General features: G+C 72.8%; 40 protein-coding genes and 3 pseudogenes (1 of these 43 cut by a window edge). 27 read left to right on the top strand and 16 right to left on the bottom strand.

Annotated elements, in window-relative coordinates; all coding sequences use genetic code 11:
* A pseudogene (locus ORI94_RS27790) lies at nt 1-383 on the bottom strand (serine hydrolase domain-containing protein) (it extends 764 nt beyond the left edge of the window).
* Between the two features lie 170 nt (nt 384-553).
* On the opposite strand from ORI94_RS27790, the gene ORI94_RS27785 reads away from it, so the two are divergent.
* The 8 genes from ORI94_RS27785 to ORI94_RS27750 all read left to right on the top strand — a co-directional run bounded on the left by ORI94_RS27785 (nt 554) and on the right by ORI94_RS27750 (nt 16,375).
* Nucleotides 554-2,671: a serine/threonine-protein kinase gene (locus ORI94_RS27785; RefSeq protein ID WP_266080577.1), complete on the top strand. Its 2,118-nt coding sequence runs from the start codon at nt 554-556 to the stop codon at nt 2,669-2,671.
* Between the two features lie 152 nt (nt 2,672-2,823).
* Entirely contained in the window at nt 2,824-5,508 is a 2,685-nt protein-coding gene (locus ORI94_RS27780) for a protein kinase (protein ID WP_266080575.1), read from the top strand.
* Nucleotides 5,509-5,675: 167 nt separating this feature from the next.
* Entirely contained in the window at nt 5,676-7,394 is a 1,719-nt protein-coding gene (locus ORI94_RS27775; protein WP_266080714.1) for a serine/threonine-protein kinase, read from the top strand.
* Nucleotides 7,395-7,500: 106 nt separating this feature from the next.
* The gene (locus ORI94_RS27770) at nt 7,501-8,763 is read left to right on the top strand and encodes a serine/threonine-protein kinase (RefSeq protein WP_266080573.1); all 1,263 of its coding nucleotides are present in this window, start codon (nt 7,501-7,503) and stop codon (nt 8,761-8,763) included.
* Nucleotides 8,764-8,862: 99 nt separating this feature from the next.
* A complete protein-coding gene (locus ORI94_RS27765) occupies nt 8,863-10,656 on the top strand; it encodes a serine/threonine-protein kinase (protein ID WP_266080571.1) in 1,794 nt (597 codons plus the stop codon).
* A gap of 134 nt (nt 10,657-10,790) precedes the next feature.
* Nucleotides 10,791-12,752 (top strand): serine/threonine-protein kinase, encoded by a 1,962-nt coding sequence (locus ORI94_RS27760; protein WP_266080569.1) that lies wholly within the window; start codon nt 10,791-10,793, stop codon nt 12,750-12,752.
* Nucleotides 12,753-12,856: 104 nt separating this feature from the next.
* Nucleotides 12,857-14,470: a succinic semialdehyde dehydrogenase gene (locus tag ORI94_RS27755; RefSeq protein WP_266080567.1), complete on the top strand. Its 1,614-nt coding sequence runs from the start codon at nt 12,857-12,859 to the stop codon at nt 14,468-14,470.
* Nucleotides 14,471-14,521: 51 nt separating this feature from the next.
* Complete coding sequence (locus tag ORI94_RS27750; protein WP_266080565.1) at nt 14,522-16,375, top strand: GMC oxidoreductase; 1,854 nt, start codon at nt 14,522-14,524, stop codon at nt 16,373-16,375.
* 137 nt (nt 16,376-16,512) lie between these two features.
* Here ORI94_RS27750 and ORI94_RS27745 read toward each other — a convergent pair whose 3' ends face one another.
* Together ORI94_RS27745 and ORI94_RS27740 are read right to left on the bottom strand one after the other, a co-directional pair.
* Nucleotides 16,513-17,592, bottom strand: a complete 1,080-nt coding sequence (locus tag ORI94_RS27745; protein WP_266080563.1) for a hypothetical protein — start codon at nt 17,590-17,592, stop codon at nt 16,513-16,515.
* An 802-nt stretch (nt 17,593-18,394) separates the two neighbouring features.
* Complete coding sequence (locus ORI94_RS27740) at nt 18,395-18,733, bottom strand: chorismate mutase (protein WP_266080561.1); 339 nt, start codon at nt 18,731-18,733, stop codon at nt 18,395-18,397.
* A 364-nt stretch (nt 18,734-19,097) separates the two neighbouring features.
* Here ORI94_RS27740 and guaA point away from each other — a divergent pair, with 364 nt between their 5' ends.
* Complete coding sequence (gene guaA / locus ORI94_RS27735; RefSeq protein WP_266080559.1) at nt 19,098-20,678, top strand: glutamine-hydrolyzing GMP synthase; 1,581 nt, start codon at nt 19,098-19,100, stop codon at nt 20,676-20,678.
* 62 nt (nt 20,679-20,740) lie between these two features.
* Here the strand turns inward: guaA and ORI94_RS27730 are convergent, their stop codons facing one another.
* Nucleotides 20,741-21,214, bottom strand: coding sequence for a pyridoxamine 5'-phosphate oxidase family protein (locus ORI94_RS27730; RefSeq protein WP_266080557.1), 474 nt, complete (start codon nt 21,212-21,214; stop codon nt 20,741-20,743).
* 208 nt (nt 21,215-21,422) lie between these two features.
* Between ORI94_RS27730 and ORI94_RS27725 the strand changes: the two genes are divergently transcribed.
* The 3 genes from ORI94_RS27725 (at nt 21,423) to ORI94_RS27715 (ending at nt 24,434) form a co-directional block, all read left to right on the top strand.
* Nucleotides 21,423-22,229, top strand: a complete 807-nt coding sequence (locus ORI94_RS27725; protein WP_266080555.1) for a class II aldolase/adducin family protein — start codon at nt 21,423-21,425, stop codon at nt 22,227-22,229.
* A gap of 250 nt (nt 22,230-22,479) precedes the next feature.
* Nucleotides 22,480-23,760: a hypothetical protein gene (locus ORI94_RS27720; RefSeq protein WP_266080553.1), complete on the top strand. Its 1,281-nt coding sequence runs from the start codon at nt 22,480-22,482 to the stop codon at nt 23,758-23,760.
* 143 nt (nt 23,761-23,903) lie between these two features.
* Entirely contained in the window at nt 23,904-24,434 is a 531-nt protein-coding gene (locus ORI94_RS27715; RefSeq protein ID WP_266080551.1) for a DoxX family protein, read from the top strand.
* A 116-nt stretch (nt 24,435-24,550) separates the two neighbouring features.
* Here ORI94_RS27715 and ORI94_RS27710 read toward each other — a convergent pair whose 3' ends face one another.
* Nucleotides 24,551-24,784, bottom strand: a complete 234-nt coding sequence (locus ORI94_RS27710) for a hypothetical protein (protein WP_266080549.1) — start codon at nt 24,782-24,784, stop codon at nt 24,551-24,553.
* A complete protein-coding gene (locus ORI94_RS27705) occupies nt 24,771-26,216 on the bottom strand; it encodes a PspC domain-containing protein (RefSeq protein WP_266080547.1) in 1,446 nt (481 codons plus the stop codon). The genes ORI94_RS27710 and ORI94_RS27705 overlap by 14 nt, the downstream gene beginning before the upstream one ends.
* Nucleotides 26,217-26,413: 197 nt before the next feature.
* Here ORI94_RS27705 and ORI94_RS27700 point away from each other — a divergent pair, with 197 nt between their 5' ends.
* Together ORI94_RS27700 and ORI94_RS27695 are read left to right on the top strand one after the other, a co-directional pair.
* Nucleotides 26,414-27,706, top strand: a complete 1,293-nt coding sequence (locus tag ORI94_RS27700; protein ID WP_266080545.1) for an ATP-binding protein — start codon at nt 26,414-26,416, stop codon at nt 27,704-27,706.
* Complete coding sequence (locus ORI94_RS27695; RefSeq protein WP_266080543.1) at nt 27,703-28,443, top strand: LuxR C-terminal-related transcriptional regulator; 741 nt, start codon at nt 27,703-27,705, stop codon at nt 28,441-28,443. The genes ORI94_RS27700 and ORI94_RS27695 overlap by 4 nt, the downstream gene beginning before the upstream one ends.
* Here ORI94_RS27695 and ORI94_RS27690 read toward each other — a convergent pair.
* Nucleotides 28,421-28,843 (bottom strand): ATP-binding protein, encoded by a 423-nt coding sequence (locus ORI94_RS27690; RefSeq protein WP_416237910.1) that lies wholly within the window; start codon nt 28,841-28,843, stop codon nt 28,421-28,423. The genes ORI94_RS27695 and ORI94_RS27690 overlap by 23 nt on opposite strands.
* Nucleotides 28,844-28,874: 31 nt before the next feature.
* Here ORI94_RS27690 and ORI94_RS35625 point away from each other — a divergent pair, with 31 nt between their 5' ends.
* The 3 genes from ORI94_RS35625 to ORI94_RS27680 all read left to right on the top strand — a co-directional run bounded on the left by ORI94_RS35625 (nt 28,875) and on the right by ORI94_RS27680 (nt 29,979).
* The gene (locus ORI94_RS35625; protein ID WP_416237909.1) at nt 28,875-29,285 is read left to right on the top strand and encodes a Scr1 family TA system antitoxin-like transcriptional regulator; all 411 of its coding nucleotides are present in this window, start codon (nt 28,875-28,877) and stop codon (nt 29,283-29,285) included.
* Entirely contained in the window at nt 29,282-29,530 is a 249-nt protein-coding gene (locus ORI94_RS27685) for a DUF397 domain-containing protein (protein ID WP_266080539.1), read from the top strand. The genes ORI94_RS35625 and ORI94_RS27685 overlap by 4 nt, the downstream gene beginning before the upstream one ends.
* A gap of 95 nt (nt 29,531-29,625) precedes the next feature.
* Complete coding sequence (locus ORI94_RS27680) at nt 29,626-29,979, top strand: hypothetical protein (protein WP_266080537.1); 354 nt, start codon at nt 29,626-29,628, stop codon at nt 29,977-29,979.
* A 74-nt stretch (nt 29,980-30,053) separates the two neighbouring features.
* Here the strand turns inward: ORI94_RS27680 and ORI94_RS27675 are convergent, their stop codons facing one another.
* Nucleotides 30,054-31,250, bottom strand: coding sequence for a C40 family peptidase (locus ORI94_RS27675; protein WP_266080535.1), 1,197 nt, complete (start codon nt 31,248-31,250; stop codon nt 30,054-30,056).
* A 488-nt stretch (nt 31,251-31,738) separates the two neighbouring features.
* Here ORI94_RS27675 and pcrA point away from each other — a divergent pair, with 488 nt between their 5' ends.
* Entirely contained in the window at nt 31,739-34,222 is a 2,484-nt protein-coding gene (gene pcrA / locus ORI94_RS27670) for a DNA helicase PcrA (RefSeq protein ID WP_266080533.1), read from the top strand.
* A gap of 133 nt (nt 34,223-34,355) precedes the next feature.
* On the opposite strand, the gene ORI94_RS27665 is transcribed toward pcrA, so the two are convergent.
* Together ORI94_RS27665 and ORI94_RS27660 are read right to left on the bottom strand one after the other, a co-directional pair.
* Entirely contained in the window at nt 34,356-36,107 is a 1,752-nt protein-coding gene (locus ORI94_RS27665) for a M23 family metallopeptidase (protein WP_266080531.1), read from the bottom strand.
* A 218-nt stretch (nt 36,108-36,325) separates the two neighbouring features.
* A pseudogene (locus tag ORI94_RS27660) lies at nt 36,326-37,188 on the bottom strand (esterase/lipase family protein); the annotation flags it as partial.
* A gap of 457 nt (nt 37,189-37,645) precedes the next feature.
* Here ORI94_RS27660 and ORI94_RS27655 point away from each other — a divergent pair.
* Nucleotides 37,646-38,062 carry a cobalamin B12-binding domain-containing protein gene (locus tag ORI94_RS27655; RefSeq protein ID WP_042165276.1) on the top strand — a complete coding sequence of 139 codons (417 nt, stop codon included), beginning with the start codon at nt 37,646-37,648 and terminating at the stop codon, nt 38,060-38,062.
* Nucleotides 38,063-38,218: 156 nt separating this feature from the next.
* Here ORI94_RS27655 and ORI94_RS27650 read toward each other — a convergent pair whose 3' ends face one another.
* The gene (locus ORI94_RS27650) at nt 38,219-39,949 is read right to left on the bottom strand and encodes a DUF5691 domain-containing protein (RefSeq protein ID WP_266080526.1); all 1,731 of its coding nucleotides are present in this window, start codon (nt 39,947-39,949) and stop codon (nt 38,219-38,221) included.
* A 127-nt stretch (nt 39,950-40,076) separates the two neighbouring features.
* Nucleotides 40,077-41,435 carry an SWIM zinc finger family protein gene (locus ORI94_RS27645; RefSeq protein WP_266080524.1) on the bottom strand — a complete coding sequence of 453 codons (1,359 nt, stop codon included), beginning with the start codon at nt 41,433-41,435 and terminating at the stop codon, nt 40,077-40,079.
* Nucleotides 41,436-41,567: 132 nt separating this feature from the next.
* Here ORI94_RS27645 and ORI94_RS27640 point away from each other — a divergent pair, with 132 nt between their 5' ends.
* The 5 genes from ORI94_RS27640 (at nt 41,568) to sucD (ending at nt 49,938) form a co-directional block, all read left to right on the top strand.
* Nucleotides 41,568-42,713: an ATP-binding protein gene (locus ORI94_RS27640; RefSeq protein ID WP_266080522.1), complete on the top strand. Its 1,146-nt coding sequence runs from the start codon at nt 41,568-41,570 to the stop codon at nt 42,711-42,713.
* An 82-nt stretch (nt 42,714-42,795) separates the two neighbouring features.
* Nucleotides 42,796-45,210: a DUF5682 family protein gene (locus ORI94_RS27635; protein ID WP_266080712.1), complete on the top strand. Its 2,415-nt coding sequence runs from the start codon at nt 42,796-42,798 to the stop codon at nt 45,208-45,210.
* Nucleotides 45,211-45,382: 172 nt separating this feature from the next.
* Nucleotides 45,383-46,564: a VWA domain-containing protein gene (locus ORI94_RS27630; protein ID WP_266080520.1), complete on the top strand. Its 1,182-nt coding sequence runs from the start codon at nt 45,383-45,385 to the stop codon at nt 46,562-46,564.
* A 1,289-nt stretch (nt 46,565-47,853) separates the two neighbouring features.
* A complete protein-coding gene (gene sucC / locus ORI94_RS27625; RefSeq protein ID WP_042165286.1) occupies nt 47,854-49,032 on the top strand; it encodes an ADP-forming succinate--CoA ligase subunit beta in 1,179 nt (392 codons plus the stop codon).
* A 21-nt stretch (nt 49,033-49,053) separates the two neighbouring features.
* A complete protein-coding gene (gene sucD, locus ORI94_RS27620; protein ID WP_266080518.1) occupies nt 49,054-49,938 on the top strand; it encodes a succinate--CoA ligase subunit alpha in 885 nt (294 codons plus the stop codon).
* A 115-nt stretch (nt 49,939-50,053) separates the two neighbouring features.
* Here the strand turns inward: sucD and ORI94_RS27615 are convergent, their stop codons facing one another.
* Nucleotides 50,054-51,268, bottom strand: a complete 1,215-nt coding sequence (locus ORI94_RS27615) for a helix-turn-helix domain-containing protein (protein WP_266080516.1) — start codon at nt 51,266-51,268, stop codon at nt 50,054-50,056.
* A 96-nt stretch (nt 51,269-51,364) separates the two neighbouring features.
* On the opposite strand from ORI94_RS27615, the gene ORI94_RS27610 reads away from it, so the two are divergent.
* Entirely contained in the window at nt 51,365-53,032 is a 1,668-nt protein-coding gene (locus ORI94_RS27610) for a DUF6350 family protein (RefSeq protein WP_266080514.1), read from the top strand.
* 96 nt (nt 53,033-53,128) lie between these two features.
* Here the strand turns inward: ORI94_RS27610 and ORI94_RS27605 are convergent, their stop codons facing one another.
* Complete coding sequence (locus ORI94_RS27605) at nt 53,129-53,953, bottom strand: hypothetical protein (RefSeq protein WP_266080512.1); 825 nt, start codon at nt 53,951-53,953, stop codon at nt 53,129-53,131.
* Nucleotides 53,954-54,353: 400 nt separating this feature from the next.
* Here ORI94_RS27605 and purN point away from each other — a divergent pair, with 400 nt between their 5' ends.
* Together purN and purH are read left to right on the top strand one after the other, a co-directional pair.
* Nucleotides 54,354-54,992: a phosphoribosylglycinamide formyltransferase gene (gene purN / locus ORI94_RS27600; RefSeq protein WP_266080510.1), complete on the top strand. Its 639-nt coding sequence runs from the start codon at nt 54,354-54,356 to the stop codon at nt 54,990-54,992.
* Nucleotides 54,989-56,551 (top strand): bifunctional phosphoribosylaminoimidazolecarboxamide formyltransferase/IMP cyclohydrolase, encoded by a 1,563-nt coding sequence (gene purH / locus ORI94_RS27595; RefSeq protein ID WP_266080508.1) that lies wholly within the window; start codon nt 54,989-54,991, stop codon nt 56,549-56,551. Before purN ends, purH begins: the two co-directional genes overlap by 4 nt.
* 117 nt (nt 56,552-56,668) lie before the next feature.
* Here the strand turns inward: purH and ORI94_RS27590 are convergent.
* Together ORI94_RS27590 and ORI94_RS27585 are read right to left on the bottom strand one after the other, a co-directional pair.
* Nucleotides 56,669-56,938 (bottom strand): annotated as a pseudogene (locus ORI94_RS27590) (protein kinase); the annotation flags it as partial.
* 191 nt (nt 56,939-57,129) lie between these two features.
* Complete coding sequence (locus ORI94_RS27585) at nt 57,130-57,537, bottom strand: hypothetical protein (protein ID WP_266080506.1); 408 nt, start codon at nt 57,535-57,537, stop codon at nt 57,130-57,132.
* Nucleotides 57,538-57,671: the final 134 nt, after the last annotated feature.

Raw genomic sequence — 57,671 nt, 5'->3', positions numbered from 1 at the left:
GTGGTTGAGCAGGGAACACAGGGTCAGCGCACGGCCGTCGTGGCCCGCTCCCCGCACCACTCCCGGCAGATGTTTCTCACGGTGTCGGACAGCGACAGGCGGTGCTCGTCCGCGAGTTGCAGCACGAGCGTCGCGATGAACGTCTTCGTGATGCCGTCGGCGCGGAAGTGGCCGGTCCGGCCCATGCCCTCACCGGCCTGGGCGCAGCGCGGGCCGGATTCCTGCACGGCCAGCAGGGCCGCCTCCGGGGCCCCGCCCTGCGTGACCAGCAGCGGGAGGAGCACGTCAGCGGGACGGGCGGCCAGGCCCGAGGAGACCGTCGGCGCCAGGGCGAGCGTGGCCACGGACACGGCGATGGCCAGGAGCGTCCGAGGCGGCGGCATCCGGTTCCTCTCTTGTCTGAGGGGCATCATGCAGGGCCGCCGAGTACGGCCTTCCCCCGGGTTCCGGGTGCGCCGGGCGCGAGGTGGGGCCTGGGGCACCCTGGGCGTGGAGCACTTGTCGGGTGAGGGACAATGAAGGCTCTGTCGGGGCGGGTTGCATGAGGGGACGCATGTCGGAGCCGGAGCGGGCGGGGACAACCCGTCAGGACGAGAGCGCACGTCTGCTCGCCGGGCGGTACCGGCTGGGAGATGTGCTCGGTCGCGGCGGCATGGGGACGGTGTGGCGCGCCGAGGACGAGACCCTGGGGCGGACCGTCGCCGTCAAGGAGCTTCGGTTCCCGTCGAGCATCGACGAGGAGGAGAAGCGGCGGCTCATCACACGGACGCTGCGCGAGGCCAAGGCGATCGCGCGCATCCGTAACAACAGCGCCGTGACGGTCTTCGACGTGGTCCAGGAGGACGACCGGCCCTGGATCGTGATGGAACTCGTCGAGGGCAAGTCGCTCGCCGAGGCCATCCGGGAGGACGGCCTGCTGGAACCCCGGCGTGCCGCCGAGGTCGGGCTCGCGGTGCTCGACGTGCTGCGTTCCGCACACCGTGAGGGCATCCTGCACCGGGACGTGAAGCCCTCGAACGTGCTGATCGCCGAGGACGGCCGGGTCGTGCTCACCGACTTCGGCATCGCCCAGGTCGAGGGCGACCCGTCCATCACCTCGACCGGCATGCTGGTCGGCGCCCCCTCGTACATCTCCCCGGAACGGGCCCGCGGGCACAAGCCGGGGCCGGCGGCCGACCTGTGGTCGCTCGGCGGGCTGCTGTACGCGGCGGTGGAGGGCACGCCGCCGTACGACAAGGGGTCCGCGATCGCGACGCTCACGGCGGTGATGACCGAGCCGCTCGAGGAGCCCAGGAACGCGGGACCGCTCAGGGACGTCATCCACGGGCTGCTCACCAAGGACCCGGCCCAGCGGCTCGACGACGCCACTGCGCGGGCCATGCTGAACGCGGTGATCAACGCGCCCGAGACCAAGGGCGCCGACGCGGAACCGGCGGACGCGACGAAGGTCGTGCCACTGCCCGAGCAGCCCGGCGGGCGGGGCGGGGGCAGGCGGGGCGGCGAGGAGGCCGGGGAACGGCTGCGCGGCGCGATGCGTTCCGTGCGGAAGGCCGCGACGTCGGCGGGGGCGGCCGGTTCGGCGGCTGCGACGCGCGCCAAGTCCGGTAGCCGTGAAGCCGGTTCGACGGGCGCCAGGACCACCTCGGGGAACCCGGCCGACCCGGCGGCTCCGGCCACCGCGCCGACCACACCCCGGGCTGGAACCGGGGCCGGAAAGGGGAAGGGGAACGGGGTGCGGCCGGGTGGTCCGGCGGCGAACCGCGGGACCGGTTCGGTGCGTGGCTCGGCACCCGGCTCGGCTTCCGGGGCGGCGACGAACCCGGCTTCGGGTGCCCGGAATTCCGGGTGGCCGGTGATGACGCCGCCGGACCTGCCGGCGCGGCCCGCGCCGAAGGCGTCGCTCACCGATGTGGTGCCGCGGCGGACGCTGGTCCTCATCGCGGTGGTCGTGGTGCTCGCCGTGATCGGTACCGTGCTGGCCCTGACGCTCGGCGGCGACGACGAGGGCGGCGCGGCGGCGAAGGACGGCTCGGAGCAGGTTGCCTCCGGCCAGGCGCCCGGCGCCGAGACCAAGAAGGACGACGGTTTTGAGGGCGGCGCGGACGGCGGCACCCGAACCGAAGACGAGGCAGCCGAATCGCAGGACACGGGTACAGGAGCCGGGTCCGGCGACGCCGAAGCCGGCACCGGGACGGGCGACAGCGGGCCGGACGACTCGGCCGCGACCGACGGGGACGCCTCGGTGGTGGCGACGCACAACGGGACCCAGGGGTACACGATCGGTCTGCCCGAGGGCTGGAAGTACCGGTCGACGGACAGCGCCGGGGACCGCTTCACCGGGCCCGACGGACAGAAGCTGCTCATCGCCTGGACGTCCACGCCGAAGGACGACCCGGTGGCCGACTGGAAGAACCAGGAACGCGGCATGGTGCGTTCGCAGTACAAGAGGATCCGGATAGAGGCGGTGGACTACCGGGGGTGGAACACCGCCGACTGGGAGTTCACCTACGTGGACGGCGGTACGAAGTACCGGACCATCGACCGGGGGTTCGTCGTGGACGGCCGGGTCGGGTATGCGCTGATGTACACGGCGAAGGCCGACGGCTGGAGCGGTGAGCAGCGCAAGGAGACCTGGAAGGCGCTGACGCAGTCCTTCGAACCCACGTCCTGAGCACGAGCGGTCGCCGAATGGGAAGTGAGATGTGACATCCCCTCTCTCCGGGTTGCCTCCGGCACGTATCGTGAATGTTCGCGGACCGCACGCAGCCGGAACAGGCCGCCGGGCGAGCGGACCCGACCGACCGTAAAGCCGGGGGAGGCACAGTGGACGAATACGCGGGGCGGGTTCTCGCCGGCCGCTACCGCCTGCCGTTGCCGCCGTCCGACGAGTACGAACTGACCGAGACCCGCGCCTTCGACACCTACAGCGGGCAGGAAGTCCTCGTCAGGCAGATCCCGTTGCCGGAAGTCGTCGAGGCCGAGGTGCTCGACGCGGAAGGACTGCCCGACGGTTTCACGGCGCGTGACGGAAGTACCCGCCGGGCCGGTGGGCGTACGGCGGACCGCGCGGGCACGCGGCGGCCCGCCGATCCCGTGGTGCGGCGAGCGGTCGAGGCCGCGCAGGCCGCGGCGGCCATTCCCGACCATCCTCGGCTGGACCAGGTCTTCGACGTGTTCGCGGAGGGCGGTTCCCTCTGGATCGTCAGCGAGCTGGTGTCCGCCCGGCCGCTGGCGGCGCTGCTGGCCGAACAGCCGCTGACCCCGTACCGGGCGGCCGAGGTCGCCGCCGACGTTCTGATGGCCGTGCGGGTGCTGCACGGACACGGCTGGGTGCACCGGAACATCACCGCGCGTACGGTGCTGGTCTGTGACGACGGCCGCGTGATGCTGACCGGTCTCGCGGTCGGTGCGGCGGAAGAGGCGCTGTGCGGGTACGACCCGGTGCCTGTTCCCGACACGTTTCTTCCGGATACTGCCGCTGCGGGCAGGGCTGCTCCGAACCCTGTGGTGCCGGGTGCGGGTCCGGGCCCGGCAGCCGGGGCGTTGGGGCCCGTGGCGCCCACGGGCACCGGTCTTCCGGCACAGGAACCGGGGCGCGCTCCGTCATGGCCGCCCGGATTCACCGCCGACCCCGACCCCGGCCCCGTGCACGGTTCCGGTCCCGCGCTCGGACCCGACGCCGGCCTAGGGTCCGACTCGTCTCCCGACGCCTCGCGACGGGCCGCCATCGAGGCGCGGGCCGGTCGGCTGCCCGGGCGCGAGGCGACGGACCCGGGCACCGGGGCATCGGCCGCGGCGGCCGCGCGGGCCGCCGACAGCGCCGGGGACGTCAGGGCCGCCCGCGCGGGGGCGATCGCCGCGTACCGGGCGGGCGCCCGTGCCGCCGCCCGGGTGCAGGAGGTGCAGCGGTCGGGCCGAGCAGCCCTGCCCGGTGCCGCTCCCGTCACCGGGGACGGCGGCCAGGCCGCCGTGGCACCGCACACCGGCGGTTCGTCGGCCCTGCCGGGCGGGAGCGGGACCGGCGCGGTTCCGCCGGGGCAGATAGCCGACCCGTACGGCGTGGAGGCCGCCGGCCGGCACGGCGCCGCCCCCCGCAGCGTTTCCCCCGCCGCCGAACCGGGCACCGGCAGCCCGCAGTTGCCCAGTGGCAGTGGCAGCGGCTTCGGCGGAGCTGCCCGGGTCACCGCACGCTGGGACGAGCCGGCTGCCCACGCACCCGTGCGCCGGGGCCCCACCACCGCGCTGGCCGCCGAGCGGGCGCGACAGGCGCGGATGGCCGTCGTCGGCCCCGTGACGGAGCGGTGGGCGCCGGAGCAGGCCGGTCCCGTGCACGAGAACTGGCAGCTGGCCGCCCCCATCGGCCCCGCGACGGACCTGTGGGCGCTGGGCGCGCTCCTGTTCCGGGCCGTTCAGGGGCACGCGCCCTACCCGGAGGATTCGACGGCCGAGCTGGTGCAGATGGTCTGTGCCGAGCCGCCCGCGTTCGCCGAGGAGTGCGGGCCGCTCAGGCCGGTCGTGGAGTCGCTGCTGCGCCAGGACCCCACCGAGCGGCCCGACTTCGAGGAACTGCGGGGCTGGCTGCGTTCGCTGGTGCGGTCGGCGCCGGAGCCGGAAGCCGGCGTGCACGTCATAGCGGCGCCGCCGGTCGACACCAGTCGGCTGCCGATCGTGCGCCGTCGCGGAGAGCTGGTGCGCAGGCGCCGCGCCGGACTGCCCGCGCACCACGGACGGCACAAGCGGGCCAAGCGGGAGTCGGAGTCCCCGCGCCGACTGGGCCGCACGCTGCTTCTGCTGGTGCTCCTCGCCATGGCCGCGGCGATCACGTACGCCGTGATGTTCATGCCGAAGGCCGGTGAGGAGACCGGGGGCACGGGGGCGGCCGACCGCACCGGTGCGGCGGGCGAGGCGTCTCCCTCGCAGGAGGCGGGCGGCACGCCGGGGGCCGGCTCCGGCGACTCCCCGGCGGAACCGGGGGACCCGAAGAACCCGGAGGGCGGCACCGGGGAGTCCGGCGCGGCCGACGAGACGCAGACCACCAGCCCCGACGATCCCGACGTCCCCGAAGGCTTCACCCTGCGCAAGGACCCGGAGGGCTTCCGTGTCGCCGTGGCGGAGGGCTGGCAGCGCACCGGGAAGAACGGCAGCGGTCAGGTCCTCTACTCCGGCGGCGGCTTCGAGCTGATCGTCGTCCCGGGCCGGGACAGCGCCGCGCAGTACGGGAACGACCCGATGGCCTATCAGCGGGACGACGAGCGCGAGCTCCAGCCGTACCGCGACTCCAGCTGGGCCACCTCCACCGGTCTGAAGACCATCGAGGTGGGCGGACGGACCATGGCCGAGGGCCAGTTCACCTGGACCGGGGACAGCGGCGAGCTGTACATCCGCAACCTCGCCGCGCTGATCGACGGCCGGTACCACGTACTGCAGGTGCGCGGTCCGGAGGGTGAACGGGACGAGGTGACGCGGCTGTTCGAGCAGGCCTCGGCGACCTACCGGTTCACCGGCTGACCCGGCGCCGTACGCCTCAGCAGGAGCCCCGGTCGCATCCGCCACCGTGCGTTCCCCGCAGTGTCAACCATCACAGTGCGGTTTCCATGGCCCGCCCGCTGTTCCCAGGCCGGACCCGGAAACCTAATCTGATCCTGTCAAGAACATTGCGGGGCAAGGTGAATCAGATGCAGGGCCTGCTCGTCGCGGGCCGCTACCGGCTGGGCGATGCCCTCGGCAGCGGTGGCATGGGCCGGGTGTGGCGCGCGCACGACGAGGTGCTGCACCGGTCCGTGGCCATCAAGGAACTGACCGCCGCGCTCTACGTCTCCGACGCCGACCAGGCCATGATGCTGGCGCGGACCCGCGCCGAGGCACGCGCCGCGGCACGGATCAACCACTCCGCGGTCGTCACCGTGCACGACGTGCTGGAGCACGACGGCCGGCCGTGGATCGTCATGGAGCTGGTCGAGGGCCGTTCGCTCGCCGACGCCGTCAAGGAGCGGGAGCGCGTCGAGCCCCGTGAGGCGGCCCGCATCGGCCTGTGGGTGCTGCGCGCCCTGCGCGCCGCGCACGCGGCCGGGGTGGTGCACCGCGACGTCAAGCCCGGCAACGTGCTCCTCGGCGACGACGGACGCGTGCTGCTCACCGACTTCGGCATCGCGCAGATCGAGGGCGACACGGCGATCACCCGTACCGGAGAGGTCGTCGGCTCGGTCGACTACCTGGCACCCGAGCGGATCCGCGGTCAGGATCCCGGCCCCTCCTCGGACCTCTGGGCGCTCGGCGCGACGCTGTACACGGCGGTGGAGGGCAGATCTCCGTTCCGCCGCACGTCTCCGCTGACCACCATGCAGGCGGTCGTGGAGGACGAGGCCGACGAGCCGCGGTACGCCGGCCCGCTCGCGCCCGTCATCAGCGCACTCCTGCGCAAGGATCCGGTCACGCGGCCCGGCACGACGGCTGCCGAGCAGATGCTCGCCGAGGCGGCGGAGGGGCGGCAGTCGGCCTCGGCGCAGACGTCGCCGTCGTCTCGGACGGCAGCGCTCCCGCCGAGGGCGGCGCTCTCGCAGGCCTCTGCGTCATCGCCGACGCAGCCGCCGGCGTCGGAGTCGTCGCCGTCTCCGTGGCCCTCGGGACCGGCGGCGTACGAACCCGGGCCGGGTACCGGTCCCGGTGCCACGGCCGTCCAGCCGCCTCCCGGGGGTGCAGCCCCCGCCGGGCGGCGGCGGCCCGGGCGCGGGCGTCTGATCGCCCTGGCCGCGGTCCTGGCCGCGCTCGTCGGCGGGGGGACGGCGCTGCTGTTCGTGCAAGGGGGCGACGGCAAGGAACGGGACAGCGGCAACTCGGCGTCGCCCTTCCGCGAACCGACCCCCACGGCCTCACCGTCGTCGTCCGACCGGACCGGTGCGGACGGCAACGAGCAGACGGGCGGGCTGCCGGCGGGCTGGGTGCGTCGCGAGGATCCGTTCGGCTTCAGCGTCGCCCTGCCCGGTGACGAGTGGGAGCGGGTCGTCTTCGACGAGGCGACCCGCCAGGTCGACTACACGCCCGACGGCGGCAGGACCCTCCTGCGCATCGCCGTCAGCGACCCTCCCGACTTCGACGACTCGTACGAGCATCTGAGCGATCTGGACGAGCAGGTGGGGCAGCGGCTGGTGGACTACCGGCAGGTGGCGCTGGAACGCCGCGTCTACCGCGACCGCGAGAGCGCACGGCTGGAGTACACCTGGACCGCCCTGGCGAAGGACACGGAGTTCCCCGGGCCGTACCGGGCCGTGGACCAGATGTACATCTCCCGTGACGGAGTCGAGTACGCGATCTACATGGCGTCCCCGGCCGAGGACTGGGCCACGACGAGCCGGCAGTTCGAAACGATCCTGCGGGGATGGCGGGAAGCCGGCTGAGACGGGACCCGGACCCGGGGGGATCCGGCCGTTCGGGGTCGTGACGGCGGCGCTTGGCCGAATAGGCCTACCGGAGGGATGACATCCGGTGAGGCATGATGGGCCCATGGTGACCGAGGGGGAGCCCGGAAGCGGGTCCGCGCGGCACGACGACCGTGTCATCGCGGGCCGTTACCGCCTGGAGGCGAGGCTCGGGCGCGGCGGCATGAGCGTGGTGTGGCGGGCGACGGACCAACTGCTCGGGCGTGGCGTCGCCGTCAAGGAACTCCCCCTGGACGAGACGCTCACCGCGGCGGAGGCCCGTCGGCAGCGGGACCTCACCCTGCGGGAGGCGCGGGCACTCGCCCAGCTGAGCCATCCGCACATCATCGTCGTCCACGACGTCGTCGAGGACGACGAACGTCCCTACATCGTCCTGGAGCTGATCGACGGTGGTTCGCTCGCCGACCGTGTTGCCGCACGGGGCCCGGTCGACGCGGTGGAGGCCGCGCGCATCGGCATCGCCCTGCTCGGCGCGCTGCGTGCAGCCCACGCGTCGGGCGTGCTGCACCGCGATCTCAAACCCGCGAACGTGCTGCTGGAGCGCGGCACCGACCGGGTCGTCCTCACCGACTTCGGCGTCGCCCAGGTCGCCGGCGCCCCCACGCTCACCGAGCCCGGCTCCTTCGTCGGCTCGCCCGAGTACACCGCCCCCGAGCGGATGTCCGGGGCCAGGACCGGGCCCGAGTCCGATCTGTGGTCGCTGGGCGCGCTGCTGTGCACGCTGCTCAGCGGCGAGTCGCCGTTCCGCCGGGACTCGATCGGCGGGATCGTGCACGCGGTCGTGGCCGACGACATACGGCCACCCGTGCAAGCCGGGCCGATCCTGCCCGTCGTACGCGGCCTGCTGGAACGGGACCCCGCCCGGCGGCTGGACGCGGACCGCGCCGAGGGGATGCTGCGGTCCTTCCTCGAGACGGGCCGCACACCGCGGTCCCCGCAGCTCGGCCACCTGCCGCCCGGACACCCGTCACGCGGGTGGGGACGCGTGTCCGGCGGCCCTGCCGCCGGGCGCTCGCCGGGGCGGCCCCTGAGGAGCGTGCTCGTGGCCGTGCTGGCCGTCGCCGCGCTGATGGCAGCGGGGGCGTCCGCTGCGCTCCTGTTCCTGGACCGCGACGGTGACGGGAGCGGCGGTGGCGGGGGCGGTACGCCGTCGAGCACCGGTCCGCTGACGCCCGCGAGCCGGCTTCCGGGGCCCCACCCGCCCCGTACGGCGGGCCCGCCGGCTTCTCCCTCTCCCGCGCCCTCTTCCACCACGTCTTCCGCCGTGGTGACCTCGGTGACGCCTTCGCGGTCCGTGGTGTCCGGCACCTCCTCGTCGGGCGCGTAGTCCCACAAAAGGCGGATAAGCCGCGAACGGAGTCACGGGTCTGTGACCGGACGGCACCCGCTGTGGCTCCGCGAGGGCCTGGCGCGATATGGATGGAGCATGAGCAACAACGGGGGAGCCCGCCACGGCGCGGCCGACGAACCAACGAGTTTCGGTCTGCAACCGCCGAACCCGAATCCGCCCGTGTCCGTGCCGCACCCGGGCAACCCGTACGCGGCACCCACGCAGGTGGTTCCGCAGCAGCAGCCGCATGCCCAGCAGCAGGCCCCCGGCAGGCCGTCGGGACCGCCGCCGCCGGCACCGTCGGTGGCGCCTTCACCGCTGTCCCGCCATGAGGTGTCGCCCCCTCGGCCGTCGCAGGACGACCCCGGCGCCGGCAGGCTCATCGCCGGTCGTTACCGGCTGCTCTCCAAGCTCGGGTACGGCGGCATGGGCACGGTGTGGCGGGCGGCGGACGAGACGGTGGACCGCGAGGTCGCCGTCAAGGAGCCCCGCGTCCCGGACCACCTTCCCGAACGCGAACGTGCCAACGCGTTCGAACGCATGCGCCGCGAGGCCCGTGCCGCCGCCCGGCTCGACCACCCCGCGGTGGTCAACGTCCATGACGTCGCGGTCGTGGACGGGCAGCCGTGGATCGTGATGGAGCTGGTCCAGGGCCGTTCCCTGGGTGCCGTCCTGCAGGAGGAGGGCACCCTCTCCGCGCGCGAGGCGGCCAGGGTCGGCCTGGAGGTGCTCGGCGCGCTGGAGGCCGCGCACACGGCCGGGATCCTGCACCGGGACGTGAAACCGGACAACGTGCTGCTCGGCCGGCACGACCGGGTCGTCCTCACCGACTTCGGCATCGCCCAGATCGAGGGCGAGACCAACCTGACCGACACCGGCGGCTTCGTGGGCTCGCCCGAGTACATCGCGCCCGAGCGGGTGCTGGGCCAGCGTCCCGGGCCCGCCTCCGATCTGTGGTCCCTCGGCGTCGTGCTGTACGCGGCCACGGAGGGCGTCTCGCCGTTCCGGCGCAGCAACACCCCCGCGACCCTCCAGTCCGTCCTCAACGCCGCGCCCGCGCCGCCCGCCGCCGCGCGGGGTCCGCTCGCCGAGGTCATCACGGGCCTGCTGCAGAAGGACCCGGCGCACCGTCCGAACGCCGCCCGGGTCCGCGCGCTGCTGGACGCCGTCGCGAACCCGCCCGCGCCCCAGCCCACGCAGATCGTCCACACCCAGGGCCCCGGCGGCGGCTCCGGCAGTGGATCCGGCGGCAGGGGCGTCCGGATCGGCTACAGGACACTGACCGGACTGGGCGCGGCGGTCGTCGCCGGAGCGGTGGCCGCGTACCTGGTGATCGCGGATCCGTTCGCGGGACCGCTTCCGGACGACTGGAAGACCCACGAGGAGAAGGACGTCGCGGCCTCCGTGTCGGTGCCGAAGGACTACCAGCGCACCGTGCCCGACCCGGAGGACTCCCCGGGCGGCGACAGGGAACGCTGGGTCAGGTACACGGACCACAGCGGCAGCATCTGGGTCGGTCTGACGCTGGACCGGAAGGCCGAGGACACCGGCAACGAGATCGAGGCCTCCGCCGACGCCGAGATGTACGACGACAACAAGGACTTCAAGGAGACCGGCAGTTACGCCCTCGGCATGCCGGAGAACGCGAGGACGGCGCCGAAACCGGACCTCACGTACAAGGGGAGGAAGGCCGCGGAGAACACCGTCGTCTACACCACGACCGACAGCCGGAACCCCCGCCCCCGTGAGATGCGGATCTTCTACTACATGACGTCCGAGGAGGACATGTACAAGCTCACCATCAGCTACCCGGGCAAGGGCGACTTCACGGAGCGCGGGCGCGAAGTGGCGAAGACCGTGATCGCCAACCTGGACGTCGACGAGTCCTGATCCGGCCCGGGAAAGACCGTGCCGCGCCCGGTACGGGCACCGCGCCCGGTACGGGCACCGCGCCCGGTACGGGCACCGCGCCCGGTACGGGCACCGCGTCGACAACGCGGTGCCCCGCACGGTACTGATGGGGCATGAGCAACGACGGTGGCGCGACGGACGCCCGGGGTCGCCTGGTCGGCGGCCGCTACCGGCTGATCGAGCAGATCGGCTCCGGCGGCATGGGCACCGTCTGGCGGGCGCTCGACGAACTCGTCCAGCGTGAGGTCGCCGTGAAGCAGCCGCGGTTACCGGGTCACCCCGGGGACGAGAGGCACCGGCGGGCCGCCCACCGGCTGCACCGCGAGGCCCGTGCGGCCGCCCGCGTCGACCATCCCGCCGCGGTCGCCATCCACGACGTCGTGGTCGAGGACGACGGGATCAAGGAGCCGGAGGGGAGGGACGGCACCAACGGACTCCCCTGGATCGTCATGGAGCTGGTCCGCGGCGAGTCGCTGCACGAGCTGCTCGAACGCGGTCCGCTGCCGCCCGCCGAGACCGCACGCATCGGCCTCGCCGTCCTCGGCGCACTGCGGGCGGCGCACGCCGTCGGCATCGTGCACCGTGATGTGAAGCCCGCCAACGTCCTGCTCGGACCGCACCGGCGTGTCGTCCTCACCGACTTCGGCATCGCCCACGTCCAGGGCGAGGAATCCCTCACGGCCAGCGGGGAGTTCATCGGCTCGCTGGAGTTCGTCGCCCCCGAGCGGATGTCCGGCCGCCTCGCCGGCCCCGCCTCCGACCTGTGGTCCCTGGGTGTTCTGCTGTACGCCGCGGTCGAGGGCTGGTCCCCGTTCCGCCGTACGACGTTGGAGTCCACACTCGCCGCGATCATCACCGAGGACACGCCCGAGCCGAAGCAGGCAGGCGGGCTCGGGCCGCTGATCGTGAGGCTGTTGGCGAAGGAGCCCGAGGACCGGCCGGACGCGGAGGAGGTCGCCGCGGAACTGGAAGCGGCGACGATCAGATGGCCGGAACCCGCGTCCACGGCATCCGGGGCGAGGAGCCAGGACGCCTCCGGGATGAGAGAGCTGGCGGACGACGCCGGGACGGTGCGGCTGGGCGGCTCCGGCGCAGCACGGGTACCGGTGCCGGCACCGGCACCCGCACTCGACGAGGGCCCACACGTACCGGAGCCGAGACCGGAGCCGGGGCCCGAGTCAATACCTGAACCGATCCCCGAGCCCGGACCCGAGTCGGAGTCGATGTCCGAGTCGAGGCCCGACGTCTCCGAGTCCGAGTCCAAGTCCGATCCCGAGTCGATCCCGGAGTCCGAGTCGAGGCCCGACGTCTCCGAGCTCACGCCCGAGTCCGAGCCCGAGTCCGAGTCCGCCCCCGCTCCCGGGACCTCCGATCCCGGCACCCCAGGCCGCGGTACCCCTGTGCTCCCGCCCCTCGCGCGCCGCCTCCTCCGTCCCGCCCCGGTGGCGGCCCTCGGTGCTCTGCTCGTGGGCGGTGCCTGGTCCGCCGCCGCCCTCGTGTCGGACACGGAGGCGGCCACCGGGCGCACCCCTCCCGCTTCCGCCTCCGCCACCCCGATGTCCACCCCCACGGCCGCCCCCGCCTCGCCCCTCTGGACCGCCCACCGCGAGACCGCCATGGCCGCCGTCCTCTCCCTCCCGCACGACTACCAGGAGTTCGCCCGGCAAGGCGGTGCGCGCGATCAGCCCAGGATCGTGGTCTACGGGTTCAACGACGGAAACTCCCGGGACAGCGTCGACGTCCGCCTCACCCAGTGGGACCGGGCCCCCCGGTCCCCGATGGCCCAGGCGCGACAGGCGCACGCGGACTGGGACGCCTACGAGGGGGACGCGCGCACGCAGTACACCCGTACCAGCTTCGAGGGGCACGAAGCCGTCCTCGCCGACACGACGTACGGCCCGGACGAGCTGCGCGTCCGGGTCATGCAGCTGATGATCCTCGTCGAAGGCGGCCGCATGTACGAGCTCCGTGTCGACGTGCCCGCGGGCACGCCCAGGGAGAAGGAGGGGACGGCGGTGTTCAAGGGCGTCCGCGATCGGCTCGAGATCGGAGCGGTCCGGTCGGCAACGCCCTGATCAGCGTCTTTGCTGCCAGCGTTCACTGGCGCGGTGTGTGTGCAGGCGGTGAATCTGTTACCGACGGGTACACAAAGTGTTCGCGTGGGCATACCCTGCGGCTCATGACGGACGCGCAGACCCGGGACACGACCGGTACCAATCCTCTCGCCGCCGCTCCGGAGGGCGCCCGCACCGCGGTCGACGTGGTCACACCCGAGCTGGTCGCCCAGCTCACCAAAGGGGTCGTCGGGTCCGGGCTGACCGCCAACCACACGCCCTTCACCGGTGAGAAGCTGGCCGACCTGCCCGAGTCGACCCCCGAGGACGTGCGGCGGGCCTTCGAGGCGGCCCGCGCCGCCCAGGCCGTGTGGGAGCGGACCCCGGTGCGGCAGCGCGCGGGCGTGCTGCTCCGCTTCCACGACCTGCTTCTGGAACGCCAGGCCGAGGTGCTCGACCTGCTCCAGCTGGAGACCGGCAAGGCCCGCCTGCACGCCCACGAGGAGGTCCAGGGCGTCGCCGTCGTCGCCCGTCACTACGGCCGCAGGGCCGCCGCGTACCTCCGGCCCAAGCGGCACGCGGGCGCCATGCCGGCCCTCACGAAGGCCGTCGAGCGGCGTCACCCGCGCGGTGTCGTCGGCCAGATCGTCCCCTGGAACTATCCGCTCGAACTGTCCGTCGGCGACGCGCTCCCGGCGTTCGTCGCGGGCAACGCGGTCGTGATGAAGCCCGACACGGAGACCTGCCTCACCGCCCTGTGGGCCCGTGACCTGCTGATCGAGGCCGGACTGCCCGCCGGCGTCTTCCAGGTCGTGCTCGGCGAGGGACCCGTCGTCGGTCCGGAGGTCGTCAAGCGCGCCGACTACGTCTCCTTCACCGGTTCCACCCGCACCGGCCGCGAGGTGGCCCAGATCGCCGCCGCCCGGTTGGTCGGGGTCTCCCTGGAGCTCGGCGGCAAGAACGCCATGCTGGTCCTGGAGGACGCCGACCTGGACAGGGCCGCCGCGGGTGCCGTCCGCGCCTGCTTCTCCTCCGCGGGCCAGCTCTGCATCTCCATCGAGCGGCTGTACGTCCACGAGTCGGTCGCCGACGCCTTCCTGGAACGCTTCGCCGCCCGGACCCGCGCGATCCGCCTCGGCACCTCCCTGGCCTACGGCGCCGACATGGGCTCCCTGGCCGGCGAACGCCAGCTGGAGGCGGTCGCCCGGCACGTGGACGACGCCGTCGCCAAGGGCGCCAAGGTGCTCGCGGGAGGCACGGCACGCCCGGACATCGGCCCCTACTTCTACGAACCGACCGTCCTCGACGGCGTCGACGAGTCCATGAGCGTCTGCGCGGAGGAGACCTTCGGCCCGGTCGTCTCCGTCTACCGCTTCGGATCCGACGACGAGGCCGTCGAACGCGCCAACTCCACCCCGTACGGCCTGAACTCCTCGGTCTGGACGAAGGACGCCCGGCGCGGCGGCGAGGTGGCCGCCCGGCTGCGCACCGGCACAGTCAACATCAACGAGGGGTACGCGCCCGCCTACGGCAGCGTCCAGTCGCCGATGGGCGGCATGAAGGACTCCGGCCTCGGCCGCCGGCACGGTTCCGAGGGCATCCTCAAGTACACGGAGGCCCAGACCGTCGCCCACCAGCGGCTGTTGCCCATGGCCCCCGCCTTCGGCATGGACGACGAGCAGTACGCGGCGTTCATGAGCCGCAGCCTGCGTGTGATGAAGGCGTTCCGTTTCCGCTAGCCGACCCCGCGCGGACCGGGCCGGCACCGCAGCTTTCAACGAGGAGAGCACGTGTCACAGGAGAACTCCGCCCAGGAACGGAACGACGAACGCGAAGACGACACCGCGTCCACCGCGTCCACCGCGTACGACTACGACGTCCTCGTCGTCGGCTCGGGCTTCGGCGGCTCCGTCACGGCCCTGCGCCTGACCGAGAAGGGGTACCGCGTCGGTGTCCTGGAGGCGGGCCGCCGCTTCACCCGCGCGTCCCTCCCGAAGAACTCCTGGGACCTGAAGAACTATCTGTGGGCCCCCGGGCTGGGCATGTACGGCATCCAGCGCATCCACCTGCTGGGCAACGTCATGGTCCTGGCCGGCGCGGGCGTCGGCGGCGGCTCCCTCAACTACGCCAACACCCTGTACGTGCCGCCGAAACCCTTCTTCGACGACCCGCAGTGGCGCGACATCACCGACTGGCAGGAGGAGCTGAAGCCGTACTACGACCAGGCGCAGCGCATGCTGGGCGTACGGCTCAATCCGACGACGACCCCGACCGACGTGCACCTGAAGGCGGCGGCCGAGCGGATGGGTGTGGGAGACACCTTCCACATGGCCCCGGTCGGCGTCTTCTTCGGCGACGGCGAGGACGCCGGAGGGAAGGCGACGGCGAAGGCGAAGCCGGGACAGGAGGTGCCCGACCCGTACTTCGGCGGGGCGGGGCCGGCGCGCCGGGCCTGCGCCGAGTGCGGCGAGTGCATGACGGGCTGCCGGCACGGCGCGAAGAACACCCTCAACGAGAACTACCTGCACCTCGCCGAGAAGGCCGGCGCGGTCGTCCACCCCATGACGACGGCCATGTCGGTGACGGAGGACTCGCAGGGCGGATTCGCCGTCGCCACCCTCCCCACCGACAAGCGCCGCAAGGCCGGCGGCCGGACCTTCCGGGCCCGCCGGGTCGTACTGGCCGCCGGCACCTACGGCACCCAGACGTTGCTGCACCGCATGAAGGCGAACGGACAACTGCCGCACCTCTCGGACAGGCTGGGGGAGCTGACCCGCACCAACTCCGAGGCGCTCGTCGGCGCGCAGACCGACGACCGCCGTTATCGCAAGGTGTCCGGTGCTCCCAAGGCCGACTTCACCCGCGGTGTGGCCATCACGTCGTCCATCCACCCCGACGAGAACACCCACATCGAGCCGGTCCGCTATGGTCGCGGCTCGAACTCGATGGGTGGCCTCTCGATCCTCCAGGTTCCTTACGCGGGCCGGGAATCGGGCCCGGCCCGGGTCCTGGGCTGGCTGGGCAACGCGGCGAAACACCCCTGGCTGCTGGTGCGTTCGCTCTCCAACCGGCGCTGGTCGGAACGGACCATCATCGGTCTGGTGATGCAGTCGCTGGACAACTCCCTGACGACGTACCTGAAGCCGTCCGGCCCGGGGCGCGGGCTGCTCACCGCCCGGCAGGGGCATGGTGCCGCCAACCCCAAGCAGATCAAGGCGGCCACGGAGGGCGCGTCCGCCCTGGCCGCCGAGATCAACGGGTTCGCCGGCTCCAACATCGGCGAGCTGACGGGCATGCCGCTCACGGCCCACTTCCTGGGCGGCTGCCCCATCGGCTCCGACCGAAAGACCGGCGTGATCGACCCGTACCACCGGCTCTACGGCCACCCCGGCATCTCCGTCGTGGACGGAGCGGCGGTCTCGGCGAACCTGGGGGTGAACCCGTCCCTGACGATCACGGCCCAGGCCGAGCGGGCGATGTCGTACTGGCCCAACAAGGGCGAGCCCGACCGGCGGCCGGAACAGGGCGCGGCCTACGAGCGGCTCCAGCCGGTCGAGCCCAGGTCCCCGGCGGTCCCGGCGGACGCCTTCGGCGCTTTGAAGCTGCCGTTCCTGGGGATGCCGGCGATGCCGCCGAAGAAGTAGGCCGGCAAGGGGCGGACGGGAAGTGCGGGACGGGCGGGAAGGCCTGGAGGGGCGGGACAGGGGGAAGGACCTGCGCCCCCCTCCGAGCGCAGGTCCTTCACCTTGCCTGGTCCGGCGTCAACCGCCGTACGGCGTGCTTACGCCACCGAGCCGGCCTTGCGGCGGCGCACCAGGTACACCGCGCCGGTGCCGGCCACGAGGGTGAGACCGCTGACGAAGCTGATCATCGGCAGGTCGGAGCCGGCGCCCGTCTCGGCGAGGCTGCCGGTGACCTTCGGGGTGTTGCCGCGGACCGGCTTCTTGTCGGCGACGGGCGCCTTGCCGCCTTCCTGCGGCCTGGTGCCGTCCGTGTCCGTACCGGCGCCCACGATCTGGAACCTGTACGCCATGGAGCCGTAGCCGGTGCACTCGCCGTCGCTGTCGCCGTAGATGGTCGCGCCGAGGGTGAAGTCGGCGCCGACCGGGGCGGAGGCCTTCACGTTGAGCCGCATCGGGATGTTGACCTGGTAGTCGGCCTCGAGCTCGGTGCTGTAGCCGATGTAACCGACCGCGTAGCCGTCCTCGTCGAGGGTGGCCCAGCTCTTGCCGTCCGGGTTCCAGACCTGCAGCTCGATCTGCTTGCTCTTGAAGAGGTCCGCGCCGTCCGCGTCGGCGGAGGCTCCGGCGAGGTAGTCGAGGTTCTCGAGCGTCGAGTCGGAGTTGTTCACCACGTCCAGCGAGAACTCGTGCCAGCCACTGCCCGCGACGATCTTGCCGGGCAGGCCGGAGATGTCCACGTCGACCTTGGTGTCCTCGCACATGGACGGCTCGGGTTTTGGAGATTCCGACTCCTCCGGTGCGGACGTGCTCGGCGCCGGGCTGGTCGGGGAGACGGAGGTGCTCGGGGTCGGCTCCGCCTCGTCCTCGCCCTCGGAGCCGCTGGGCGTGGGCTTCGGCTCCTCGTCGTTCCCGGGCTCGTCGTTCCCGGGCTCGTCGTTCCCGGGCTCGTCGGTCTCGGTGTCGTCGGGGGTGCCCGGGGCGTCGGTGGGATCGGTCGTGGCCGGAGGGGCGTCCGTCTCCTCCTCGCCCTCCTCGCCCGTCCCGGGGGCGTCGGTCGAAGTGACGGTCGGCGACGGGTTTGTCGACTCGGTGGCGTAGGCGGCCGGAGCCGCGAGGAGCGCTGCCGGGGCTATCACTGCTGTCGCGGCGGCGACAGCCATGGCACGGCGGAGCTTCATGAAAACCTCGGGAAGTCGGGTGTACCGTCGGTTGCGGCACGCGTCGGGTGGAGGCCTCCGCGGTGGGGCGCGGGAGTGGCCCATGGTTCCGGTGCGTTTGATCACCGAACCCTGTGAACGGTTGTCCTGGGCCTGACATAATTTTTATGTGACGTGGATCACTCGAGGGTGTGGTCCGTCGAGGCGCCCGTGCGACCGGGACAGGGAGGCGCGCGGAGCCGACGAGGGCTGCGGCAGGCTCTCCCGTACCTGACGCGAGCTTCGTCGCCCGGCAGGGGAAGGGCCCCGCCGGGCGGAGTCGCGGGGCCCTTCCTGCGTCGGCACCGGCGCCAGGGAAGCGCCGGTGCCGGAGCGGCACCAAGGGGGCGGCGCCGCTGGTCTCGAACGGCCATGGACGGTCATGAGCGGAGACTGTCTCGAGTGTGGATCGTCTGCCGTCTGGTGCCTGATGTGGTTCTGCTCGTCCGATGGTGGTGCCGACCGGACCGGGACCTGTTCCGCCGGTCGGCTCCGGGCGTCCCCGGAGCCGACCGCTCTCCCGGATGACCGGGTTGCTGTCCCCTGCCGTCCGGTCACCGGTCCGGAGTGAGGTCCCACGACGCACGGCACGAGCCGCACGTCTCCTCGCTCCGGCGGGCCACGCGTGGTTCTGTCGGGCCCGCCCCTGGCTGACACGGACACCGGTACCAACGGTGCGAGCCCGGTCCCGGTCACGCACCGTACGGGTGAGAAGGGACGCGTACGTCTGTAAGGGGTGCGTACGCCTGTACCGGAACGGGGGTCCGGAGTCGGCGGCCGGGAGTCAGATCCTGCCGCGGCACAGCTCCAGCAGGGTCATCGCGAGCGTGGTGCCGGGCTTGCCCAGGGCGTCCCTGTAATGACCGAGGACCTCCATCTCCCGGGAGAGGTTCACCCGCCGGCCGCCGGAGGTGATCCGTTCCTGCTGGATGACGGCCGACACGGCCATCCGCTCCTGGACCAGGCCGATGATCCGATCGTCGAGCGCGTCGATCCGCTCGCGCGCGCCGGTGATCACACCGGCGGCCTCGGCGGTACGGGCGCCGGTCTTCTCGGTGCTCGCGGCTTCGGTGGTCGCCGTGGTCGCCGTGGTCGCCGTGGTGGCCGTGGTGGTTGTCGTCATGTCGGGGCTCCTCGTCGGACGGTGCGGAGTGCCCGGGTGCATGGTCCGAAAACGTCAGGCGCCCCGGACCTTGTCGGCCCGGGGCGCCTGGGAAGTTGCTCGTCAGTGGCTCAAGCAGCACGACCATGGCAGCCGGTGGGCCGGTTGCCATAGGTAAAGAGGAAGGTCGGGTGCGTGAGCATGGGCCCAGTATGCCGCGCGGTCCCCGGCCGGCCAACACGGGCCGCATACTGAGACGGGCCCCACCGCGCGGTGCCGCGGCCCGGTGCCCGCGCGGGCACCGGGAGTGAGGGGGCGGGCGGGCACGCGCCTCCCGGTAGAATCGGGAGGCACCAGATCCCGCCCCACCGCCGGAAGGCACCTCGTGTCATCAGCGACTTCCGCTGCCCACGCGCCCGACACCGTCCTGGTCGTCGATTTCGGCGCGCAGTACGCCCAGCTCATCGCCCGTCGCGTCCGCGAGGCCCGGGTCTACAGCGAGATCGTGCCGAGCACCATGCCGGTCGCGGAGATCCTCGCCAAGAACCCGGCGGCGATCATCCTCTCCGGCGGCCCCTCGTCCGTGTACGAGGAGGGCGCCCCCACCGTCGACCGTGCGCTCTTCGAGGCCGGCGTCCCGGTCTTCGGCATGTGCTACGGCTTCCAGCTCATGGCGCAGACCCTCGGCGGCCAGGTGGACAACACCGGCTCCCGTGAGTACGGCCGTACCGGACTGCACGTCTCCAAGGCGGCCTCCACCCTCTTCGAGGGCACCCCGGAGGAGCAGGCGGTGTGGATGTCGCACGGCGACGCCTGTTCCGCGGCCCCGGAGGGCTTCGCCGTCACGGCGTCCACGGACGTCGTCCCGGTCGCCGCCTTCGAGAACGACGCCAAGAAGCTCTACGGCGTCCAGTACCACCCCGAGGTCATGCACTCCACGCACGGGCAGCAGGTGCTGGAGCACTTCCTGTACCGGGGCGCCGGCCTGAGCCCGGACTGGACCACCGGCAACGTCATCGAGGAGCAGGTCGCCGCCATCCGCGAGCAGGTCGGCGACCGGCGCGCCATCTGCGGCCTGTCCGGCGGAGTGGACTCCGCCGTCGCCGCGGCCCTCGTCCAGAAGGCCATCGGTTCGCAGCTGACCTGCGTGTACGTCGACCACGGCCTGATGCGCAAGGGCGAGACCGAGCAGGTCGAGAAGGACTTCGTGGCCGCGACCGGCGTCCAGCTGAAGGTCGTCGACGCGTCGGAGCGGTTCCTGGCCGCGCTCAAGGGCGTCTCGGACCCCGAGGAGAAGCGGAAGATCATCGGCCGCGAGTTCATCCGGGTCTTCGAGCAGGCCCAGGCCGAGATCATCGCGGACGCGGGCCCGGCCGTGGAGTTCCTGGTCCAGGGCACCCTCTACCCGGACGTCGTCGAGTCCGGCGGCGGCACCGGCGCCGCCAACATCAAGTCGCACCACAACGTCGGCGGGCTCCCCGAGGACCTCGAGTTCCAGCTGATCGAGCCGCTGCGCCAGCTGTTCAAGGACGAGGTCCGGCGGGTCGGCCAGGAGCTCGGCCTGCCCGACGAGATCGTCCAGCGCCAGCCGTTCCCCGGCCCCGGGCTCGGCATCCGTATCGTCGGCGAGGTGACCAAGGAGCGGCTCGACCTGCTGCGCGAGGCCGACGCCATCGCCCGCGAGGAACTCACCGGGGCCGGCCTCGACCGGGACATCTGGCAGTGCCCGGTGGTCCTGCTCGCGGACGTCCGCAGCGTCGGGGTCCAGGGCGACGGCCGGACCTACGGCCACCCGGTCGTCCTGCGCCCGGTGTCCTCCGAGGACGCCATGACCGCCGACTGGTCGCGGCTGCCGTACGACGTCCTCGCGAAGATCTCGACCCGCATCACCAACGAGGTACGGGACGTCAACCGCGTCGTCCTCGACGTGACGTCCAAGCCGCCGGGGACCATCGAGTGGGAGTGACGCCCGGCGGGGAGTGGCCCCTGCCACGTCCCGCCAGGCCCCTGTAGGGCCCGGCGGGCCTTTCAGGTCCGCTTGAGCGTGCGCACCGGTTCACCGGGCTTCCAGACCTGGAGGACGAGATACGTCTCGTCCTCCACACAGGTCCGTACGACCTCCGTCACCTCGGTGCGGAAGAGGTGGAACGGTTCCGGCGGTTCCACCTCCTCGGTGTATCCACGCCGGCTTTCCTCGTCCTCGACCTCGACCGCCCGGCCGCTGATCCGGACGTCCCCGCCGCCCATGCCCGTGCCCGGGCCGGGGTTCGCCTGCAGCGCGAAGCGCGGGTCGCGGCGCAGGTCGAGTGCCTTGAGCGAGCCCGGCATCATGCCCAGCCACAGCTCGCCGTTCAGGAAACGCACCTCCAGGCCGGTGGTGCGCGGCGACCCGTCCTTGCGCAGAGTGGCGAGGACGTGGTGGGTGTGCGTGGCGAACCGCTCCTCCACGGTCTTCGCGAGGGCGGGTTCGGCTGTGGCGAAGGCCTCCCAGTTCGTGTTCATGGGCCGAGTGTGGCGGGGATACCGGACGTCTCGTGTCGGGTATCCGCCGAGTCCTCCGGACGGAGGTCATCCGGACGGCGGCTTCCCGATGGCGGCGCCCGGATGTCGCCTTTGTCACGTCGCACCGGATCTTTGTGGAATCGATCTGTCGTCCGTGGCTGCACGACGGTAACTTCCGCACCATGCGACACTCCCTGCTGGAGGACTTATGCACGGGCAGACCCCGCCCCCGCCCCCGCCCCCGCCCCTGCCCACCGACCGGCTGCGGTTCGCCATGCCGCCCATGCACGAGTCGGTCGAGGACGAGCGCCGGCACCGCAAGGAGCGGCTCGCGGGCGCACTGCGGCTGTTCGGGCGGCTCGGCTTCGAGGACGGCGTCTCCGGGCACATCACCGCACGCGATCCCGAGTTCACGGACTGCTTCTGGGTCAATCCGTTCGGGATGCCCTTCCGGTACGTCACCGTGAGCGACCTGGTGCTCGCCAACCGGGACGGCCAGGTGGTCCAGGGCGGCTACCGCGTCAACCAGGCGGCGTTCACCATGCACGCGCAGGTGCACATGGCGCGACCCGACGTCGTCGCCGTCGCACACTGCCACTCGGTGCACGGCCGCGCGCTCGCCGCCCTCGGCGACCTGCTCGACCCGATCAGCCAGGAGAGCTGCGCGTTCTACGAGGACCACACCCTCTACAACACCTACAGCGGCGTCACCGTCGACGCGGACGAGGGCCGGCGCATCGCGGCCGTGCTCGGCTCCCACAAGGCGTTGGTGCTGCGCAATCACGGGCTGCTCACCGTGGGGGACTCGGTGGACGCGGCGGCCTGGTGGTTCGTGTCCATGGAACGCTCCTGCCAGGTGCAGCTCAGCGCGAAGGCGGCGGGCCGGCCCGTGCTGATCGACCACCGGCAGGCGGTGGCGACGCGGGAGCAGTTGGGCGGGGACCTGGTGGCGTGGATCAACTACCAGCCGATGTGGCGGGACATCAGCCGAAGCGAACCCGACCTGCTGACCTGATCTGACCTGACCTGACCTGACCTGATCCGAGGCGCCTGCCCCGTCCTGACGTGCCGGGTGGGGGAATTCCTGCGGCCGGGTCAACATGAGGCCTCGGACTTCACTCTCACGTGCCGGACCTGTCGGGTGAAGAGGGCCGGACGTAGGGCACAATTCGCTTTCGTTGCAGGGGAGTTGTCTGCACCGGTACAGGCGGCCGGAAACGCTGTCGTGATCATGAACGTGGATGCGGGGAAGGCGGGCTTCGGGCGTGGCGGTGCAGGAGGCGAGACAGGGCGGCGCGGAGGCGGGCGCCCACGAGAGCGGCTGCGCCTGCGGGGACTGTCCGCACGGAGCGCGTGAGGGGCATCGGCGCGCGGTCGCCGCGTTCCTACTGAAACGCGAGGAGTTCGCGGCCGGCCACGGGCTGCCCGCGGCGGTGGCCCACTCGGCGTCCGCCTCCCGCCAATGGATCTCGGAAGAGCTGGCGCAGGCCGCCGAACTCGTCGCCCGGCGCGGCCGGGCCGAGGGGGCGGTCTGGCTGGTGCGCGTGTGGCGCCGGACGGTGGTGGTGGTCTGGTCGGCGGTCGTCCTGTTGCTCCTGGGCCAGGCGCTCACGGCGATCGGCCCGGGGTGGAGCGCCGCCCGCACGGCCGGACTGCTGGCCGCGCTGGTGGTCGCCGGTGCGCTGACCGCGGCCTCCTGGTTCCACCGGGCGCGCGGCGGGGTACTGGCCCCGGTCGTCGGGGAGGACAACCGCCTCTCCACGTCCCGTGCGGTGGCGTCCGCCTGGGTGCTCTTCCTGGCGTACGCGGTGCTGGTCCTGGTCGGACAACTGGCCGTCGCCTCCGACCACCGGGAACGTGACGCGCTGATCGCCGGGCTGGAACTCGCCCGCGGTGCGGGTGTGGTGACCGTCCTCGCCGTGATGTGCGGGATCGCCGTGGTGGTGCGGCGGGTGGTCGGGCTGCGCGTGCAGGGACAGCGGCTGCAGAAGGTGCGCGCGGACCGGCCCCGGGCGGCCGATCTGCTGACCGACGACGCGGGCCGGGGCGCCTTCGCCGACATCCAGTACGTCGTGGTCAGCGGCGTCGCGCTGGCATTCGCGGCGGTGCGGCTGGCGCGGCGGCCGGACCAACTGCCGGACCTGCCCTGGGGGCTAGCCGTGGTCGTGCTGGTGTCGGCGGCGACCTATCTCGCCGGGAAGTACGCGGAGGGCGGCCGGCCGGTGATCCTCTCGGTGGTACGGGCGCGGGAGGCCGGTGACCTGGACGCGCCGATCCGGACCGGCGACGACATCGAGATCCGCGGGGCCGGCTTCGTGCCGCTGGGCGCGCAGGGAGCCGACCGGCTGGCCCGTATGGTCGTCCGGGTGGGCACCGTGCACGTCCACGTACCGCTGGTGCCGGTGGCAGGCGGCTTCGACAACCCGACGGACGCCCTGCTGACGGTTCCGGTCCCGGCGGACGTGGAACCGGGGCGCGTCGAGGTGCAGGTCGTCACGGCGGCAGGAGTGGAGACGAACCGGTACGCGATCGACGTGACGGACTAGGCCGGGCGCTCTCGAGCCTCCTCCGTTGCCCTCCGGTGAACGTCCGAAAAAATCCGGACGGCCTGGATTGATCCGGTGTCAATTGCCGTACGTATGCTCTGGTGAGGGGGTCTCGGTACGGCGGCGAGAGGCGGCAGACGGCGATGACTCACGAGATGCGAGCGGATACTTACGGCCCCCCGCTCGACGGTGACAGAGGCTGGCGGGAGACCGCCACGCGGTACGCCCTCCTTCCTCTGCGAATATTTCTGGGCGTCACCTTCCTCTATGCGGGCATCGACAAGCTCACCGACAGCGCGTTCATGAAGGACGCCGGGGCCGGGTCGATCGGCGACATGATGCGGGCCGTCCGCGACTCCTCGGCCCTTCCCGCACTGGTCGACATGTCCCTGGAGAGTCCCGTCGCCTTCGGCTACGCCATGGCCTTCGGCGAGCTGGCCGTCGGGATCGGAACCCTGATCGGCCTGCTCACCCGGCTGGCCGCCCTCGGCGGTGCGCTGATCTCGCTCAGCCTGTGGCTGACGGTGAGCTGGGCCGCCGAGCCCTACTACTACGGCAATGATCTCCCTTACCTCATGGCCTGGACTCCGCTGCTGCTGGCGGGCGCCCCCCTCCTCTCCGTGGACGCCGCACTCCGCTCGCGACGGCGACAGCGGGCGGGAAACTACCGGTAGGGCCACGCTTTCCACAGGGCGGATCCGCCCGTCCCGTCGGCCGGGACGCCTCGCGCCGGGTCGCCTCCCAGGCTGCCTCGCCGAGCTGTCGCCGCGTCGCGCCGCGCCGCTCTTTGTCAGGCCGGTGACTTCGTGTGGGTCTCCCGGGCGCCGGAGCGTCTGTGCCGGCGTATCAGCGCCGTCACGGCGGCCACTGCCCCGGCCAGGCACAGACCGCCCGTGACGACCGGAATCGCGACGAACCACGGTGTCTCCCAGGCGCCACCCGCGTCGCCCGCGTAGAGCACGGCGGCGAGGGTCAGGAAGAGGCCGGCGACCAGCCTGCCGGGCTGGAACTCATGACGTAGCACGGCTCACCTCCACCTGTCCCGCACCGACGTGGACGTCCAGGTCGAGCGTCCCTGTCCTCTTGACGCCCGCAGGGGGCCGCAAGGTCAGTTCCTCGTGCTTGCCCGGTGCCACGTCCACGTCCTTCTGTGTGTCGCCGGGCAGCTGGATGTCGCCCACTCCCACGTCGATGCTGAGCCTCACGGTCACGCCCTCGGGCACGATCACGTGGACGCGGCCCACACCGACGTCCGCCCGCGTCGACACGGTCTCTCCCCCGGGTATCCGTGCCTTGGACAGATCCAGGATGCCGGTGCCCGTGCCCAGGTCGTAGACCGGGCGTATCCGGGCGACCGAAGCGGGCTCCCAGGTGGTGCGCGTCCACTCGGTGCCGATGTCCTTGGACATGGCCGACGAGGCGGCGAGCAGCCCCGCGGTGATGACCGCCAGGAGAATCGACCCCGCTCCGGTGCGGCCCAGGAAGGCACTGACCGCCAGACCGATCCCGAAGACGGCGAGCGCACACGCGAGGCCGGTCTGCAGGCTGGTGCCGAGCGGCTGCTCCGCCCAGGTCAGGCCCGTGCCCAGACCGGCCGCGAGCAGGGCGAGCAGGAAGATCCAGCCGCCGATCCAGCGGGGGCCGCGTGGCTTCACCGGCCGGCGAGGGGTGCATGAGCCGCCGCGGGCGGAGGAGTGGGGGGTGAGTCTGACGTCGACCACGGAGGCGATGTCCACGTCCCGGGAGTCCCGGGGACCCCACAGGTAGCCCGTGCCCCCGATGTGCGTACCGTCCTTCACGATGGGATCGCGCCACCACGAGGAGAAGGCGGCGGGAACCGGCGGTGCCTGGGGCTCCGGCGGGGCATCGGCCGCGGCCTGGGCGGCGAGAGGGTCGGGGCTGGGGGTACCGCGTTGCCGCGACCAGTACCCGGCGCCGGCGAGCAGCAGGGAGAGCATCACGGCGAAACTCAGCAACCCGCCGTTGTTCAGCATGCTGAGGAAGACACCGCAGCCGACCAGCGCGAAGAGCACGGCCGTCAGCGTGTGGCCGTCGACCCGGCCGGTCAGCAGCCTGCGGACCCCGTTCTCCTCCTCGCCCTCGTACGGGACGACGAGCCAGGCGAAGCCGTAGAAGATGAGGCCGACGCCACCGGTGGCGGAGAGCACCGCCAGCGTGATGCGGAAGATCACCGGGTCCATGTCGCACTGCCGGCCGAGCCCGGAGCACACCCCGCCGAGCATCTGGTGCCGGAGGTCGCGCCGGAAACGGTGCGGCGGCTCGGGTACGGATGGCTCGCCCGGAGGACGCGGAGCCCCGGCGGGCGCGGTCTCCCCGGCAGCCCCACCGCCTGCCGTACCCGCGGCGGGCGCGCCCTCCCGCGGCCCGGCACCCCCGGGAGGGCGCGGGCCGGAGCCGGGTCCCGGACCCGTCGCGGCGTGCTCGTGATCTGTCATGGGTCCATGGTGGCGGGCGAGCCGCCGCGACGGCAGTCGGGACGACCCTGGCCGGACCCTGATATCGGCCCTGAGGGGCGGCCGGGGGGAGCGTCCGGGAGGCCTGATCCCCAGAAATCGTCGGTCCCGGAGATCAGGGGAGTCTCCGGGACCGACCCTGATGCCCCGGAACCAGGGGCCGTGTGACCATCATTGACATGTCGGAAGCCGCAGCAGCGCCCCTCGCCGAGCCGCGGCCGCCGCGCAAGCTCTACCGCAGCAGTGACGGACGCTGGCTCGGTGGTGTGGCGCGGGGGCTCGCCGGACACCTCGGGCTGCCCGTGGTCTGGGTACGGCTCGTCTTCGTCGGCCTGTTCATGGCCGACGGTCTCGGCGCCCTGCTGTATGCCGCCTTCTGGTTCTTCGTACCGCTCGGGGTCGGCGGGGTGGACGCCCAGAAGCCGCCCGCCCCGGTCACGACGGAGAGAGCGCCGGACGGCCGGCGCCGACTCGTCACCCGCAGACCGGACAAGGGCCAGATCGTCGCCCTGCTTCTCATGGTCGTCGTGACCATGGTCTTCGTCGGCAACGTGAACACGTCCAACGGGGCCAGGGCCTACCTGTGGCCGACCGTGCTGGTCGGCGCGGGCGTCGCCCTCGTGTGGCGGCAGGCGGACAACGCGCGCCGGGCCCGCTGGGTCGAGGTCGGCAGCCGCCGCCGCACGGTCACCCTGCTGCGGGCCGGGGCCGGCGTCCTGCTGGTGACGGCCGGGGTGTCGGGCATCTTCGTGCTCCGGGGCTCGGGCGCCCACCTCGTCTCGGTGCTCCAGGCGGCCCTCGCGGTCCTCGTCGGGATCACACTCCTCGCCGGCCCCTACCTCGTGCGCATGAGCCAGGACCTCTCCGAGGAACGGCTGATGCGCATCCGCGCCCAGGAGCGCGCCGAGGTGGCCGCCCACGTCCACGACTCGGTGCTGCACACCCTTACCCTGATCCAGCGCAACGCCGACAGTCCGGGCGAGGTGCGCCGGCTCGCCCGCGCCCAGGAGCGCGACCTGCGCACCTGGCTCTACAAACCCGAGGGCACCGGCAAGGACGAGGCCGACGAGCCCGCCACCCTGGCCGACGCCGTACGGCGCAATGCCGCGGAGGTGGAGGACAAGCACGGCGTCCCCATCGAGGTCGTCGTCGTCGGCGACTGTCCGCTCGACGAGAAGACCGGCCCGCAGATGCAGGCCGCACGCGAGGCTATGGTGAACGCGGCCAAGTACGGTGGCGAGGGGGGTGCCGTACAGGTCTACGCCGAAGTCGAGGGAAGGACGGTCTTCGTGTCCGTCCGGGACCGCGGCCCCGGCTTCGACCTCGACTCGATACCCGCCGACCGCATGGGTGTCAGAGAATCGATCATCGGCCGCATGGAGCGCAACGGCGGCACGGCGCGACTGCGCGCGGTGCCGGACGGCGGCACGGAGGTCGAGCTGGAGATGGAAAGGGCGGAGAAGACGTCATGAGCGAGCCGACCGGGCCGACCGGGACGACCGAGCCGAACGGGACGAACGGTGCGGCGGGGCCGGCCGACGGCACCGGACGCCACGTGCGCGTCGTCCTCGTCGACGACCACCGCATGTTCCGCACGGGCGTCCAGGCCGAGATCGGACAGACCGAGCAGACCGGCGTCGAAGTGGTCGGCGAGGCCGCGGACGTCGACCAGGCGGTCACGGTCATCACCGCGACCCGGCCCGAAGTCGTGCTCCTCGACGTGCACCTGCCCGGTGGCGGCGGCGTGGAGGTGCTCCGCCGCTGCGCCCCGTTGATGGGTGACACCGAGCAGCCGGTCCGCTTCCTGGCGCTGTCCGTCTCGGACGCGGCGGAGGACGTGATCGGCGTGATCCGGGGCGGCGCCCGCGGATACGTCACGAAGACGATCACCGGGGCCGACCTGGTCGACTCCATCTTCCGGGTCCAGGAGGGCGACGCCGTCTTCTCGCCCCGCCTGGCCGGCTTCGTCCTCGACGCCTTCGCCTCGACCGACGCCCCGCCGGTCGACGAGGACCTCGACCGCCTCACCCAGCGCGAGCGCGAGGTACTGCGGCTGATCGCCCGGGGCTACGCGTACAAGGAGATCGCCAAGCAGCTCTTCATCTCCGTGAAGACGGTCGAGTCCCACGTCTCGGCGGTGCTGCGCAAGCTCCAGCTGTCCAACCGCCACGAACTGACCCGCTGGGCTACGGCACGGCGCCTGGTGTGACTGGTGGACGACCTACTGCGGGCGCAAGCCGTGTCGGTTCAATGCTGCCCCGCGGGAGTGCCACGTCGAACCGCACCTCCTTGTCGGTACCGCACTCCCTTCTCCGGGTGCCCCAGTCCTCCGCCGGAGTCACCACCCATGTGAGTCCTCGGCCCGACTCGTAGTCCGGGCAGGCGGCAGTCGGCGTCGGCAGCGTGTCGTCGGCGTCTGCCACCGTGATGCGGAGAGGGGTGTCCGTGAGTTCGCAGCGGGACCGGGTCTCACGGCCCGCCGGGACCTTCGCGTGGCGGTGGGCGTTGGTCATCAGCTCGCTCAGGAGGAGCTCCGCCGTGTCCGTCACGTCTTGTGGCAGCTCCCAGGGCGTCGCCTGTTCGCGGAACAGCGCGCGTGCTCTGCCCACGCTTCTCGTGTGACGCGGCAGACGCCACTCGATGTCCCTCGGGGCGGTCCGGCTTCGACGGCAGGAAGCGCTGACCCGACGGATCGGCGTGCTCGGCGGATCCGTGCTCCACGAGGCTGCGCTGCGCACTGGAGTTGGTGGCGAGGAGGTCATGAGGGCTCAACCCGAGCGTCTACGGGAGGTCGGGCGAAGTCGCCACGTACCGGTGCGGGTACTTCCGATCGGCCGCTGCAACGGTGTCGCCCTGGCTGGCCCCATCGTTGTACTGGAAACGCCTGACCGTGACATGTCGGCTTATGCGGAAGGGCCGGAGGTCAGTGTCCTGCATGCCAGTCCGGACAAAGTGAGTGTGTTGAACCAGAGGCCTGCCGTGATCCGCACCCATGCCCTCAGTATCGAGGAGTCGGCCGGGTACATCAGAAGGGTGGCGGAGGAGGTGTGAGCGACGGCTTGGCATGGTCCGAGTCCAGTTGCAGCGACGATCAGGGCGGCGCCTGCCCAGAAGCAGCCCTTGTCTGGCGGAAGTCCAGCCACAGGGACAGCGAGGGAAGCAACTGCGTCGAAGTCGCCTCCTGCCCCCGCACCGTCCACGTCCGGGACTCGAGGCTCGGCGCCCGGAGTCCCCGGTTCGCCGCCGCCGGAGGTGGCTGGACCGCGTTCGTCGCGTACGCCCGTACCGGAGCTTGAGCTTCCAGGGGCGAAGGGGCGAAGGGCGAGGCTCGAGGCCGGAGGGCCGGGGCGGTGTCGGGCGGAGAGCGGGAGTCTCGTTAGGCTCCGGCCTCATGGACGTACTCATCCGCCTCTTCGTCGGACTGCACATCATCGGCATCGCGTCGCTGCTCGGCGGGTTCCTCACCCAGATGAAGGCGATGGGTCAGGGCACCGCCCGCTTCGTCCCCGCGATGCTGCACGGTGCGGTGACGATGCTGGTCACCGGTGTGGTTCTGGTCGGGCTCAACCAGGCGCAGGACTATTCCGTCGACAACATCAAGATCGGCGTCAAGCTCGCCCTGCTGATCGTGATCCTCGGCCTGGTCTACGTGAAGCGGGACGACGAGAAGGTGGACAAGGGCCTGTTCGGGCTGGTCGGGCTGCTGACCACGGCGAACATCTTCATCGCCGTGCTCTGGACCTGACGGGCCCCCGCACAGGGCCACCGCGCGGTGACGATGCTGGTCACCGCGCGTACGGCGCCGGAACGCGGCCTCGGTCAGGCCGGGCGGACCACGCTGTGGATCGACGACTCGCCGTCGTAGAAGACGGACTCCTCGCGGACGTAGGTGCCGGGCTTCGGGGCGTGGATCATCATGCCGTTGCCGATGTAGAGGCCCACGTGGGTGATGTCGTCGTAGAAGAAGACGAGGTCGCCGGGCTGGGCCTGGGACACCGGGACCGTGGTCCCGGCCTCGACCTGGTCGTAGGTGGTGCGGGGCAGGGAGACACCCGCGGCCCTCCACGCGCCCTGGGTCAGGCCCGAGCAGTCGTAGGAGCCGGGGCCGGTGGCGCCCCAGACGTAGGGCTTGCCGATCTGCGCGCGGGCGAAGGCGAGGGCCTTCTCGGCCTTGGCCGCGTACGAGGAGGCCGTCGAGGCCGGCAGCGTGGTCGTCGTGGAGCCGCCGGACGTGCCGGAGGAGCCCGACGCGCCCGAAGTGCCGCTCGCCGCCTCCTGCTGCCGCGCCTCCTCCTCGGCCTTCTGCTGCTCCGCCTGCTGCCGGGCGAGCTCGGCGGCCTTGCGGGCGGCCTCTTCCTGCTTCTTCTCCTCGATCGCCGCGAGCCGCGCCTTCTCCTCGGCGGTCAGCTTCGACATCAGCTCACGCGCGGTGCTGAGCTTCTTCTGGACGGTGGCCTTGGCGGTCTTCAGGGCGTCCTGGGACTCGGTGAGCGTCTCGAGGCTCTCGGTGGCCTCCCTGCGCTTCTCCATCGTCTCGGACTGCTGGGTGACGTAGTCGTCGACCGCTTCCTTCTGGCGGCCGGTCATCCGGTCCAGCAGCTGGTCCTGGTCGAAGAAGTCCTGCGGGGAGTCCGCGAGCAGGAAGGTCGCCGTGTCGGGGATGCCGGCACCGGTCCGGTACTGGGCGGCGGCGAAGGAACCCAGTTCCTCCCGCGCCTCGTTGAGCGTCTGGGTGCGCTTGGCCACGTCGTCGAGGAGCGTGTCGACGCGCTTGCGCTGTTTCGCGGTCCTCTCCTTGGCCCCGTTGTACTTCTCGGTCGCCGACTCCGCCTGGCGGTAGAGGTCGCCGACCTTCTTCTCGACCTCCTCCAGGCTCGGCCGGTCGTCGTCCGAAGGGGCGGCGTCGGCCGTCTGGGAGAGGAGGGCGACGGAGGTGAGGGCCGCCGTGGCGAGAGCGGGGGTCCGTATGCCGGCCACGCGCGTACCCGGGGTGCGCGACTTGCGGTGCGACGCCAAGGGAGGCGACTCCTTCCAACGTTCCGCCGCGGGGGAGCGGCAGGGGCTCCCGGGCCGTGCCGGCCCCGGGGAGGTTCGGGAGGGGTGCGGGCGGGGTGGACCGGAAGGACTGCCCCACGGCTGCTCCGGGGAGGGAGCGGCCGGTTCACCCCGGGTTCCCGGTGGGCCCCCGGCTCCGACTGCCGCGGCGGCAGTGACGGACTCGGCAAAGGCCGCTCGCCCGGCGAGGTTCACCGGTGGGGGTCGCGCGGCCCGCCCGAACCGTAGCCAACTCATGTGGCTCGTGTGAAGGTTGATGGGTGATATGCCCGATACATTTTCGTGACCTTCTTCGTCACGTCACACAGGGTGAGGGAGTGCTCCTGAAGGGTGGGCGCGCGTCCGGTCGCCGGTCGCGCGGCGGCGGCCGCCGGGGGACGGGCCGGAATGCGGGGATGTTCCCGGGGTGGCCGCGGGTTGTCGGCGGGGCGGCCTAGACTCGGAGAGCGATGAGCAGCCTCTTTGACGACAGCTTCCTGGCGGACCTCCAGGGCCGGCGCGGCCCCGTGGAGGAGCCCCCGCCGCCACCCGAGGACGATCACGTACCGGAGGAGGTTCCGGACGATCTGTTCGGCGGGAAGTTCGACGTGCCGCCGGACCGGGACACCCACTACCGCGACGGTGCCCCGCGCCCGGTGCTCGACCCCGCGGCCCTCCTGGAAGGGCTGAACGACAACCAGCGTGCTGCCGTCGCGCACTCCGGCTCCCCGCTGCTCATCGTGGCCGGCGCCGGCTCCGGCAAGACCCGGGTGCTCACCCACCGCATCGCGCACCTGCTGGCCGCGCGGAGCGTCCACCCGGGCCAGATCCTCGCGATCACCTTCACCAACAAGGCCGCCGGCGAGATGAAGGAGCGCGTCGAGCAGCTCGTCGGCCCGCGCGCGAACGCGATGTGGGTCATGACGTTCCACAGCGCCTGTGTGCGCATCCTGCGCCGCGAGAGCAAGAGGCTCGGCTTCACGTCGTCGTTCTCCATCTACGACGCCGCCGACTCCAAGCGCCTGATGGCCCTGGTCTGCCGCGACCTGGACCTCGACCCGAAGCGCTTCCCGCCCAAGTCCTTCACCGCCAAGATCAGCAACCTGAAGAACGAGCTGGTCGACGAGGAGGACTTCGCCGCACAGGCGGGCGACGGCTTCGAGAAGACCCTCGCCCAGGCCTACGCGCTCTACCAGTCGCGGCTGCGCGAGGCCAACGCCCTCGACTTCGACGACCTGATCATGACCACGGTCAACCTGCTCCGCGCCTTCCCGGACGTCGCCGAGCACTACCGCCGCCGTTTCCGGCACGTCCTCGTGGACGAGTACCAGGACACCAACCACGCCCAGTACGCCCTCGTGCGCGAGCTGGTCGGCACCTCCGGGCACCCCGTCGGCGTACCGGCGGGCGCGGACGACCTGCCGCCCGCCGAACTGTGCGTGGTGGGCGACGCCGACCAGTCGATCTACGCCTTCCGCGGCGCGACGATCCGCAACATCCTCCAGTTCGAGGAGGACTACCCGAGCGCGACGACGATCCTGCTGGAGCAGAACTACCGCTCCACGAAGACGATCCTGGGCGCCGCCAACGCCGTCATCGAGCGCAACGAGTCCCGCCGCCCCAAGAACCTGTGGACCAACGCGGGCAGCGGCGCGCGGATCACCGGGTACGTCGCCGACACCGAGCACGACGAGGCCCAGTTCGTCTCCGACGAGATAGACCGCCTCACGGACGCGGGCGAGGCCAGGGCCGGTGACGTCGCCGTCTTCTACCGGACCAACGCCCAGTCCCGTGTCTTCGAAGAGGTCTTCATCCGGGTCGGTCTGCCCTACAAGGTCGTCGGGGGTGTCCGCTTCTACGAGCGCAAGGAGGTCCGGGACGTCCTGGCCTACCTGCGGGTGCTCGCCAACCCCGAGGACTCGGTGCCGTTGCGCCGCATCCTCAACGTCCCCAAGCGGGGCATCGGCGACCGCGCGGAGGCGATGATCGACGCCCTCTCCCAGCGGGAGAAGATCAGTTTCCCCCAGGCGCTGAAGCGCGTCGACGAGGCGTACGGCATGGCCGCGCGCTCCACGAACGCGGTGAAGCGGTTCAACACCCTGATGGAGGACCTCCGGACGATCGTCGAGTCCGGAGCGGGCCCGGCGACCGTCCTGGAGGCGGTCCTCGAACGGACTGGTTACCTCGCCGAGTTGCAGGCCTCCACCGACCCGCAGGACGAGACCCGGATCGAGAACCTTCAGGAACTCGCCGCCGTCGCGCTGGAGTTCGAGCAGGAGCGCGGCGAAGAAGAACAGAGCACGCTGGCCGACTTCCTGGAGCAGGTCGCACTGGTCGCCGACTCCGACCAGATCCCGGACGAGGACGAGGACGGCTCCGGCGTCATCACCCTGATGACCCTGCACACCGCCAAGGGTCTGGAGTTCCCGGTCGTCTTCCTGACCGGCATGGAGGACGGCGTCTTCCCGCACATGCGTGCCCTCGGGGAGACCAAGGAGCTGGAGGAGGAGCGGCGCCTGGCGTACGTCGGCATCACCCGTGCGCGTGAGCGGCTGTATCTCACCCGGTCCACGCTGCGCAGCGCCTGGGGGCAGCCGTCGTACAACCCGCCTTCCCGGTTCCTGGAGGAGATCCCGGCCACCCACCTGGAGTGGAAGAGGACGGGCGCGACCGCGCCCGTGTCCTCCGGGCCGGTGTCGGGGGTGGCGGCCTCGCTGTCGTCGTCCCGGTCCCGCTCGTCGGCGTCGGGCGCGTCCGGCTTCGCCACGCGACGGGCCGCCGAGAAGCCGGCGGTGTCGCTGGCGGTCGGGGACCGGGTCACGCACGACCAGTTCGGGCTCGGTACCGTCGTCGCGGTGAAGGGCACGGGCGGCAACGCCGAGGCGACGATCGACTTCGGGGACACCAAGCCGAAGCGGCTGCTGCTGCGGTACGCGCCGGTCGAGAAGCTGTAACCGGGGGTCCGGCACACCCGGAGCCTTCGCCGCCACGAAGCGGCGAAGGCCCGCGGGCGAGGGGCGAGGGCGACCTGCTTCACGGGGCCCGGCCCGTTTCGTCACAGCCGGTACCCCCGACGGCGGGGCGGTTCTACGACGGTTCGAGGCCGTGGCTGCGGAACCAGGCCAGCGGGTCGATCGCCGAGCCGCCGGCCGGGCGGACCTCGAAGTGGAGGTGCGGACCGGTCGAGTTGCCCGAGTTGCCGGAGAAAGCGATCGGGTCGCCGGCCTTCACCGTGGTGCCGGAGGGGACCTGGTAGCTGGAGAGGTGGCAGTACCACGTCTCCGTACCGTCCATCGCCGTCACGATCATCATGTTGCCGTAGGCGCTGTTGTACTGGGTGCGGACCGTGCCGTCGGTCGCGGCCATCACCGTCGCGCCGTATGCGACGGGGAAGTCGATACCGGTGTGCAGGGACATCCAGTTGATGCCGGACTGGCCGTAGTAGGCGCTGAGGCCGTGCTGCGCGACGGGGAGCGCGAACTTCGGACGCAGCCGCTCCTGGCGGGCCGCCTCCTCCGCCGCCGCCTTGCGGTCGGCCTCCTGCTGCGCCTTCAGGTCGATGCGTTCCTGGGTGCGGCTCGCCCGGTCGGCGAAGTCGTCCGCCCCGGCGGAAAGGCTCTCGAGCTGGGTGTCGAGCTGGTTGTTGGCCACGGCGGGCTGCACCGGCTGCGCGTCCGCGGCGGTGGTCCTGGTCTCCTGGCCGCCGCCTTCTTCCGCCAGATCGCCGACCGAGGCCGCCGCGATACCGGCGACACCCATCACGCATGCCGAGGGCACGGCCACCGTCAGCAGCGCGGAACGCTTGGCGGGCGTGCGGCGGCGGGAGCGCGACCCGGCACGCGACGCCGAGCGCGGTGCGGGGATCGGGGTCGACTCCTCCTGGTCGTCGAGGAGCGGGGCCACCGCGGGCAGCTCACCGGTGTCGCCCGAAGAGTCCTGCGTGCACCCGTGGGGATCGTCGTGGGCGTTCCCGGACATGCCCTGCTCGTGCGGGTCCTGTCCGTAGGACTCCTCTTCGTGCGGCTCCCGGGCGGAGGCCCGGGAGCCGAAGGCGGAGGAGTCGGGAGCCTGCGGGTCGGGGTGCTGCTCGAACGTGGCTGTGGCCTGCTGGTCGAAGGGCACGGCCTGGTGTTCGTAGGAGTCCGCGTAGGCGTCCGGGGCCGGTGCGGCCGCGCTGCCGTCGGAGTTCCACTGTGTGGCGTCGTAGGCGCCGGTGTCGAAGGTCTGGGTGCCCCAGTGCCACTGCTGGGTGGGATCGGCGGTGCTCTGGGCGGCCTGGTCGGGCCGGAGCCACGCGCCGGAGTCCCACTGGCCGCTCGCGTCGGGCGCCGTGGCCTGCTGCGGCACCTCCGGTGCCTGCTGCTGCCCGGTGGTCCACGCGGTCGTGTCGTAGCCGCCGGTGTCGTAGCCGGCCTGCTGCTGAGCCGCGTACGCCTCGTGGGGCGCGGTGTCGTGGCCGACGGCGGACCAGGACCCGGTGGCATATGCCCCCTGGTCGTGGCGGTTGCCCGGAAGGTCACCGAAGAGGGGGTCGGTGGCGAAGGTCCCGGTGGCGTGGCCGCCGGTTCCCGAGCCCGTGGGGTCGAAACCGGTGGCGCCGTAGCCGTCGTACGTGGTGAAGTCGCCGTACTGGGCTTCCGGAGTGCCGTACGACGCGTAGTGCGCCGACGAGGTGTCGGAAGCCGAGGCCGGGGCCATGGTCCCCGACGGGTGACGGTCGTTCACCAACTTCTCTTTCGCCTCGACAACAGGGGCTGCCAGAGCAGTGCGGCGACTGTACCCGGCGGTACGCGGGCGCGACAATCTTCCGCAGGTTTCACGCGCGCAGGAAACGGGCATTCGGTTGTGTTTTGGTGACGGACTGACGCGGTCTTGGCTTTGTGTTCGAGATTTGTTCGAAATTTGTCGGGTTCACGGCGCCAAGTCGGCCGGGCGGGGCAGCTGTTGTTCGGGTGAGTGAATGATGTCGCCGCAGTCGCCGAGAGGTGGATGATCCGGGCGTGTCGGACGAGGGCGGGAGCCGGGGCCGAGGGCGTTGGGCCCAGGGGCGGGCACCGGGCCGCCGTCAGGCCGTCCGTGCGGCCGTGGACGGTTCTCCCGGGTGTGCCGTGTCCAGCGCCTGCCGCACGCCGCCGGCCACGGCAGGGTGCACGGGCAGGGCGAGGTGGCCCACGCCGCTCACCCGCACGTTCTGTGCGAGGAGGTCCTGGTGCTCGATGCGGGCCGCTTCCAGCGGGTCCATGATGTGGTCGAGGTCGCTCCAGAAGGCGACGAAGTGCGTGCGGCAGCCGGGTGCGGGGCCGGTGAGTTCCTCGAGCACCGGTGAACCGGGGCGCATCTGGCGCACGATCGGGTGCGCGTTGGCCAGTGGGGCGACGCGGGTGCCGGAATGCGGGGTGCCGAGCGTGACCAGGGTCCGTACCCGGCTGTCACCGCCCAGACGCTGCACGTAGTACCGCCCGACCAGGCCCCCGAGGCTGTGCCCCACGACATCGACGCGGCTGCTGCCGGTGCGCTCGCACACTCCCTCTATGTGCCGGCCCAGCAGTTCGGCCGCGACACGGATGTCGCACGTGAGCGGAGAGTAGTTGAGCGACTCGATCCGCTGTCTGCCGTGCTGGACGAGGCTGCGGCGCAGCAGGAGGAAGACCGAGCGGTTGTCGATGAATCCGTGCAGCAGTACGACCGGGGGCCGGGCCTCCGCCGGCAGCTTCGCGGTGCCGTCCGGTGCGGGGGGCTCGAGGGTCGCCACCCGGCGCTCCTGCGCCATGCCGGCGGGATAGAGGAGGGCATGGCCCGCGAGGATCGCGAGTTCCAGGGCGGTGGCTTTCAGCAGGGCGGTGGAGGGGATCGCCGGCCTGTTCGGCACCATGCGCCGGCAGAGCGGCAGAAAGGGAAGCGCTGCCTCCGTGACCTTCATGGCCGACCTCCTGTCGGCACGCGGAAGGACAGCCCTGTCCCCCGTGTGCCCTCATGGGGAGTCGCGACGAATGCGGTCGGCGCCACGCACGGCAGGCGCTTGGTGCGGCCGTGGTGTACGGCGGCCTCGTCGTGAATCCCTTATGCGCATGTTCCCACTGATGCCCGTGTGATGCATGGGCGCGATGTCGGGTTCCCGAGGCCCGGAACGGTGCGCGGCGAACGTGTCCCTCTGTGTGATTTCCCCCTCGGTCCCCACCGCGAAACCGCCGGTTGCGGGATGCTGGCGATAACGTTCGTTCACTTCCCCGGCCGGTTCGGGCGGGGTGTCCGTACCGCGGTGGCGCAGTCGGTGCAGTGGGCGGCGGAGTGTGCGGCACCCGTGACGGGTACGGGAACGACTGATGTGTGCGGTATCTATCGGTACGGATGGATGTAGTCGCTTCATGGAGGCAGTGATGGGTGTGGCAGCCGGTCCGATCCGCGTGGTGGTGGCCAAGCCGGGGCTCGACGGCCACGATCGCGGGGCCAAGGTGATCGCGCGGGCCCTGCGCGACGCCGGTATGGAGGTCATCTACACCGGGCTTCACCAGACCCCCGAGCAAGTCGTCGACACCGCGATCCAGGAGGACGCCGACGCGATCGGACTGTCCATCCTCTCCGGTGCGCACAACACGCTCTTCGCGGCGGTGATCGACCTGCTCAAGGAGCGGGACGCGGCGGACATCCTGGTCTTCGGCGGCGGGATCATCCCCGAGGCGGACATCGCACCGCTGAAGGAGAAGGGCGTCGCCGCGATCTTCACCCCGGGGGCGACCACTGCGTCGATCGTGGACTGGGTCCGCGCGACCGTACGGCAACCCGCGGAGGCGTGACACCTGCCCCGGGCCCGACCGGCGCGGCCGCTCGCCCCGCCCGTGCGGTGCGGTGTCGCACCGGGGCGGCAGGGGCGTGCGGTCGTGCGTGCCCGAGCGGTTTCGGCGTGCGACCGCCACGACCGGCCGGTCGGCCGTGGCGGGTGCGGGCGTGTGTCAGGACCGGGCGTGTGGCGGGGGCTGGGCGGCCGGGTCCAGTTCCGCCAGCATCGCGGCGCGCAGGCGCAGCGTCGTGACCAGCCGCTGGAACGCCTCGGACCAGTAGTCACCGGCACCCGGTGAGGCGTCCTCCGGTTCGTCCGGTCCGGCCAGGAGCGCATCGAGGTGGCTCGCCTCCAGGGGATCGAGGCAGCGCTCGGCCAGCCCCATGACCCCGCTGAAACTCCATGGGTAACTCCCCGCGTCCCGCGCGATGTCGAGTGCGTCCACCACGGCCCGACCGAGCTGTGGCGCCCACGGCACCGCGCACACACCGAGCAACTGGAACGCGTCCGGCAACCCGTGCGTCCCGATGAACCCCGCCACCCACCCGGCCCGCTCGGCGGCATCGAGCGTGCCGAGCAGCTTGGAGCGCTCGGCCAGGGACACCGCCCCCGGGCCGCCCGTCTCCGCGGCGGAGGGCTCACCGAGCAGAGCCCGCGCCCACTCGGCGTCCCGCTGGCGCACCGCCGCGCGGCACCAGGCCGCGTGCAGCTCGTCCCGCCAGTCGTCCCCGACCGGGAGGGCCACGATCTGTGACGGTGTACGCCCGCCGAGCCGGCGCGGCCAAGTGCCCAGGGGTGCCGCCTCCACCAACTGCCCGAGCCACCAAGACCGTTCACCCCGTCCCGCGGGAGCCTTGGCCACCACACCGTCCCGCTCCATGCCCGCGTCGCACTCGTGCGGCGCCTCGACGGTGAGCATGGGCGCGTCCCGTGTGTGGTCGACGGCCACGCACGCCCCGGCCCGGACCGCCATGCGCCGGGCGAGGGCCGAGCCGGGCAGCGCCGACAGCAACTCGGCGGCCGTCGTCCGTACAGTGCGGCTGCGGTCGGCGAGCGACTGCTCCAGGAACGGTTCGTCGTCCGGGCCGAGGCGGGTACGCAGCGAGTCGAGGAACATCAGCCGGTCCTCGGCCCGCTCCGTCGCCCAGGTCGTCGCGAGCAGTTCGCGTGCGGCGGCGGGCTCGCGGGAACGCAGGGAGGAGAGCAGCGCGACCCGCTCCGCGAAGAGACCCTCCTGCCAGAGCCGCAGGACGGCCTCCGTGTCCCCGGGCCCCGGCAGCGACGTGCCCCCACCCGGCGCCGAGCGCAGGGCGAACCGCCAGTCCGGGTTGAGACGGGCCAGCCACAGGCCTCGCGGACCCGCGAACCGCAGGGCCGCCGGCCGCAGATCCGTACGCCCCCGCGCGGCGTCCAGCAGCGCGGGCAGCGCCGGCGGGGGAGCCGCGAAACCGTGGGCGTTCGCCGCCGCGAGCCACTGGGGCAGCAGCTCCACCAGATCCGGTGCCGCCCCCCGGCGGCCACTGCCGGAGGCGCCGGAGCGGTCGGTGAGCAGCGTCGTCAGCCGGCGGGCGGCGGCGGGCGGCAGCCCGGGACGCAGGTCCTCGGGCGCCGGCCGGGGACGCCCGGCCGCCCTGGCGGGGCGCAGCCCGGCCCGACGCCGTACGGTCGTCACGGCCGCCGCGTCCAGCAGGGCCGCCGGGGCGTTTGCACCGGACACGGAGCCCGCCGGAGTGCGCCGGGCGGTCCCCAGCAGGGCGGTGGTGACGAGGCCCTCCCAGACGTCGGGGAGGGGCGGGGCCGGCGGGCCCGATCCGCCGGCCGGGTCCGCGGCGGGCGGAACCGGTGCGGAAGGGACGGTGGCGTGCGGGCCGGACGGGGTCGCGGCGGTGGAGGTCCTGCTCATCGCATTCCTTTCCGTCGGGCGTTTGGGAGCGGCCCGGAGAGGCTCGCGCGTACGGTGCGTACCGCGTGTGCGGAGACGTCCGGGGAGCGCGGAGGGCGGCGGGAGCGGGGGCGGAGCGGTGGGCGGGTCAGCACAGGGGGACCACCTCGCCCGGCCCCTCCGGCCAGGCCGACAGCGGAGTGAACCCCCGGTGGCCGCACTCGCCGAAGACCTTGACCGGCGCCCCGCCCGAGAGGGCGACGAGACGCCACAGACCGGGACGGGAACGCGCGGCCGGGGTGAGCGGCAGGGCCGTGTCCGCGTCGGCGTCCGCGAGCTGCCAGGCGTCCCCGTCCGGAACCGGTATCACCCGGTCCAGGGTCACCGGCACCGAATCCAGCCAGGGATCGTCGCGCAGCGCGTCGCCGTACCGGGCGGCGGCCAGGGCCGTCGTCGTACCGGGAGGCCGCTCGGCCGTGGGCGCGGGCGGCGCGAACTGCTCGCCCAGCGCCGCCCGGACCTGCCCCGGGCCCGGATAGGCGGACAGCTCCGCGTCCAGGGCCAGTCCCACCGGCAGCGCCGGTTCGGGGGCTCGTCCCGCGGCGCCGTAGGAGAGGAGCAGCGACGTACGCTCCGACCGGGTTCCATGCAGCCAGATCCGACGGGTCGTCAGGCGCGCGTCCGCCGTGTCGTACTGGGCGAGAACCAGCCAGCGGTCGCGCACCGGCGGACCGTCCGCCGAGGCCGGCAGGCCGATGCGGGAGCGGACCGTCGCGGCCAGGCCCTCCGGCAGCCGCTCGCGGCGCAGCCAGCCCTGATCGAGGAGGTGGAGCAGCGCGCACTCCTCCAGCAGCCGCACCGGCCAGCCCGGACCCGTGCCCGGGATCGCCCCCAACTCGCGCACCCTGGTGGCCAGTCCCTGCGCCTGTGCGTCGACCATCCGGGCCGCCGTCTCCTCCCACAGGCCGTACCCGGCCTGCTCGGCCGTGGCCAGCCCGCCGCGGAGCAGGTCCGCCAGCCGCTGCTCCAGCTCCGCCGCACCCGCCGTGACCCGCTCGGCGCGCCGCTCCGCCCTGCGTCGGGCCGCCTCCGGATCGGCGGGCCCGGACGAGGGACCCGACGGGGAGACCGCGGTCCTCTTCCGCTCCGCGCGTCCGCGTCTGTCCGCGATCCACCGACCGGCCCACTCCGGCGCCTCCGCCCGCGGCACCGCCCCTTCGTCGCCGGCCCGGAGCAGCAGCAGACCGAGCGCGTGCTTGCACGGGAACTTACGACTCGGGCAACTGCACTTGTACGCGGGGCCGGAGGCGTCCGCGAGGTCGACCACCGTCTGATACGGCTTGCTGCCGCTGCCCTCGCACAGCCCCCACACCGCCCCCTCGTCCGAACGGCCGGCCCCGGACCACGGACCGGCCGCGCCGAGCCTGCTTCCCGCCTTGCGGGACGCGGTGTCGGGCGCCAAGGCCAGCACCTGGTCCGCACTCCAGCGCTCCCCCTGCTGAGTCATGCCATCGAAGGTAGGCCGCACCACTGACAATCTCCCCGGTGCATGCGTTTGCGCAGGTCAAAGCGATTGTCAGTGGTGTGGTGCACGGTGGTCACCAGATCCGAACCGGCCGAGCCGGAGGGGGAGCGCGCCATGACTGTCTCCGTAGAACCGACATCCGTCGACCCGCGTCAGAACGGCTCCGGGCCCCTGCCCCCGGCCGAGGTCCTGCGGGCGCACGCCGAGGACGCCTTCGCCGCCGAACTCGCCGCGCTGGCCGGGCAGGACGACCGCCCGCGCCCCGCCCGGTGGAAGCTGTCCCCGTGGGCCGTCGCGACCTACCTCCTCGGCGGCACGCTGGCGGACGGCACCGTGATCACACCGAAGTACGTCGGCCCGCGCCGCATCGTCGAGGTCGCCGTCACCACCCTGGCCACCGATCGCGCGCTGCTCCTCCTCGGTGTGCCCGGCACCGCGAAGACCTGGGTGTCCGAGCACCTCGCCGCCGCGGTCAGCGGCGACTCCACCCTGCTGGTCCAGGGCACCGCCGGCACCCCGGAGGAGGCCATCCGCTACGGCTGGAACTACGCCCGCCTGCTCGCCCACGGACCCAGCCGCGACGCTCTCGTGCCCAGCCCCGTCATGCGTGCGATGGCGGACGGGACGACGGTCCGCGTCGAGGAACTGACCCGTGTCCCGGCCGATGTCCAGGACACGCTCATCACGATCCTGTCGGAGAAGACACTGCCGATCCCCGAACTGGGCCAGGAGGTGCAGGCGGTCCGCGGCTTCAACCTGATCGCCACCGCCAACGACCGCGACCGCGGGGTCAACGACCTGTCCAGCGCCCTGCGCCGCCGTTTCAACACCGTGGTGCTGCCGCTGCCGGAGACCCCCGAGGCGGAGGTCGACATCGTCTCGCGCCGCGTGGACCAGATCGGCCGCTCCCTCGACCTGCCGGCCGCGCCCGACGGCATCGCCGAGATCCGCCGGGTCGTCACCGTCTTCCGCGAACTGCGCGACGGGGTCACCACCGACGGCCGGACGAAGCTGAAGTCGCCCAGCGGCACGCTGTCGACCGCCGAGGCGATCTCCGTCGTCACCAACGGTCTGGCGCTGGCGGCCCACTTCGGTGACGGCGTGCTGCGGGCCGGGGACGTCGCGGCGGGCGTTCACGGCGCGGTCGTCCGCGACCCGGCGGCGGACCGCGTCATCTGGCAGGAGTACCTGGAGACCGTCGTCCGCGAGCGTGACGGCTGGACGGACTTCTACCGGGCCTGCCGGGAGGCCGGCGCGTGAACGGCAGGGGGAGCGCGGCGCGCCGGGAGCCGGCGTGCCCGCCCGGCGGGGCTTCGAGGGGGACGGAGACGGCATGGGAGACATGAGCGACGTGGACCGGCCCGGCGGCGTCCGCGGAACGGGACCACTGCTGCTCGGAGTGCGGCACCACGGGCCGGGGTCGGCGCGGGCGGTGCGGGCCGCGCTGGAGGAGACCCGGCCGGAGGCCGTCCTGGTCGAGGGCCCGCCCGAGGCGAACGATCTGATTCCGCTCGCCGTGCACGAGGACATGCGCCCGCCGGTCGCCCTGCTCGCCCATGCCGTGGACGAGCCCGGCCGCTCGGCGTTCTGGCCGCTCGCCGGATTCTCCCCGGAGTGGGTTGCGATCCGCTGGGCGCTCGAGCACGGCGTCCCCGCCCGCTTCATCGACCTGCCGGCCGCCCACAGCCTGGCCCGGAGCGAGGTCGAGGAGGCGGAGGGCGGACCGGAGGGCCGCGAAACGGCGGACGGGGAGCGGGCGGCCGGCGCGGGCGCCGGTGTGCGGACCGATCCGCTCGGAGCACTGGCCGAGGCAGCCGGTTACGACGACGCCGAGCGGTGGTGGGAGGACGTCGTCGAGCACCGGGGCGTGGGGGAGGAGGGCGAGGCACTCGCACCGTTCACGGCTCTGGAGGAGGCCATGACGGCGCTCCGGGAGGAGGACGGAAGCGGCGGACACGACCGGGATCCCGTCCGGGAGGCGTACATGCGCCTTCAGATCCGGGCGGCACAGCGCGAGTTCGAGGGCGGGGTGGCCGTCGTCTGCGGTGCCTGGCACGTGCCCGCGTTGCGGCGGAGGACCACCGTCACCGCCGACCGGGCCCTGCTGAAGGGGCTGCCGAAGGTCAGGGCGGACATGACCTGGGTGCCGTGGACGAACCGCAGGCTCTCCCGCTTCAGCGGATACGGCGCGGGCATCATCTCGCCCGGCTGGTACGGGCATCTGTTCGGCGCGGTGGACCGGCCCGTCGAGCGGTGGATGACCAAGGTGGCGGGGCTGCTGCGGGCCGAGGACCGGATGGTGTCCTCCGCCCATGTCATCGAGGCGGTGCGGCTGGCGGACGCGCTCGCCGCGATGCGCGGCCGGCCCCTGCCCGGACTGGGCGAGACGACCGACGCCGTCCGGGCGGTGATGTGTGAGGGCTCCGACGTCCCGCTGGCGCTGGTGCACGACCGGCTGGTCGTCGGGGACGTGCTGGGGGAGGTGCCGGCGGCGGCGCCCGCGGTACCCCTCCAGCGGGACCTCACGCGGACCCAGCGCAGGCTGCGGCTGAAGCCCGAGGCCGCGGAGCGCGAACTGGAACTCGACCTGCGCAAGGGCACCGACGGGGAGCGCAGCAGACTGCTGCACCGGTTGCGTCTGCTCGCCGTGAACTGGGGCGAGCCGGTCGCCTCGTACGGGAGTACGGGCACCTTCCGGGAGGCCTGGCGGCTGCGCTGGGAACCGGAGCTGTCCGTGCGGGTCGCAGAGGCCGGGATATGGGGGACGACCGTACGCGCCGCCGCGACCGCCAGGGCGGAGGCGGACGCCGAAGCCGCACAGGGCCTCGCCGACGTCACCGGGCTCGCCGAGCGCTGCCTCCTGGCCGAACTGCCCGACGCGCTGCCGACGGTGATGCGGATACTCGCCGACCGCGCGGCTCTCGACTCGGACGTCGGCCATCTCGCCCAGGCCCTGCCGGCCCTGGTCCGCTCGCTGCGCTACGGCGATGTGCGCGGTACCGGCTCCGGGGCGCTCGCGAAGGTCGCCGCCGGGCTGGCGGAGCGGATCCTGGTCGGCCTGCCGTCGGCGTGTGCCGGACTGGACGCGGACGCCGCCGACGAGATGCGCGGCCACCTCGACGCCGTGCACGGCGCGGTCGGCCTCCTCGGCGACGCACCCGCGCCGGGCCACGGTGATCTGCGCGCCCGCTGGGCATCGGTGCTGCGCACGCTGGCGACGCGGGACACCGTGCCCGGGGTGATACGGGGACGGTCGATCCGTCTGCTGCTGGACGACGGGGAACTGGCGCACGACGAGGCGGCCCGGCAGATGGGGCTGGTGCTGTCGTCGCCGGGCACGGCACCGGCGGACGCGGCGGCGTGGATCGAGGGCTTCGTCGGAGGCGGCTCGGGCGGCGGTCTGCTCCTCGTCCACGACGAGCGGCTCCGCGGACTGGTCGACGCGTGGCTGACGGGCGTGCCGGCGGAGGCGTTCACGGACGTCCTGCCGCTGCTGCGGCGGACGTTCTCGGCGTACGAGTCCGGGGCCCGGCGCACGCTGGGCGAGCTGGTCCGGCGCGGACCGGGGGCGCCGGGCGGTCCGGCGACCGCCGGTTGTGGAGCACCCGGGTTCGCGGCCGGCCTCGACACCGCCCGCGCGGACGCGGTCCTGCCCGTGGTGCGGCTACTGCTCGGCCTGGACGAGGACCGGGCCGCCGCCCGGGGCGGCGAAGGCGGCGGGGACGCGCGTGCCGGCCTGGTGGATGCGGCGCGATGACCGACGCACGGGTACGGCAGCGAGGCGCACGGCCGCAGGGTGCACGAGTGCAGGGCGCACGAGTGCAGGACGAACACCCCGGGCCGGATGACCCCGGACCGGAGGGCCCCGGGCCCGAAGGGCCACGGGGCGAAGGGGCACGGCACGGAGGATCACAGCACGAGGGGGACACATGTCGGCTGCGGGGACGGATGCGGAGCAGGAGCGGCTGCGGCGGTGGCGGCTGGTGCTGGGTGGGGGCGCGGCGGACGGCACCGGGTGCGGTCTGTCCGGGCAGGACGCCGCCATGGACGGAGCGCTCACCGCGCTCTACGGCAAGGCGGACGGACCGCAGAAGGGAGGCAAGGAGCGGGCGGGGCAGGAGCGTTCGGCGGGGTTGGGGGCCTCCGCGCCGTCGGTGGCGCGCTGGCTCGGGGACATCCGGACCTACTTCCCGTCCTCCGTCGTCCGGATCATGCAGCGCGACGCCATCGACCGGCTGGGGCTCGCCACCCTCCTCCTGGAACCGGAGATGCTGGAGGCGGTCGAAGCCGACGTCCACCTCGTGGGCACTCTGATGTCGCTCAACAAGGCGATGCCGGAGACGACCAGGGAGACGGCACGGGCCGTCGTCCGCAAGGTCGTCGACGCGCTGGAGAAGCGGCTCGCCACCCGCACCCGGGCCACCCTCACCGGCGCCCTCGACCGGAGCGCCCGCGTCGACCGGCCCCGCCACCACGACATCGACTGGAACCGCACCATCGCGGCCAACCTCAAGCACTACCTCCCCGAGTACCGGACGGTCGTGCCCGAGCGGCTCATCGGCTACGGGCGTGCCGCGCGGTCGGTGAAGAAGGAGGTCGTCCTCTGCGTCGACCAGTCCGGGTCGATGGCGGCGTCCGTCGTCTACGCGTCGGTGTTCGGAGCGGTCCTCGCGTCCATGCGGTCGATCGCCACGCGGCTGGTCGTGTTCGACACGGCGGTCGTCGACCTCACGGACCAGCTCGACGACCCCGTCGACGTGATCTTCGGGACCCGGCTCGGCGGCGGTACGGACATCAACCGGGCGCTGGCGTACTGCCAGTCACAGATCACCCGGCCCGCGGAGACGGTGGTCGTCCTCATCAGCGACCTCTACGAAGGGGGCATCCGCGACGAGATGCTCAAGAGGGTCGCGGCGATGAAGGCGTCCGGGGTGCAGTTCGTGGCGCTGCTGGCACTGTCCGACGAGGGAGCGCCCGCCTACGACCGGGAGCACGCGGCCGCACTGGCCGCGCTGGGCGCGCCGGCGTTCGCCTGCACGCCCGACCTGTTTCCGGAGGTGATGGCCGCGGCGATCGAGAAACGTCCGCTGCCGGTACCGGACCCGGTGTGAGAAGGGGGGAAGCAAGGAAAGGAGAGAGGCGCGGCGAAGAGGAGGACGGCGCAGCCCGCGCCACGCCCTGAGCTCCCGGTGCCGCCCGGTCTTCCGGCGCCGCCCCGGATCCCCGGGGTTGTCGGCTGCTGCCGGTCCCCCTGTCTGCGCCGCTCACGTGCGACCCGCCGATGGGCACCGGGCACCGGGGCCTCTCGGCAGACGGCGCCCGCTCCTCAGCCGGAGCCGAAGCCGGAGCCGGAGCCGGAGGCCTCCGCGTCACCGGCCGCGGGCCGCCCCGGAGGCGCCGGGATCGGCGCCGAGGCGCACGACACCTGGCTGCACGGCGGAGCCGACGGCTGCGGGGCCGCGGGGACCGTGCCGTGCACCGAGCCGGTGGCTCCCGCTCCCCGCGCCCCCGGCGAAAGGCCGGACGGCACGAGGGGCAACCGCACCGCCGCCGACCACGGAACCCCGCGTCACGGGGACGCCCCGGCCATCACTGTGACGCGGGGTCCCGCCCCCGCCCCTGCTCGTCCCCGGTGCCGCCGCGCAGGCCGAAGCGGCCGACACGCGGGAGCGGTACCGGGACGTCCCCGTCTCCCCCGCGCAGGCAAGCCCGCGACGGGCGGGCCGTGCTCCCCGGCCGTGGTCCCGCACGGCCCTGTCCGTGCGGGACCGTGCACGGTGCCGTGGGTTTGCCTGCCGGGCAGCCCCCGCCCCTCTCCGGGTGCGGAGACCCGAGCCCCGGACTCCCCGCCGTCCCCGAGGCCTCTGTCCATCGCGTACACCGCCTACGTCGCGTACACCGCCTACGTCGTGTACATCACCTGCGTCGTATACGTCATGCAGATCACACGACTAACCTGACTCGCGAGTAATAAAGGCTTCACGGGACATCCGGACGTGGACGGCCGAACGCCATCGGCCTGTCCGTCCGGAGACCCGTGGATGAGGTGGCCTGCCCCGTTGGGGTGGGAGCCGGCCACCCCGCACCCCGAAGGGCGGCAACGTTCCCGCCCGCCGGGTGTACGGCGGACCTCACCGGGCCGACCCCAGCCCGGTGAGGTCGCTTGCCCATGGCACTCTGTGTCACCGAACCGGGCATCATGTGACAGGTATCACCGCTCAGGTGTGACCCCACGATTTCGGGAGGCCTCGCAACCGGCGATAGCCTGCGAGATGGACATGCCGCGCGCTCGGACACCGTGTGCGCTTCCCTTGTGACACAGCGGACGTCGTCACGTTGCCCTTCGCGGCACGCCCACGCATCCAACGAACCGCGAGATCACTGATAGGGACGGAAGCGCGTGGACCTGTTCGAGTACCAGGCGAGGGACCTCTTCGCCAAGCACGATGTACCGGTGCTGGCCGGTGAAGTCATCGACACGCCTGAGGCGGCGCGCGAGATCACCGAGCGTCTCGGCGGCAAGTCCGTCGTCAAGGCGCAGGTGAAGGTCGGTGGCCGCGGCAAGGCCGGTGGCGTGAAGCTGGCAGCAACCCCGGACGAGGCCGTCGCCCGCGCGACGGACATCCTCGGCATGGACATCAAGGGCCACACGGTCCACAAGGTGATGATCGCCGAGACCGCTCCGGAGATCGTCGAGGAGTACTACGTCTCCTTCCTCCTCGACCGTGCCAACCGCACCTTCCTCTCCATCGCGTCCGTCGAGGGCGGCGTGGACATCGAGGAGGTGGCGGCCACCCGTCCGGAGGCCGTCGCCAAGACGCCGATCGACCCCAACGAGGGCGTGACCCCCGAGAAGGCGCGCGAGATCGTCGAGGCCGCGAAGTTCCCGGCCGAGGTGGCCGGCAAGGTCGCCGACGTCCTCGTCACGCTGTGGAAGACGTTCATCGCCGAGGACGCGCTCCTCGTCGAGGTCAACCCGCTGGCCAAGGTCGCCTCCGGCGACGTCCTCGCCCTCGACGGCAAGGTGAGCCTCGACGACAACGCCGAGTTCCGCCACCCCGACTTCGAGGAGTTCCACGACAAGGCCGCGGCCAACCCGCTGGAGGCCGCCGCCAAGGAGAAGAACCTCAACTACGTCAAGCTCGACGGCGAGGTCGGCATCATCGGCAACGGCGCGGGGCTCGTGATGAGCACCCTGGACGTCGTCGCCTACGCCGGTGAGGCGCACGGCGGCGTGAAGCCCGCCAACTTCCTCGACATCGGCGGTGGCGCCTCCGCCGCCGTCATGGCGAACGGCCTGGAGATCATCCTCGGCGACCCGGACGTCAAGTCCGTGTTCGTCAACGTCTTCGGTGGCATCACCGCCTGCGACGAGGTCGCCAACGGCATCGTGCAGGCGCTGCAGCTGCTCGCGGACAAGGGTGAGGAAGTCACCAAGCCGCTGGTCGTGCGCCTGGACGGCAACAACGCCGAACTGGGTCGCAGGATCCTCTCGGACGCCAACCACCCGCTCGTGCAGCGCGTGGACACCATGGACGGCGCGGCCGACAAGGCCGCCGAGCTCGCGGCTGCGAAGTAAGGGACGAGGGACAGAACAGCCATGGCTATCTTCCTCAACAAGGACTCCAAGGTCATCGTCCAGGGCATGACCGGTGCCACGGGCATGAAGCACACCAAGCTCATGCTGGCCGACGGCACGAACATCGTCGGCGGTGTGAACCCGCGCAAGGCGGGCACCTCCGTCGACATCGAGGGCAACGACATCCCGGTCTTCGGCACGGTCGCCGAGGCGATGGAGAAGACGGGCGCGAACGTGTCCGTCCTCTTCGTGCCGCCGGCGTTCGCCAAGGCCGCCGTCGTCGAGGCCATCGACGCCGAGATCCCGCTCGCGGTCGTCATCACCGAGGGCATCGCGGTCCACGACTCGGCCGCGTTCTACGCGTACGCCGTGTCGCAGGGCAACAAGACCCGGATCATCGGCCCGAACTGCCCCGGTCTGATCACCCCGGGCCAGTCGAACGCCGGCATCATCCCCGGCGACATCACCAAGCCGGGCCGCATCGGCCTGGTCTCGAAGTCCGGCACGCTGACGTACCAGATGATGTACGAGCTGCGGGACATCGGCTTCTCGTCGGCCGTCGGCATCGGTGGCGACCCGGTCATCGGCACGACCCACATCGACGCGCTGGCCGCGTTCGAGGCCGACCCCGACACCGACCTGATCGTGATGATCGGTGAGATCGGCGGCGACGCCGAGGAGCGGGCCGCGGCGTACATCAAGGAGAACGTGAAGAAGCCGGTCGTCGGCTACGTCGCGGGCTTCACCGCGCCCGAGGGCAAGACCATGGGCCACGCCGGCGCCATCGTCTCCGGTTCGTCCGGTACCGCCCAGGCCAAGAAGGAGGCCCTCGAGGCCGCGGGCGTCAAGGTCGGCAAGACGCCGACCGAGACGGCCAGGCTGGCGCGCGAGATCCTCGCGGGCTGATCAGCCGCAGAACACGGACGGGCCCGTTCCCCCGGAGGGGACGGGCCCGTCGTCGTTCTCGGAGGAAGGGCCGCGGCCGGGACCGGAAGCCGTACCGGGGCCGCGGCCGGGTCCGTCACCGCGACTGCGGTGCCAGCCGCTCCGGGCCGTGCAGCAGTTCCTCGCGGAGCTTGGCGCGCAGCTCCCGCTCCTCGCCCGACAGGGGCCCCGGTGCCACCCGCGGCGGTACCCCCTGGACCGTCTCGCCGGGCGGCACCGGCGGGTCGTACCGTGTGGGGGCCGTGTGCAGGGTGAGCGAGGTGGCGCCGATCAGAGCGACCGTGAAGGCGATGACGGCCCGGGTCCGGAAGCGGGCCCTGCGCTCGCTGCCGTCGCGTACCTCCGGCGGTTCGGCGGACCGGAGGTGTTCGGCGGAGGCCAGTTCGGTCAGCCGTCGGTGCAGCGCGAGCGGATCCGACAGTTCCGGCAGCCGGGCCGCGAGGGTCTCGTGTGCGTGCAGCAGGCGGCTCGCGGTCGCGGACGTGCTCGCCTCCGTCTCCGCCGCTGTCTCCGGCAGATCGAGGCCGACACCGTCGTAGAGCACGAGCGTGCGGCGGTGCGGAGGCGGCAGTCGCAGCAGGGCGTCGAGCAGCGCGCGGTCGACGGGCTGCGAGGGCGGTGGTTCCGGGTGCCGGTAGCGGGGTCGGAACCGGTGCCACGGGGCGAGCGCCCACTCGTACACCGCCGCGCGCACCCAGCCGGCCGGGTCACGGTCGCGCGCCACCTCGGGCCAGCGTTCCCAGGCCAGTTGGAAGGCCCGCTCGACCGATTCACGCGCCAGATCGCGACGGCCGGACAGTAGATACGCCTGTCGTACGAGCGCCGGAGCGCAGAAGGCGTACAGGGCGTCGAATGCCTGAGCGGGCGTCAGGGATGTGGGATCCACGGTCTCCTTCAGGGGAGGCCGGGCGGGCGGCTCCCGGACGGTCCGCCGGGCGGGCGAACGCGCGGGAGGCTCGGTCGAACGCCGGGAGGATCCGGAGGGCTCGGAGGGCTCGGAGGGCTCGGAGGGCTCGGCCGACTTCGCCGACTCGGTCGGGGCGAGGGACCTGGCGGAGGCAAGGGGCCCGGTGGGCTCGGGGTTCGTGGCGGTGGCGGTGGTGGTCAGCAGCTTTGCGTACGCCTCCCCCTTCCGGCCGCGCGGTGCGGTGCGGCCGGACTCCCACGCACGCACCGTCTCGCGGCTGACACCGACCCGCCGGGCGAGCTGATCCTGGGTCAGCGAGCGGGACTCGCGCAGGCGTCGGCGTTCCTCGGGCGGGGGGAGGGGAGGGGCAGGGCTCCGTGTCACAGGGCGCCCCTTCGTGCAAAAAAGTACATAAACGTATATTGAGCGACACGGCGGTGCTTTGCCCGTTACGCGGGGAAAGAGCGTGTCGTTGGGAGCATGGCGGGTGTGATCCAGACGACCACCCGACGAACGAGGCCGTCCCTCCTGCTCACCCGGGTGCGCGACCGCTCGCCCGGACTGGGCCCCTCCCTCCTCGGCGGCGCCCTCGCGGCGGGGCTCGGACTCGCCGCGTTCGCCATGCTCGTGACGCTGCTGTGGATCAGCTCGCCGTACCCGGACAGCGGACCCGACGGCGCGCTGAGTGTCGCGGCGGCGCTGTGGCTGCTGGCGCACGGTGCCGAACTGGTCCGCACCGACACGCTCTCGGGCGTGCCCGCTCCGCTCGGCGTCCCGCCACTGCTCCTGCTCGCGCTCCCGGTGTGGCTGCTGCACCGTGCGGCCCGCGACGCCACCGACGGGGGCGCGTCGGAGGCGTCGGGCGCCCTGGGAGCACCGGAGGCCCCGGAAGCTTCGGGCGCCGCCCCGCTCGTCCACGGCCCGACGGCCTGGGCGGGTGTCGTCCTCGGCTACCTGGCCGTCGGCACGCCCGCAGCGCTCTACGCCGCGGGCGGCCCGCTGAGACCGGCGTGGGCGTCGGCGGGCGTGTACGTGCCACTGGTCGCGGTGGCGGCGGCGGGCGTGGGGGTGTGGCGGACGTACGGCTGCCCGCGCGGGCCGCTGGAACGGACGGCGGGTGCTCTGCTGCCACGGGGCGTACGCCATCTGCTCCTCGGCCCGGACGGACGCCTGGGAGTCGCCGCGCGCGCGGCGGCGGCCGGGGCGGCGGTGCTCGTCGGCGGTGGAGCGTTGCTGCTGACGGTCTCACTGCTGTGGCACGGCGGCGAGACCCAGGACGCCTTCCTGCGGCTGACGCAGGGGTGGTCGGGGTGGGTCGCGGTGCTGCTGCTCGGCGTCGCCCTGCTGCCGAACGCGGCGGTGTGGGCGACGGCGTACGCCCTGGGCCCCGGGTTCCTCCTCGGCGCCGGCCATGCCGTGACCCCGCTCTCCGCCGCGCCGGCTCCGCTGCTGCCCGCGTTCCCGCTCCTTGCGGCGGTGCCGGACGCGGGGGCCGGGACGCCGGTGAACTGGGCGGCCCTGGCCGTGCCGTTGGCGGCCGGGGCGTCGGCGGGGTGGTACGTCGCGCAGGGGGCCACGACGGCCGGGCAGCCGGCGGAGCCTGGAGGCGGGCGGGCGGGGCGGGAACCGTACGCGGTCTGGTCGCCGGGCCGGACGGCCGGTGTCGCCGCAGTCGCGGCGGTACTGTGCGCGGCCCTGCTGGCACTGTTCGCCGCGTGGGCGGGCGGGCCGATGGGTGTCGCCTCGCTCTCCCGGTTCGGGCCGGTCTGGTGGCAGACGGCGGGCGCGACGCTGGTGTGGATCGGGCTGGTGGCCACGGCGACGGCCCTGCCGGTACGGGCCTGGCGGTGCCGCACGCCCCGGAGCGAGCGGGCGGAGCGGGCACCGGCGAGCGTGGACGAGAAGGCGTGGGCAGGGGTGCGGGCGACTGCGCGGGCCTGGAGAGTGAGGATCGGCAGCCCGCGCCGGGGGGCGCCGGAGGACGGCACCGGCACGACGGCGGACGGCCGACGGCGCCGGGACGCCGCCGGCCCCTACGACTTCCTTCCGGCGGATCCCGTCCCCGGCCGGGACGCCCTCAGCCGTGACCTCCCCGGCCGGGGCCTCCCCGCCGTTCCCGAAACCCCGAAGCCGCCCCCTGCCCGGTAGGGCGGGGGCGGCTTCGGAAAGCGGGTGCCGGGGAGCCGGGGCACGCTGCCGGCCGGCTGCCGGTCAGCCGGCTGACGACCGGCTGTCAGCCGGCTCTCACTCGGTCGTCCCGAGCAGGTTCTGGAGCGGGTCCGGCAGGAGGTCGTCGCAGGACTCCTTGGACTGCTGGGTGAGGGCGTCGTTCGTGCACGTGTAGTAATCCTGGTAGACCATCTGGGCCGTGAAGCCGGCGGCGACCAGGATGAGCGCCAGGGAGGCCGTGACCAGCCCGCTCACCGCCGCCGTGGTCTGCGGACGGCCCTTCTGCGGACGGTCCGTCTGCGCGGGCGGCGCCGGGGAGTCGGGGTCGGACGCCGTGCGGGGCTTGGCACGCAGGGCGCTGACGGCCCAGTGCAGGGCGAGCGCGCCCAGCAGCAGCGCGACGTACGGCCAGCCGAACAGGGCGAAGAAGAAGGCCCACATGCCGGACAGCAGGGAGTAGCGAGCCCGGCGCTGGACGGGATCCGTGGGGTCCCAGCGCGGGCCGGGGCTCTGGGGGCCGCCGGCCCCGCCGCCCTGCCCCTCCGGGCCGTGCGGGCGCTCGCCGAAGCCGCCGGAGGAGCGGCCGGGCTGCCGGTCGCTCCACCGCCCGCCCCAGAGGGAGCGACCGCCGCCGTCTCCCTGGCCGCCACTGTCACCGCCCTCGTCGCCGGACGGGCGGCGGGGTTGCCAGGGCTGGTCCGGAGCCCCCTCCGGTGGCGGCGCGAACGGATTGTCCTCCCCGGAGCCACGGCGCCTGTCGCCGCCGCTGCCCTCGCCCCGGGGTGTCCCGGGCGTCTCGGGCGGCGAGGAGGGGCGCTCCCGCAGCAGCACGGCGCCACGCTCCCCTCCCTGCGCCGACGGCTGGGGGAACGTGAGGAATCGCAGGCTGCGGTCCGGCATCAAGTGAGCGTCTTCCCCTTAATCAAGTCCATCAAGTCCATCAACAACTGCTACAGCCACTGCCCGACTGCAGCTGCTGCCAGGCGGGCTGGGACATGTGCGGCCGAGCCGGCGCGTTCCCGTCCGGTTTCCGGACCGGGCGCCTCATCCTGTGAACGCTTGGTGCACAGGTGGCGTTCCCGGGCGACCGGTCGTTCCCGGACGTGGTGAACCGGCTCTTCCCAGACGCTACCTTCCGGCCAGGCCCCCGTCCCGTGAGGGCCGCCTCATGTGCCGGTATCGTTGCGGGCGGTCGGCCGCTTCGTAGGCTTCCCCGTATCCGAGGGCGCGAAGCATTCGTATGAATGTACAAAGTGCTGGTCCCCGACCGCACCAGTGCTCCCCGAGAAAGGGCCTTACCGTGGCCGCCAAGCCCGTGGCCGAGCGCGTCAGGCGTCTCGTCGTGCTGGTCTCCGGATCCGGCACCAACCTTCAGGCGCTTCTCGACGAGATCGCCGCCACCGGCGCCGAGGCGTACGGAGCCGAGATCGTGGCCGTCGGCGCCGACCGCGCGGGCATCGAAGGGCTCGCCCGCGCCGAGCGCGCCGGGCTGCCGACCTTCGTGTGCCGGGTCGGGGACTACACCACCCGGCAGGAGTGGGACGCGGCGCTCGCCGAGGCCGTCGCCGCCCACGAGCCCGACCTCGTGGTCTCCGCCGGGTTCATGAAGATCGTGGGCAAGGAGTTCCTCGCGCGCTTCGGCGGGCGGTTCGTCAACACCCACCCCGCCCTGCTGCCCAGTTTCCCCGGAGCCCACGGCGTGCGGGACGCGCTCGCGTACGGCGCCAGGGTCACCGGCTGCACCGTCCACTTCGTCGACGACGGCGTCGACACCGGGCCGATCATCGCGCAGGGCGTGGTGGAGGTCCGGGACGAGGACGACGAGAGCGCGCTGCACGAGCGCATCAAGGAAGTCGAGCGAAGGCTGCTCGTCGAGGTCGTGGGGCGGCTCGCCCGCAACGGCTATCGCATTGAGGGACGAAAGGTAGTTATCCAGTGACCGCCGAGAGCAACAAGCGGGCCATCCGACGGGCGCTCGTCAGCGTCTACGACAAGACCGGCCTCGAGGACCTCGCGCGCGGCCTGCACGAGGCCGGCGTGGAGCTCGTCTCCACCGGGTCCACGGCCGGCCGCATCTCCGCCGCCGGTGTACCGGTCACCAAGGTCGAGGAACTCACCGGTTTCCCCGAGTGCCTGGACGGCCGCGTCAAGACCCTGCACCCGAAGGTCCACGCCGGCATCCTCGCCGACCTGCGCCTCGACAGCCACCGGCAGCAGCTCGGCGAGCTGGGCGTGGAGCCGTTCGACCTGGTCGTGGTCAACCTCTACCCGTTCCGCGAGACCGTCGCCTCGGGTGCGACGCCCGACGAGTGCGTGGAACAGATCGACATCGGCGGTCCGTCGATGGTGCGCGCCGCGGCGAAGAACCACCCCTCGGTCGCCGTGGTGACCAGCCCCGCCCGCTACGCCGACGTCCTGTCGGCGGTGAAGGACGGCGGCTTCGACCTCACCACCCGCAAGCGGCTCGCCGCCGAGGCCTTCCGGCACACCGCCGCGTACGACGTGGCGGTGGCCTCCTGGTTCGCCTCCGAGTACGCCCCGGTCGACGAGTCGCGGTTCCCGGACTTCCTCGGCGCCACGTACGACCGCGCGCACACCCTCCGCTACGGCGAGAACCCCCACCAGCCCGCCGCCCTGTACGTCTCCGGCACGGGGGGCCTCGCGGAGGCCGAGCAGCTGCACGGCAAGGAGATGTCGTACAACAACTACACGGACACGGACGCCGCCCGCCGTGCCGCGTACGACCACGGCGAGCCGTGCGTCGCGATCATCAAGCACGCCAACCCGTGCGGCATCGCGACCGGCGCGGACGTCGCCGAGGCGCACCGCAAGGCGCACGCCTGCGACCCGCTGTCCGCGTTCGGCGGCGTGATCGCGGTCAACCGTCCGGTGTCCAAGGAGATGGCCGAGCAGGTCGCCGAGATCTTCACCGAGGTCGTCGTCGCGCCGGACTACGAGGAGGGGGCCCTCGAGGTCCTCACCAAGAAGAAGAACATCCGCGTGCTGCGCGCTCCCGAGGCCCCCGCCGCCCCGGTCGAGGTCAAGCCGATCGACGGCGGCGCCCTCCTCCAGGTCGCCGACCGCCTCCAGGCCGAGGGCGACGACCCCGCGAACTGGACCCTCGCGAGCGGCGAGGCGCTGTCCGAGGCGGAGCTGGCCGAGCTGGCCTTCGCCTGGAGGGCCTGCCGGGCCGTGAAGTCCAACGCCATCCTGCTCGCCAAGGACGGTGCCTCGGTCGGCGTCGGCATGGGCCAGGTCAACCGGGTCGACTCCGCGAAGCTCGCGGTGGAGCGGGCGGGAGCCGAGCGCGCGGCCGGTTCCTACGCGGCCTCCGACGCGTTCTTCCCCTTCCCCGACGGCCTGGAGATCCTCACCGGGGCCGGCGTGAAGGCCGTGGTCCAGCCAGGTGGGTCGGTCCGCGACGAGCAGGTCGTCGAGGCCGCGGAGAAGGCCGGCGTGACGATGTACTTCACGGGGACGCGCCACTTCTTCCACTGACGGTGGAGCGACGGTGACGCCGACTGCCGGCCGGGCCCCCCTCCGCCCGTCCGCCCGCGCGAGCGGACGGACGGGCAGGCGGACGGGCGGAGGGACGCGACCTCGGACGTCCCGGGCTCACTTCCCCGCCAAAGGCGTGTACTCCTTGAGGTAGTGGGCGACGCGGTCGGCGTACCTGCGGTAGTGCGGGGGAACTCCGCCCGCGTCGTTCACTTTCCGGTACGACGTGCGGTAGGCGGCGGCGAGCAGCCCCCGGGGGTCGGCGGGCAGGCCGGGTTCCAGCCGGGGCGCGATCCAGCACAGGTAGCGGCCCATCGCCGGGATGGACTCGGCGGGCGGGAACGGCGGTTCGGGCACGGTCTCGCCCGGGGACCCGTCGTCGTTCACGGGCGCCCGGGACCGCGCGCCCGGGGGTGCCTTCCCGGCCCCGTCCCGCGCCTCCCCGGTGCCGTCGCCCTCGACCTCGCCGGTGCGCCGGGCGGCGTAGACGCTGCCGAAGGCGCCCGTGGCGATCGGTTCGCGCACCTCCCACACGCCGACCCGGTAGCCCTTGGGCACCGTGACGGCGTACGGCTCGGTCATCGGACCGTCCGGCGGCGGGGCGCTGCCGCCGGCACCGTCGGGCCCTCCTCCCGGACCGGACCGAAGCGGAGCGCCGGGGACACCGGCGACTCCCTCTTCTCACCGCCGAGCCGCGGGCCCGGACCGGTGGTGTCGGGGCCGCCGCCGACGCGCACGTGCTCGCCGTCGGTGCGCAGGCAGGCGTGGCGCGGCGCCCGGGCCCCCAGCGGCAGCAGGCCGCCGACCGCGGGGAGGGCGAACCGGGGGAAACCGGACGGCACCGGCGTGTCCAGCCGCTCCGGCCCGGCCTCGACGTGTGCGGCCCGGCCGAAGGCGAGGCTTTCGCCCGGGGCGGGCCGGAGCCGTGTGCTGCGGTGTCCTGCGTCCCCCGGGGTCGGCGGAGGTACGACGATGATGCGGTGCAAGGTGCGACTCCCCGTGCCTGACGGCTGCCCCGCCAGATTAGGGCGACGCACCCGGGCCGGGGGGGGGGGGGGGGGGGGGGGGGGGGGGGGGGGGGGGGGGGGGGGGGCGCGGGGCGGGGGCGGGGGGGGGCGGG

This window comes from Streptomyces sp. NEAU-W12 (genome assembly GCF_026242095.1).
Lineage (GTDB): Bacteria > Actinomycetota > Actinomycetes > Streptomycetales > Streptomycetaceae > Streptomyces.
Note: the sequence above shows the minus strand (reverse complement) of the source record. Positions and strands in the feature narration are given on the sequence as shown.

Excerpts from the sequence above, each read along its gene's own strand:
- ORI94_RS35625 (WP_416237909.1), top strand. The coding sequence starts at position 28,875 with ATGTCCCTCGGGGCGGTCCGGCTTCGACGGCAGGAAGCGCTGACCCGA.
- ORI94_RS27765 (WP_266080571.1), top strand. The coding sequence starts at position 8,863 with ATGAGCAACAACGGGGGAGCCCGCCACGGCGCGGCCGACGAACCAACG.
- ORI94_RS27725 (WP_266080555.1), top strand. The coding sequence starts at position 21,423 with ATGCACGGGCAGACCCCGCCCCCGCCCCCGCCCCCGCCCCTGCCCACC.
- ORI94_RS27775 (WP_266080714.1), top strand. The coding sequence starts at position 5,676 with ATGCAGGGCCTGCTCGTCGCGGGCCGCTACCGGCTGGGCGATGCCCTC.
- ORI94_RS27695 (WP_266080543.1), top strand. The coding sequence starts at position 27,703 with ATGAGCGAGCCGACCGGGCCGACCGGGACGACCGAGCCGAACGGGACG.
- ORI94_RS27630 (WP_266080520.1), top strand. The coding sequence starts at position 45,383 with ATGTCGGCTGCGGGGACGGATGCGGAGCAGGAGCGGCTGCGGCGGTGG.
- ORI94_RS27730 (WP_266080557.1), bottom strand. The coding sequence starts at position 21,214 with ATGAACACGAACTGGGAGGCCTTCGCCACAGCCGAACCCGCCCTCGCG.
- ORI94_RS27605 (WP_266080512.1), bottom strand. The coding sequence starts at position 53,953 with ATGCCGGACCGCAGCCTGCGATTCCTCACGTTCCCCCAGCCGTCGGCG.
- pcrA (WP_266080533.1), top strand. The coding sequence starts at position 31,739 with ATGAGCAGCCTCTTTGACGACAGCTTCCTGGCGGACCTCCAGGGCCGG.
- ORI94_RS27610 (WP_266080514.1), top strand. The coding sequence starts at position 51,365 with ATGGCGGGTGTGATCCAGACGACCACCCGACGAACGAGGCCGTCCCTC.
- ORI94_RS27640 (WP_266080522.1), top strand. The coding sequence starts at position 41,568 with ATGACTGTCTCCGTAGAACCGACATCCGTCGACCCGCGTCAGAACGGC.
- sucD (WP_266080518.1), top strand. The coding sequence starts at position 49,054 with ATGGCTATCTTCCTCAACAAGGACTCCAAGGTCATCGTCCAGGGCATG.
- ORI94_RS27755 (WP_266080567.1), top strand. The coding sequence starts at position 12,857 with ATGACGGACGCGCAGACCCGGGACACGACCGGTACCAATCCTCTCGCC.
- ORI94_RS27770 (WP_266080573.1), top strand. The coding sequence starts at position 7,501 with ATGGTGACCGAGGGGGAGCCCGGAAGCGGGTCCGCGCGGCACGACGAC.
- ORI94_RS27760 (WP_266080569.1), top strand. The coding sequence starts at position 10,791 with ATGAGCAACGACGGTGGCGCGACGGACGCCCGGGGTCGCCTGGTCGGC.
- ORI94_RS27745 (WP_266080563.1), bottom strand. The coding sequence starts at position 17,592 with ATGAAGCTCCGCCGTGCCATGGCTGTCGCCGCCGCGACAGCAGTGATA.
- ORI94_RS27785 (WP_266080577.1), top strand. The coding sequence starts at position 554 with ATGTCGGAGCCGGAGCGGGCGGGGACAACCCGTCAGGACGAGAGCGCA.
- ORI94_RS27715 (WP_266080551.1), top strand. The coding sequence starts at position 23,904 with ATGACTCACGAGATGCGAGCGGATACTTACGGCCCCCCGCTCGACGGT.
- ORI94_RS27680 (WP_266080537.1), top strand. The coding sequence starts at position 29,626 with ATGGACGTACTCATCCGCCTCTTCGTCGGACTGCACATCATCGGCATC.
- ORI94_RS27665 (WP_266080531.1), bottom strand. The coding sequence starts at position 36,107 with ATGCCCGTTTCCTGCGCGCGTGAAACCTGCGGAAGATTGTCGCGCCCG.
- ORI94_RS27705 (WP_266080547.1), bottom strand. The coding sequence starts at position 26,216 with ATGACAGATCACGAGCACGCCGCGACGGGTCCGGGACCCGGCTCCGGC.
- ORI94_RS27650 (WP_266080526.1), bottom strand. The coding sequence starts at position 39,949 with ATGAGCAGGACCTCCACCGCCGCGACCCCGTCCGGCCCGCACGCCACC.
- ORI94_RS27700 (WP_266080545.1), top strand. The coding sequence starts at position 26,414 with ATGTCGGAAGCCGCAGCAGCGCCCCTCGCCGAGCCGCGGCCGCCGCGC.
- ORI94_RS27655 (WP_042165276.1), top strand. The coding sequence starts at position 37,646 with ATGGGTGTGGCAGCCGGTCCGATCCGCGTGGTGGTGGCCAAGCCGGGG.
- ORI94_RS27645 (WP_266080524.1), bottom strand. The coding sequence starts at position 41,435 with ATGACTCAGCAGGGGGAGCGCTGGAGTGCGGACCAGGTGCTGGCCTTG.
- ORI94_RS27635 (WP_266080712.1), top strand. The coding sequence starts at position 42,796 with ATGAGCGACGTGGACCGGCCCGGCGGCGTCCGCGGAACGGGACCACTG.
- ORI94_RS27740 (WP_266080561.1), bottom strand. The coding sequence starts at position 18,733 with ATGACGACAACCACCACGGCCACCACGGCGACCACGGCGACCACGGCG.